This is a genomic window from Bartonella machadoae, from assembly GCF_022559585.1.
In the GTDB taxonomy this organism is placed as follows: Bacteria; Pseudomonadota; Alphaproteobacteria; order Rhizobiales; family Rhizobiaceae; genus Bartonella; species Bartonella machadoae.
The window spans coordinates 1549150-1606820 of sequence record NZ_CP087114.1 but is presented as its reverse complement, the minus strand read 5'-3'; the positions used below and the strand labels follow the sequence as shown (position 1 = coordinate 1606820).

46 protein-coding genes, 1 tRNA gene and 2 pseudogenes (1 of these 49 running past the window's edge) are annotated in these 57671 nt (G+C 38.3%); 30 read left to right on the top strand and 19 right to left on the bottom strand.

The genetic code is table 11. The features are described from left to right. Positions 1-1864 precede the first annotated feature (1864 nt). Positions 1865-2230: a response regulator gene (locus LNM86_RS07800; protein WP_241437223.1), complete on the top strand. Its 366-nt coding sequence runs from the start codon at positions 1865-1867 to the stop codon at positions 2228-2230. A 314-nt stretch (positions 2231-2544) separates the two neighbouring features. Here the strand turns inward: LNM86_RS07800 and rpsI are convergent, their stop codons facing one another. Together rpsI and rplM are read right to left on the bottom strand one after the other, a co-directional pair. Beyond that, entirely contained in the window at positions 2545-3030 is a 486-nt protein-coding gene (gene rpsI / locus LNM86_RS07795; protein WP_241437222.1) for a 30S ribosomal protein S9, read from the bottom strand. 2 nt (positions 3031-3032) lie between these two features. Beyond that, the gene (gene rplM, locus LNM86_RS07790) at positions 3033-3497 is read right to left on the bottom strand and encodes a 50S ribosomal protein L13 (protein ID WP_241437221.1); all 465 of its coding nucleotides are present in this window, start codon (positions 3495-3497) and stop codon (positions 3033-3035) included. Positions 3498-3800: 303 nt separating this feature from the next. Here rplM and recJ point away from each other — a divergent pair, with 303 nt between their 5' ends. After that, a complete protein-coding gene (recJ, locus tag LNM86_RS07785; RefSeq protein ID WP_241438960.1) occupies positions 3801-5582 on the top strand; it encodes a single-stranded-DNA-specific exonuclease RecJ in 1782 nt (593 codons plus the stop codon). A gap of 19 nt (positions 5583-5601) precedes the next feature. On the opposite strand, the gene parE is transcribed toward recJ, so the two are convergent. From parE to LNM86_RS07765, 4 genes are all read right to left on the bottom strand, one after another. Continuing rightward, the gene (gene parE / locus LNM86_RS07780) at positions 5602-7668 is read right to left on the bottom strand and encodes a DNA topoisomerase IV subunit B (RefSeq protein WP_241437220.1); all 2067 of its coding nucleotides are present in this window, start codon (positions 7666-7668) and stop codon (positions 5602-5604) included. Between the two features lie 83 nt (positions 7669-7751). Beyond that, positions 7752-8489: a lipoyl(octanoyl) transferase LipB gene (gene lipB / locus LNM86_RS07775; protein ID WP_241437219.1), complete on the bottom strand. Its 738-nt coding sequence runs from the start codon at positions 8487-8489 to the stop codon at positions 7752-7754. A 149-nt stretch (positions 8490-8638) separates the two neighbouring features. After that, on the bottom strand, positions 8639-9490 hold the full coding sequence (locus LNM86_RS07770; protein ID WP_241437218.1) for a TPM domain-containing protein: 852 nt from the start codon (positions 9488-9490) through the stop codon (positions 8639-8641). After that, entirely contained in the window at positions 9490-10131 is a 642-nt protein-coding gene (locus LNM86_RS07765; RefSeq protein WP_241437217.1) for a LemA family protein, read from the bottom strand. The genes LNM86_RS07770 and LNM86_RS07765 overlap by 1 nt, the downstream gene beginning before the upstream one ends. Before the next feature lie 1188 nt (positions 10132-11319). Between LNM86_RS07765 and LNM86_RS07760 the strand changes: the two genes are divergently transcribed. The 8 genes and pseudogenes from LNM86_RS07760 to LNM86_RS07725 all read left to right on the top strand — a co-directional run. Next, positions 11320-12096 carry a class I SAM-dependent methyltransferase gene (locus tag LNM86_RS07760; RefSeq protein WP_241437216.1) on the top strand — a complete coding sequence of 259 codons (777 nt, stop codon included), beginning with the start codon at positions 11320-11322 and terminating at the stop codon, positions 12094-12096. A 1601-nt stretch (positions 12097-13697) separates the two neighbouring features. Beyond that, positions 13698-15323, top strand: coding sequence for an ABC transporter substrate-binding protein (locus LNM86_RS07755; RefSeq protein WP_241437215.1), 1626 nt, complete (start codon positions 13698-13700; stop codon positions 15321-15323). 397 nt (positions 15324-15720) lie between these two features. Further along, positions 15721-17337: an ABC transporter substrate-binding protein gene (locus tag LNM86_RS07750; protein ID WP_241437214.1), complete on the top strand. Its 1617-nt coding sequence runs from the start codon at positions 15721-15723 to the stop codon at positions 17335-17337. Positions 17338-17425: 88 nt separating this feature from the next. Further along, positions 17426-18499, top strand: a complete 1074-nt coding sequence (locus LNM86_RS07745; RefSeq protein ID WP_241437213.1) for an ABC transporter permease — start codon at positions 17426-17428, stop codon at positions 18497-18499. Positions 18500-18501: 2 nt separating this feature from the next. Further along, positions 18502-19431 carry an ABC transporter permease gene (locus tag LNM86_RS07740; protein WP_241437212.1) on the top strand — a complete coding sequence of 310 codons (930 nt, stop codon included), beginning with the start codon at positions 18502-18504 and terminating at the stop codon, positions 19429-19431. After that, on the top strand, positions 19424-20299 hold the full coding sequence (locus LNM86_RS07735) for an ABC transporter ATP-binding protein (RefSeq protein ID WP_241437211.1): 876 nt from the start codon (positions 19424-19426) through the stop codon (positions 20297-20299). The genes LNM86_RS07740 and LNM86_RS07735 overlap by 8 nt, the downstream gene beginning before the upstream one ends. Then, a complete protein-coding gene (locus tag LNM86_RS07730; RefSeq protein WP_241437210.1) occupies positions 20296-21081 on the top strand; it encodes an ABC transporter ATP-binding protein in 786 nt (261 codons plus the stop codon). Before LNM86_RS07735 ends, LNM86_RS07730 begins: the two co-directional genes overlap by 4 nt. 506 nt (positions 21082-21587) lie before the next feature. Beyond that, positions 21588-21819 (top strand): annotated as a pseudogene (locus LNM86_RS07725) (integrase); the annotation flags it as partial. A gap of 879 nt (positions 21820-22698) precedes the next feature. On the opposite strand, the gene LNM86_RS07720 reads toward LNM86_RS07725, so the two are convergent. From LNM86_RS07720 to LNM86_RS07705, 4 genes are all read right to left on the bottom strand, one after another. After that, complete coding sequence (locus LNM86_RS07720) at positions 22699-23232, bottom strand: autotransporter outer membrane beta-barrel domain-containing protein (RefSeq protein ID WP_256460924.1); 534 nt, start codon at positions 23230-23232, stop codon at positions 22699-22701. Between the two features lie 146 nt (positions 23233-23378). Further along, positions 23379-25802, bottom strand: a complete 2424-nt coding sequence (locus LNM86_RS07715; protein ID WP_241437209.1) for an autotransporter outer membrane beta-barrel domain-containing protein — start codon at positions 25800-25802, stop codon at positions 23379-23381. A 749-nt stretch (positions 25803-26551) separates the two neighbouring features. Next, a complete protein-coding gene (locus tag LNM86_RS07710; protein WP_241437208.1) occupies positions 26552-29926 on the bottom strand; it encodes an autotransporter outer membrane beta-barrel domain-containing protein in 3375 nt (1124 codons plus the stop codon). A gap of 200 nt (positions 29927-30126) precedes the next feature. After that, positions 30127-32559, bottom strand: a complete 2433-nt coding sequence (locus LNM86_RS07705) for a beta strand repeat-containing protein (protein ID WP_241437207.1) — start codon at positions 32557-32559, stop codon at positions 30127-30129. A 1626-nt stretch (positions 32560-34185) separates the two neighbouring features. On the opposite strand from LNM86_RS07705, the gene LNM86_RS12975 reads away from it, so the two are divergent. Both LNM86_RS12975 and LNM86_RS07695 read left to right on the top strand, forming a co-directional pair. Beyond that, positions 34186-34305, top strand: coding sequence for a hypothetical protein (locus tag LNM86_RS12975; RefSeq protein WP_372712429.1), 120 nt, complete (start codon positions 34186-34188; stop codon positions 34303-34305). A gap of 304 nt (positions 34306-34609) precedes the next feature. After that, a pseudogene (locus LNM86_RS07695) lies at positions 34610-35056 on the top strand (phage tail protein). Positions 35057-35570: 514 nt separating this feature from the next. Here LNM86_RS07695 and LNM86_RS07690 read toward each other — a convergent pair. After that, positions 35571-35647: transfer RNA gene (locus LNM86_RS07690), tRNA-Met, on the bottom strand. Between the two features lie 166 nt (positions 35648-35813). On the opposite strand from LNM86_RS07690, the gene LNM86_RS07685 reads away from it, so the two are divergent. Then, the gene (locus tag LNM86_RS07685; RefSeq protein WP_241437206.1) at positions 35814-36767 is read left to right on the top strand and encodes a Gfo/Idh/MocA family protein; all 954 of its coding nucleotides are present in this window, start codon (positions 35814-35816) and stop codon (positions 36765-36767) included. A gap of 53 nt (positions 36768-36820) precedes the next feature. Beyond that, positions 36821-37939, top strand: a complete 1119-nt coding sequence (locus tag LNM86_RS07680) for a DegT/DnrJ/EryC1/StrS family aminotransferase (RefSeq protein ID WP_241437205.1) — start codon at positions 36821-36823, stop codon at positions 37937-37939. Between the two features lie 237 nt (positions 37940-38176). Here LNM86_RS07680 and LNM86_RS07675 read toward each other — a convergent pair whose 3' ends face one another. Further along, a complete protein-coding gene (locus LNM86_RS07675) occupies positions 38177-38827 on the bottom strand; it encodes a hypothetical protein (RefSeq protein ID WP_241437204.1) in 651 nt (216 codons plus the stop codon). Positions 38828-38854: 27 nt separating this feature from the next. Further along, positions 38855-39451, bottom strand: a complete 597-nt coding sequence (locus tag LNM86_RS07670) for a DUF1134 domain-containing protein (protein ID WP_241437203.1) — start codon at positions 39449-39451, stop codon at positions 38855-38857. A gap of 212 nt (positions 39452-39663) precedes the next feature. On the opposite strand from LNM86_RS07670, the gene chpT reads away from it, so the two are divergent. Then, positions 39664-40302, top strand: a complete 639-nt coding sequence (gene chpT, locus LNM86_RS07665) for a histidine phosphotransferase ChpT (RefSeq protein ID WP_241437202.1) — start codon at positions 39664-39666, stop codon at positions 40300-40302. A gap of 217 nt (positions 40303-40519) precedes the next feature. On the opposite strand, the gene ctrA is transcribed toward chpT, so the two are convergent. Next, a complete protein-coding gene (ctrA, locus tag LNM86_RS07660; RefSeq protein ID WP_241437201.1) occupies positions 40520-41221 on the bottom strand; it encodes a response regulator transcription factor CtrA in 702 nt (233 codons plus the stop codon). Positions 41222-41789: 568 nt separating this feature from the next. On the opposite strand from ctrA, the gene LNM86_RS07655 reads away from it, so the two are divergent. Next, positions 41790-42176 (top strand): flagellar export protein FliJ, encoded by a 387-nt coding sequence (locus tag LNM86_RS07655; protein WP_241437200.1) that lies wholly within the window; start codon positions 41790-41792, stop codon positions 42174-42176. 419 nt (positions 42177-42595) lie between these two features. Here the strand turns inward: LNM86_RS07655 and sciP are convergent, their stop codons facing one another. Next, positions 42596-42871 carry a CtrA inhibitor SciP gene (sciP, locus tag LNM86_RS07650; RefSeq protein ID WP_004863244.1) on the bottom strand — a complete coding sequence of 92 codons (276 nt, stop codon included), beginning with the start codon at positions 42869-42871 and terminating at the stop codon, positions 42596-42598. A 121-nt stretch (positions 42872-42992) separates the two neighbouring features. On the opposite strand from sciP, the gene LNM86_RS07645 reads away from it, so the two are divergent. Together LNM86_RS07645 and mnmA are read left to right on the top strand one after the other, a co-directional pair. Further along, the gene (locus LNM86_RS07645) at positions 42993-43166 is read left to right on the top strand and encodes a hypothetical protein (RefSeq protein ID WP_241437199.1); all 174 of its coding nucleotides are present in this window, start codon (positions 42993-42995) and stop codon (positions 43164-43166) included. 57 nt (positions 43167-43223) lie between these two features. After that, on the top strand, positions 43224-44453 hold the full coding sequence (gene mnmA / locus LNM86_RS07640; protein WP_241437198.1) for a tRNA 2-thiouridine(34) synthase MnmA: 1230 nt from the start codon (positions 43224-43226) through the stop codon (positions 44451-44453). 64 nt (positions 44454-44517) lie between these two features. On the opposite strand, the gene LNM86_RS07635 is transcribed toward mnmA, so the two are convergent. The 4 genes from LNM86_RS07635 to LNM86_RS07620 form a co-directional block, all read right to left on the bottom strand. Further along, positions 44518-45333: a TrmH family RNA methyltransferase gene (locus LNM86_RS07635; protein ID WP_241437197.1), complete on the bottom strand. Its 816-nt coding sequence runs from the start codon at positions 45331-45333 to the stop codon at positions 44518-44520. Between the two features lie 1665 nt (positions 45334-46998). Then, entirely contained in the window at positions 46999-47778 is a 780-nt protein-coding gene (locus tag LNM86_RS07630; RefSeq protein WP_241438958.1) for a hypothetical protein, read from the bottom strand. Positions 47779-47857: 79 nt separating this feature from the next. Next, positions 47858-48076 (bottom strand): hypothetical protein, encoded by a 219-nt coding sequence (locus LNM86_RS13075; protein WP_505437579.1) that lies wholly within the window; start codon positions 48074-48076, stop codon positions 47858-47860. A gap of 569 nt (positions 48077-48645) precedes the next feature. Further along, the gene (locus LNM86_RS07620; protein ID WP_241437196.1) at positions 48646-49176 is read right to left on the bottom strand and encodes a helix-turn-helix domain-containing protein; all 531 of its coding nucleotides are present in this window, start codon (positions 49174-49176) and stop codon (positions 48646-48648) included. A 153-nt stretch (positions 49177-49329) separates the two neighbouring features. On the opposite strand from LNM86_RS07620, the gene LNM86_RS07615 reads away from it, so the two are divergent. From LNM86_RS07615 to LNM86_RS07560, 12 genes are all read left to right on the top strand, one after another. Further along, a complete protein-coding gene (locus LNM86_RS07615; protein WP_241437195.1) occupies positions 49330-49623 on the top strand; it encodes a helix-turn-helix domain-containing protein in 294 nt (97 codons plus the stop codon). A 200-nt stretch (positions 49624-49823) separates the two neighbouring features. Next, positions 49824-50222, top strand: coding sequence for a hypothetical protein (locus LNM86_RS07610; RefSeq protein ID WP_241437194.1), 399 nt, complete (start codon positions 49824-49826; stop codon positions 50220-50222). After that, positions 50222-51241 (top strand): ParB/RepB/Spo0J family partition protein, encoded by a 1020-nt coding sequence (locus LNM86_RS07605; protein WP_241437193.1) that lies wholly within the window; start codon positions 50222-50224, stop codon positions 51239-51241. The genes LNM86_RS07610 and LNM86_RS07605 overlap by 1 nt, the downstream gene beginning before the upstream one ends. Beyond that, the gene (locus tag LNM86_RS07600) at positions 51241-51699 is read left to right on the top strand and encodes a hypothetical protein (protein ID WP_241438917.1); all 459 of its coding nucleotides are present in this window, start codon (positions 51241-51243) and stop codon (positions 51697-51699) included. The genes LNM86_RS07605 and LNM86_RS07600 overlap by 1 nt, the downstream gene beginning before the upstream one ends. Continuing rightward, positions 51696-53690, top strand: a complete 1995-nt coding sequence (locus LNM86_RS07595; RefSeq protein WP_241437192.1) for a transposase domain-containing protein — start codon at positions 51696-51698, stop codon at positions 53688-53690. The genes LNM86_RS07600 and LNM86_RS07595 overlap by 4 nt, the downstream gene beginning before the upstream one ends. Positions 53691-53999: 309 nt before the next feature. Further along, on the top strand, positions 54000-55028 hold the full coding sequence (locus LNM86_RS07590) for an AAA family ATPase (RefSeq protein ID WP_241437191.1): 1029 nt from the start codon (positions 54000-54002) through the stop codon (positions 55026-55028). Then, a complete protein-coding gene (locus LNM86_RS07585) occupies positions 55025-55327 on the top strand; it encodes a hypothetical protein (RefSeq protein WP_241437190.1) in 303 nt (100 codons plus the stop codon). Before LNM86_RS07590 ends, LNM86_RS07585 begins: the two co-directional genes overlap by 4 nt. Further along, positions 55324-55602 (top strand): hypothetical protein, encoded by a 279-nt coding sequence (locus tag LNM86_RS07580; protein ID WP_241437189.1) that lies wholly within the window; start codon positions 55324-55326, stop codon positions 55600-55602. Before LNM86_RS07585 ends, LNM86_RS07580 begins: the two co-directional genes overlap by 4 nt. After that, positions 55586-56209 (top strand): DUF3164 family protein, encoded by a 624-nt coding sequence (locus tag LNM86_RS07575; RefSeq protein ID WP_241437188.1) that lies wholly within the window; start codon positions 55586-55588, stop codon positions 56207-56209. The genes LNM86_RS07580 and LNM86_RS07575 overlap by 17 nt, the downstream gene beginning before the upstream one ends. A 12-nt stretch (positions 56210-56221) precedes the next feature. Continuing rightward, positions 56222-56854 (top strand): regulatory protein GemA, encoded by a 633-nt coding sequence (locus LNM86_RS07570; protein ID WP_241437187.1) that lies wholly within the window; start codon positions 56222-56224, stop codon positions 56852-56854. A 6-nt stretch (positions 56855-56860) separates the two neighbouring features. After that, positions 56861-57259 (top strand): helix-turn-helix domain-containing protein, encoded by a 399-nt coding sequence (locus tag LNM86_RS07565; RefSeq protein ID WP_241437186.1) that lies wholly within the window; start codon positions 56861-56863, stop codon positions 57257-57259. Positions 57260-57342: 83 nt separating this feature from the next. Further along, positions 57343-57671, top strand: partial view of a glycoside hydrolase family 19 protein gene (locus tag LNM86_RS07560; protein ID WP_241437185.1) — the 5' portion only. It continues 268 nt past the right edge of the window; the window shows 329 of its 597 coding nt (coding positions 1-329); the start codon lies at positions 57343-57345; the stop codon falls past the right edge of the window.

The window sequence follows — 57671 nt, the reverse complement described above, 5'->3', positions numbered from 1 at the left end:
AAACTTCGTTTGAGTATAGAGGGGTTTCATTTGAGTCTATATAGAGAGGAGAAGAGTTATACGCATTCTCAGGAATGCGATGAGTGATTTTCATATTTGGATAATATTTGGATAAAAATTAAGCTCTTCTAATTTACAAATGCCGACGTATAACATTGGTGCGCTAACATATATTATTAGTGCAATGACGAATAAAGCTATTTTTTGAAAAGGTGACATTAATATCAGACCTGTTGTTACTCATTTATTTTTCTCTCTATAATCGATTCCCTTTACGTGTATCAATATGTGTTATTTTGGTGTTAACAATGTGTTGCAAATTGTGTTTAATAACATGTGCGGCACTGGACGTGTTGTATCTAAACGAGGGGAAATGCAGTGTACAATTCCTGTAAATTTGGGTTTTCTTATGATAGGGGGAGTATTTATGACATCAGAAAATACAGAGCCAATTCCACCGGTCAAAAGAAAATGGATACCAACGAAAGTCGGTCAAGGGTGAAGGCATTGTTCAAAACAATTAATGCTATTTAAAACCAATCATTTGATGGAGTTTATACGGTCTATAGTTGTTTGGATAAATGGGGGTGTCTGTATGTATGTACAAAACAAAGGTTACAAAATTAAGATTCATAATATAATGAATATAGTTCTTAATGGTTTTATTCATAAAGAAAAGTTTATAAACTTTCTTGATGGATCATTTAGTTGGTTTTCATTATATAAGCATATTTTTTAATGATTTTTTATTTTTATTAAGTTGAATAAAGTATGAATTAGTATTATATTTATAAAATTAATTAAAGTTATGATATTATCTATAATAAGTTATATTTAAATTTTTATAATTCATCTTTTTTGTATAGTATATTTTACTATTCTATTAAAAATATGTTATTATATTAATAAGTTTGGTTACAATTGCACTTTTTATAGTATGTAATTTTTTATTTATAAATTTATTTAAATATACTTAATATAATAATATTTATTGATAAAATTATGTTTATATTTTTGGATAAAGATGAAAAGAGTAAATGAAACAAAGAGCCTCTCTTTCAATAAACAGATTTCATAGCTTCATTTGATATTATAAAATAAGTTGAGAGTCATGCAGATGTTGTTGCTTATCGGTGATAAAACGCACATGATTGATAGGATAGAAGGTGACAAAAGTCTGAAAGAATGTTTGTCTGTAATTTGTATCTTCTTACCAATAGCTAAAAAAAAATAATAAAAGAGATCAGAAATGATGAGAAAAGAGTGGGAATTTATAATAAAAATTTTTTATTTGCCATTATTGCTACCGCTTTTGCATTGAACAATGCATTTATTGCAGGGGTAATTCATTCTAAAATTTCATTGAAAACCCCATCGATAACTTTTTAATTTGTTATTGAATGGCTGTATTGATGTATAATAAAAGCATCTGAAATAATAAAATAGGATAACAATCTTCTCACTTGAGAGAAAAAACTGATTGTTTAAAGATCAAATAATCTATGCATACCAATACTACCTTTAAATTTTCTTTTTTCAAAAACTGATATGTCAATTGATTTGCAGTTTTTTATATCTTTTCTAAGCTGAAAAGATTTCCCTGTTGATTTTTATATCTATAAACTTTGGCCAACTTAAAAAATAATACCAATGAAAAATTATATGGTACCAAAATTTTAGGATTATTCTAGATTTCCTTTATGAACGGAAAAAGCATTACGTTTAAAATGACAAATATTTGCAAAAAAATGCTTTTAACATGCGTTGTTGCGTTTCTTTCTGGTTTACAATTTTTTTTATCATTTTATCTTAGTGAAAAGGTAAGGTGTCTTATCTTTTATCTCAAAAGGGTGGAATTATACGAATGTCAAAAAAAGTTATGATCGTGGAAGATAATGAACTAAATATGAAGTTATTCCGTGATCTTGTAGAGGCGAGTGGCTGTGAAACAGTTGAAACGCGTAATGGTCTTATGGCATTGGATTTAGCGCGTTCATCAAAGCCTTCTCTTATCCTTGTCGATATCCAGTTACCAGAGGTCTCAGGAATCGACGTTATTAAACAATTAAAAGAGGATGAGGAACTGAGATCTATTCCTGTTATTGCTGTAACCGCTTTTGCTATGAAAGGGGATGAAGAACGCATTCGCGCCAGCGGATGTGAAGAATACATGTCAAAGCCTATTTCTGTTCCTCATTTTATCGCAATGGTCAAGCACTTCTTAGACTGAGGTTTTGTTAGCTAATGATAGAAAAAAGACTGAAAAGCTTCTAACATAACTAAAATTGTAAAAGTCTCTTTGAACAAGTGTACGGATACATTTGAAGAAACAAAGGAGAGATTCTAAAGACTGAAATCGAGCATACAAGGTTTTTTAGAGCAATTTTTTGTTTGTTTTTCTCTAAAAAGAAATTTGTTGTTTTGTATTTTTGTTTTTTCCTGACAGGTGTCAATTGATCGCGACGTTCTCTTAAAAAAATCTGCTTTAGGAGAGCAAAAAAGCCCCGTTTTGACGGGGCTCTACAGAGTGCGTAAAAATTAAAATTAGCGTTTTGAGAACTGGAAAGAACGACGTGCTTTTGCTTTACCATATTTTTTACGTTCAACAACACGGCTATCACGAGTGAGAAAGCCCCCCTTTTTCAAGATTGTGCGAAGTTCTGGTTCGTAATAGGTTAGAGCTTTAGAAATGCCATGGCGTACAGCACCAGCTTGTCCAGAAAGACCACCACCTGCAACAGTTGCAACAATATCAAATTGTGTATCCCTGTTTGTTGCAACAATTGGTTGACGAAGAATCATTCTTAGAACAGGACGTGCAAAATATTTGTCGAATTCTTTATTGTTAATGGTAATTTTTCCAGAACCTGGTTTGATCCATACACGCGCAACGGCATCTTTACGTTTTCCTGTTGCATAGGCACGTCCTTGTGCATCAAGCTTTTGCACATGAACCGGAGTAACATTTTCATGGGTTTCTGTAATACTTGTTACAACGTTAAGCTCAGAAAGAGAATTAATTTCAGCCATAATCAAGCAGTCCTTTTATTTTTGCGGTTTAAAGCACCAACGTCAAGAGATTCGGGCTGTTGTGCTGCATGCGGGTGTTGGCTTCCAGCATAAACACGTAGATTTTTCAATTGGCGACGACCAAGGGAGCCACGAGGAAGCATGCGTTCTACGGCTTTTTCAACAACACGTTCAGGAAAGCGACCTTCAAGAATCTGACGTGCTGTACGTTCTTTGATTCCACCAATATAGCCGGTATGCCAATAATATTTTTTGTCTGTATATTTCTTGCCGGTGAGAGATATTTTGTCTGCATTGATGACAATGACATTGTCACCATCATCAACATGTGGTGTAAATGTAGCTTTATGTTTGCCCCGTAAACGGTTAGCAACGAGCGTGGCTAGACGACCTAAGACAAGGTCTTCTGCGTCAATAATAACCCATTTTTTCACCACTTCAGTTGGCTTTTGTGAAAAAGTTGCCATAGAAGTATCCTTTATTGAAACCCTTTGAGGGGATTTTGTTGTTTTGCGTTGAAAACTGTTATCATAGCGAAATATTTAACGCGTATTATTTGCTCTGATATAATGTCTTTCGAATTGCGTCAAGAGAAAATAAAAACTTAATAAAACAGTATCTTACAATTGAGGTATTATAATACCATGCGCTAAAAGGTACTCTGAAAGGTGCTTATGCATATTTTATCGTAAAATAGACGTTGCGAAAGAGTGCTTTGTTTTGAACATCTGATTGTCTTTCATTGTCTTTCATTGTAAGAGTAAGGCGTGATGCAGCAGTCTCGTTATTTTCTCAATGTTAAATCTTCTGCTTGTGGGCAAGCTTGGTTGGATGCTCTTGATATTCAAGGGATAAATAACGCGCGTGCGATTTCTCAAAAATTTGGTTTTCCAGATGAGCTTGCTCGCGTTCTGTCGGCAAGAGATGTGGATGAATCTGAAGCGGTTACTTTTATCAACCCAACATTGCGTACACTCATGCCTGATCCAGAAAGTTTTGCCGATCTGCAATGTGCGGCAGAGCGCATCGTTAAGGCTATTTTAGAGAAAGAGAAGGTTGCGGTTTTTGGTGATTATGACGTCGATGGTGCCTGTTCATCAGCACTCGTAGCGCGTTTTCTGCGTTGTTTGGGTGTGGAAGTAAAAATTTATATTCCTGATCGTATCGTGGAAGGATATGGGCCTAATGAGCAAGCAATGCGGATGCTCGTGCAAGAAGGTGCCAATCTTATTATTACCGTTGATTGTGGTGCAAACAGTCCAGAGGCAGTTAAAGCAGCAAGGCTTGAAGGCGCTGATGTCGTGGTTTTAGATCATCATCAAATGTCTGAGGTTCATCAAGAGGCTATCGCCCTTGTCAATCCTAATCGCCCCGATGATTTTTCTGGGCAAGGGCATTTGTGTGCTGCTGGCGTTGTTTTTGTTACGTTAGCATGGGTTAATCATTTGTTGAAGAAAAGGAAGTTGAGAGAAGATCTTCCTGATCTGCTCAGTATGCTTGATCTTGTTGCATTGGCAACCATCTGTGATGTTGTACCATTACAGGGGGTGAATCGTGCCTTTGTGGTTAAAGGGCTCCAAGTAGCACGCTCTCTGTATAATCACGGCATAGTGGCTTTAACAAAGGTTGCGCGGATAGGTGAACCGCTTAATAGTTTTCATTTGGGTTTTTTATTAGGTCCTAGAATTAATGCGGGAGGACGTATTGGCGACCAAGCTTTGGGAGCACGTTTGCTTAGCTGTGAGGATAAAGAGGAAGCTGAAAAAATAGCAGAACAATTGAATCAACTGAATCAAGAGCGTCAAGAGATGGAGAGTATTCAATTGGCGCAAGCAGAATCTTATATTGATTCTCTTTATCAAAATCAGGATACGCCTCTGTCACTTGTCATTGCGCATCAAGAATGGCATCCAGGTGTTATTGGTATTCTTGCATCTCGATTAAAAGAGCGTTTTTTTTGTCCTGTTTTTGCCATTGCTTTGAAAGAAGATGGAAGTGGCGTAGGATCGGGACGTTCAATGAGTGGCATAGATTTGGGAGCGCTTGTTCGTGAAGCTGTAACCTTAAATTTACTAGAAAAAGGCGGCGGGCATAGTATGGCAGCTGGGATTACAATCCAAGCGACAAAAATTGAAGCTTTTCGAAAATGGCTGGAAGAGAAAGTCTCTGTAATGGTGTCACAGTTGCGTGCTAAAAAGTCTCTTCGGATAGATGGGTGCCTTTCTGCTTCTGGTGTCAATAAAGAGCTTTGTGACATGATTGAAAAAGCAGGGCCATTTGGTTCAGGGAATACGACACCTGTTTTTGTTCTGCCTTCTCATCGGTTAGTTAATCTGTGTGAGGTGGGAAAGGGGCATCTTCGCCTTGTTATGGCTAATATTGAAGGAAATAAACTGCAAGGCATTGCTTTTCGTGCTGTGGGAACACCACTTGGTCATTTTCTTTCTGAAAATATTGGTGAAATGATCCATTTGGCTGGTAATCTCAGTTTGAATTATTGGAATGGAATGATTACTCCACAAATACGTGTTATTGATGCAGCAGCGGTTTAAGAAGGATATTTTTTGAAAATTAGATGTCTAGATTGGAAGCAAAAGTAGAATTTTCTTGTATGAAACGGAATCGTGCTTCTGGTTTTGTTCCCATGAGACTTTCTACGGTGTTTTTCGTTTCTTGCATTTCCACTGTGTCAATAGAAACGCGTAGTAATGTCCGTTTTTGAGGATGCATTGTCGTTTCTTTCAGTTGTTCGGCACGCATTTCACCAAGCCCTTTAAAACGGCCAATTTCGATTTTAGCTTTTCCAGTAAATTCCGTCTTTAGCAATTCGTCTTTATGGGTATCATCACGTGCATAAGCAACTTTTCCTCCTTGGGATATTCGGTAAAGGGGAGGAACAGCAAGGTATAAATGTCCCTGACGAATAAGATCGGGCATTTCTTGAAAGAAGAAAGTAATGAGGAGTGAGGCAATGTGAGCACCATCTACATCTGCGTCCGTCATAATGATAATGCGTTCATATCTGAGATCTTTTTCACGGTATTTAGAGCGTGTTCCACATCCAAGAGCAAGGATAAGATCGCTAATTGTTTGGCTTGCGTTCATTTTCTCATGTGCTGCACTGGCTACGTTTAAGATTTTTCCACGAAGAGGTAAAATGGCTTGGTTGGCTCTATTGCGTGCTTGTTTAGCAGAACCACCAGCGGAATCACCTTCAACAATGAATAATTCAGCACCAGCAGCACAGTTTTGGCTACAATCTGCGAGTTTTCCTGGTAGACGCAATTTACGGACAGCTGTTTTTCGATTTATTTCTCTGTCTTGGCGTCGTTTAACGCGCTCTTCGGCACGTTCAATAACCCAATCAAGAAGTTTTGTTGATTCTTGAGGAGAATTTGTTAGCCAATGATCGAAAGGATCGCGTATTGCATTTTCAACGATACGTTGTGCTTCAATCGTTGCTAATCGGTCCTTGGTTTGTCCAACAAATTCAGGATTTCTAATGAAGACTGAAAGTACGGCAGCTGTTGAAATCATGATATCATCAGAGGTAATGATAGAAGCGCGTTTATTGCCTATTAACTCAGCATAGGATTTCAGTCCGCGCAACAGAACCTGCCTTAGTCCTATTTCGTGCGTTCCCCCTTCTCCGGTAGGAATAGTATTACAGTAAGACTGTACATAGGCATCTCCACCATGCCAAGCAATAGCCCATTCAACGGAGCCATGATCATTACATTGTTTTGTTTTTCCAGAAAAAATTTCTGATGTTACGCGATATTCATCTTTTAAGGATGAGAGTAAATAGTCTTTTAGTCCATCGGGGAAGTGAAAAACAGCTTTTTCAGGAATATTTTTTGTTCCTTCAAGGAGGATGGGATCGCAATTCCAGCGAATTTTTACACCACCAAAAAGATAGGCTTTAGAGCGTGCCATCTTATAAATTTTTTCTGGATCAAAAGCGGCCTTTTCACCAAAAATTTTACTATCAGGATGAAAACGAACACGCGTGCCACGACGATTATAAACGTCTCCCAAATCTTCCAATGGAGATTGTGGAATACCGCGTGAGAAGCGTTGTCGATAAAGTTTCCGTTCTCTTGCTACTTCAACTTCCATATCATCAGAAAGAGCATTAACAACAGAAATTCCTACTCCATGGAGCCCACCAGCAGTTTGATACGCTTTTCCATCAAATTTTCCACCGGAATGGAGTTGTGTCATAATAACTTCAAGCGTAGACTTATCAGGCATTTGAGGATGATTTTCAACAGGAATACCGCGTCCATTATCTGTAACGGTTAAATAACCGTTTCTCTCTAAGCATACATCAATGAAGTCTGCATGACCGGCGACGGCTTCATCCATGGCATTATCAATAATTTCAGCAAACAAATGATGTAGTGCTTTGCTATCTGTTCCACCAATATACATTCCAGGGCGTAAACGCACAGGCTCTAAGCCCTCAAGCACGCGAATAGAGAGAGCATTATAGCTATCTTCTTGTGTATCTTTTGTCTTTTTTTTCGAAGCTCTTTCTTCTGAGTTCACGGGAGATTGCGGATTTTTTGCATTGGTATTTACCCGAGACTGCGCATTATTTAAAATACTAAAAAGATCTTTGCTGTTATCGCTCATAGCGTTTGATTATCCACCTCATAAAATAAAATTATTCATTAGAATAAATTTTATGCCTGTTTTTTATTTAAAAATCAATGCAGTTAGGAAACATCAATTGTTGGACCAAAAATTTGCTCAAATGCTTGTTTTAGAGCAATATCAATATCATCCATTGTTACAGGAACACCTAGATCAAGAAAGCTGGTTACGCCATGCTTTGTAATTCCACAGGGAATAATTCCTGAATAATGTGCTAAATTAGGATGAACATTGATAGAGACTCCATGAAAGCTTACCCATTTGCGCACTCGAATACCAATAGCCGCAATTTTATCTTCCGAAGCAATACTATTTTGTGTGTGTGAATCATTGGGCCTTTTAATCCAGACTCCAACGCGCTCTTCACGACGTTCTCCTGTTATATTAAATTTTGCAAGTGTTTGTATAACCCATTCTTCTAATGCGCTAATAAAAGCGCGAATGTCTTGTTTTCTGCGTTTGAGATCAAGCATAATATAAGCAATACGTTGCCCTGGACCATGATAGGTAAATTCACCACCGCGCCCAGCTTCATAAACAGGGAATAGATCAGGTGTTAGAAGATCTTTTTTATTGGCACTTGTCCCAGCTGTATAAAGTGAAGGATGTTCAAGAAGCCAAACCTGTTCACGGGCGTTTTTTACAAGAATGTCTTCGACACGCTTTTGCATATAACACAGTGCTTCAGGATATTCGACCAAGTTATGACTTATTTTCCATTCAACTGGTGGACTTCCAGGGCGTGTTTTAAAGTAATGCGGTAACTGATTACGATCAATATGTTTTAATTCATATTTCATGAGCAATATTTACGTTGATGTTCGCGTTTTTATTATAATCAGTAAAAGAAGTGCACAGTAAAAGATAGAAATTTTTATTAAAATGAAGATTATACAGTAATAAATTTCATTTTAAAGAAAATACACTCTGTTTAAAATTGACACGCGTTTTACCATCTTCCTGTTGCGCCACCACCACCAGATGAACCACCACCACCTCTGAAACCTCCTCCTCCTGGAGGGCCACCAAATCTTCCAGGAGGGTATCTACCACCGGTTCTTAAGTTAAGAAACCAAGGAGTGAAGATGATCCCCATCCAGAGATATTTCTGTGGACCTACTTTTTTTCCAAAAATCATTGCGAGAAGAGGTAAACCAAACACGATAAAAAGAATAAAAAACATGATTGTATTGGCTATCATTTGTTCTTTTTCAGCTTGTTTTCGTTGCGCTTCGACAATTTTAGCTTTTTCTCTCATTCTAAAAGAAAATTCAGAATCACTTTCTGTAAGAATGTTGATAATTGCATGAACTGCTTCAATAACACCTTTTTGATAATTTCCTTCACGAAAATTGGGAAGAACAAAGGTATTAATGATCACTGAAGAAAGAGCATCTGTTAGCACGCCTTCCAAACCATATCCCACTTCAATACGCATTTCGCGTTCATTCGGCGCGATGACCAATAATACACCATTATTAAGCTGTTTTTGACCTAAGCCCCATGTGCGGAAAAGGGCATTGCTATAGGTCTCTATATCATTTCCTGAAAGGGTAGGGAGAGTGACAATAACAATCTGATCTCCTGTTTTCTCTTCGAGTTCAGCCAGTTTTTCTGTTAGATTTTGTTTTGTTGCATGATCGAGCAAATGCGCTACATCGTTGACATAACCTGTGAGGGAAGGAAACTTAATCTGCGCGTAAGTGACACTTCCCAATGCGACAACCAAACAGAGAGCGCTTAAAAAAGCCCATAAGCATGGGAAAACATTGCGTTGCATAGGATGTCGAAATGACTTCATTAATGAAAATCGACCTTCGGTGCTTGTTGGTTATTGGTATCAATCGTAAAGGTTGGCATAGGTTTAGCATCACGAAACCATAGTTTTGCCCAAATCATCGTTGGCATTGTCTTGAGAGCCGTATTGTAGATGCGTACGGTTTCGATATAATCACGGCGTGCAACAGAAATCCGGTTTTCAGTGCCTTCTAATTGCGATTGCAGAGCAAGAAAATTCTGATTGGCCTTAAGATCAGGATAGTTTTCAACAACAGCCATAAGACGTGAAAGTGCGCTTGATAAATTGGCTTGATTGTCAAGATATTGCTTCATTATCTCTGGATTATTTAACATATCGGCATTAATGTTGACTTGCGTTGCTTTGGCACGTGCTTCAATAACATTTGTAAAAACAGCTTGTTCATGTGCTGCATAAGCTTTGACAGTCTCCACAAGATTTGGAATGAGATCTGCACGACGCTGATATTGATTAAGCACTTCACTCCATGCTGCATGTGCTTTTTCTTCATTTGTTGGTATTGTATTAAATCCGCAGCCACTTAAAAATGGTAAAAATGCTAAGAAAATAACAATTGAAAATTGCCTTAAAATTTTAGCCATAGAATGCGTAAGTATCATTGAAGTCGTTTGTCCATCTAGCATAAAAATATCTCCTCAGCTCTTTTATTCTTATATAGGATTTCGCTTACGAGTGAAAAGTCTTGTGAATTTCATAATATGTATTTTATGAATAAATTTATATTCTTGTAGGTTTTTATATTGTCTTATGTCTTTAAAGGGTTAAATTATATTAAAAGAATAATATTATCATACCACCTTATAAAATATTAATGTTTATTATTCTTCTTTTCTCCTCTTTTGGTGCAGGTGCGGCTTGTTTTTAAAGGTTATAATTGGAGAAACAGTTTTGGAAAATTTTAGAGGGGTGTGGAGATGAAAGTTTATATAAATTCCTTTCCAATTCACTTCTATAATGAGGGCGTATTTGTTTTGCTATCTTGCATTGCTTAAAAGAACAGTATCACGCTTGTTTGAAGGTATCACCATTGAGTCATGTGATATCTATGCATGTTATAAGCGAATTTACTGAAAACTTATGTTCGAGTTATAAACGCGATATAATAGAGGTGGATTCTCTTATTTTATCACACCAAAGGGCAATAGATATCCACGGCAAAGTTCTATTTACAGATCTCATACGTTGTTTACGTCATGTTTACTTTGCAAAAAAGAAACTTTAGCAAGGGACTATAGGTTAAGATTAGCTTGATCTTTTCGTGCTATTGAAAGTGGATTTTTTGATGCTGGAGGGGTGGTTGGAAATTATGATGATTAATTGCAATATTTTTTAAGAAGTTAAGGGCTTGTGGAAAGTCATTACGGCTATCGATAATTATGATCAACCAAAACGGAGACATCACAGAATTTATACGAGAACCTCTAAACGATGAAAAATTCTCCAAAGAGGATAAAACGAGTAGTGCCAGCGCAGTGATAGACAGCAGATGGAAGATTTTATACTGTTTTTAGAAGGGAGCAGTTTGGAAAATTCTGGCAAAAATCTCAAGAGGCTTAAAATGATCTTTGAAGGTTCTTTGAAAATCTTTTGAAAAAAGAAATGAATAGCAACTTTGTGATAAGTGACAATTGCCATTAGGTTTAAAACGCATCATTCGAAGAAGAAAACCACGCAAGAAGCAGCCCTATAGAAGAAAAGAGAGAAGATTTTAAAGAAGAGTTTTCATTTAGCTTTTCTTCTCAATGTATGTTGATACATTGGGCAAAGGAGCATTTTTTTATGTATGTCAGCAATTGTAAAGGGGAGCGCACATGACACAAAGCATCCAACTACAACGTGAAAAGTTTGACGGATTGGCTGATGATTATGATCGCTATCGTCCGCGCTATCCCCTCACCTTATTAAAAACTATGGTGCTGCCTTTAAAAGACAAAAAACATTTATCCATTGTGGATATAGGAGCAGGGACAGGGATTGCATTAGAGGGAATTGTCGAACTTTTAGGACATGAACACCGATATCATGCTATCGATGTATCGATAGATATGATTAAGCAGGGGCAAAGAAAGTTTCCCATTGTGCAGTGGTATCAAGGCCGGGCTGAAACTTTATTGCCTAAAATTGGCGAGGTTGATCTTGTTGTTGCAGCGCAAGCCTTTCAGTGGATGGATCGTCCTCAGTTGCTTCGTACTGTCTCAGAGCAACTGCGAGAGGGTGGTGTCATGGCGGTCATTCAAAACAATCGCGATTTTAAGCAGAGCAAATTTCTCGCTGCTTATGAGACATTGTTAGAAGAAATGAGCCCCCACTATTCCCGTTATTATCGTAATTTTGATTTCTTACAGGAAATGCGTGATGGTTTTGGGGGCAATCCAGAAAAGATTGTGTTGCATACGCACAATTGGACGATGACAATTCCCTCTCAAGCCTTTATTGGAATGAGCCGCTCCTCAACGCAAGTACAACGCGCCATTGCTTGCCACGGGGAAGAATATTTGCGAAAATTGGTTGCATTGATAAAGCAATATGAAGTGCAGGGACGTTTGGAGCTTTTATATCGCAGTGAACTCTACATCTATGCAAGATAACCTCTATGGTTATCACTTGAGAACGGCTTTATACCCATGTGAGTATAATAAACGACCGTTCAAATATTCTCAATTTTTAAAAGGTAGCGAACCAAAAGTTAACACGCTAAATCTTTGTAAAAAATCTTTTTAAAGAAGTCTTTATTCGTCATTTATTGGAAAGAAAAAACTGAAATTTTCTGTTAGAAACAGAATTGCTTTTAATTCTTAAGAGGATTTTTAGGCTTACACTCTTGGATAAAATCTTCCGCACGGATGTCTTGATGACATCGAAGGTCTTTTCGATATGGCTAAGAAATATATTGTGTCGAGAGCATTTCTCCTTTCTGTAGAGATTGATAAAAGTCTATTTTCGTGGGAATAGAAGAAAAGACTATTGGATTTTGTAATAAAAGCATAAGACACTTTAAGAAGTGAAGCTGATTTTTGTCGTTAGAGTTTTATAAGAAAGCTTTCTGGTCAGTTAAGTTATGAAATCGCTTACATGATACAGAGCATCCAACCACAACGTGAAAAGTTTAACGGATTGGCTGTTTTATGAGAATATTAAATGGTTTTCCGTAAATTTATTGAGAAAATATTTACAAGCAATATGCGCTTTAATAGACGCCTGTTGGAATATACTCTTGCCTTTTGTTATTTGGATGGTGTCTTGTTAGCAAATGCTTGTATTCGTTTTTGTGATCTGAGAGCTCTCTTCCGAGAGAGTGATTTTGCTGCATATGAGCTATCTTTAGGGGGAGAGTTTTTTTGATCTCAGGGGGTATCCACCACATCGCTTTGCTAAATCTCTCATTTTATCGTTAGAAGTAAGAGTTAAAGGTGTTATGCAAAATTTTATTTTGGTGGTTGGAAAGCAGTGATGAATATAAAAATTGGAAAAGTTTAGAATCAATAACGTTTTTACTAAGGAAAAAGTATATTGAGTTTTTTATCAGTAAAAAACACGTTTTATTGTGTATTCTTTTATTGGGGCAATTTTTTTAAAAGATGAAGAATTGGTATTTCGCACTGCTGTTGTATCTGTATTGACTTTCTTAGTATTTTATATAAGAAAAGAATTTGCATTTTTTTTGCTTGCATTTCAAAATATTAAGCAGTTTTTGAGGGGTATAAAGTTCTCGTAAAGATTTTTCTTGTGTTTTGCGGTTTGTTCTGTTCAGTCTTTGTGGTAGTAAGAATGAAGGGGTGTTTTGAGGTTAAGTGTTTGAAATAATACGGTTCTTTTTAAGGTTTACGTATTTTTATTTTTAGTATAGTTTAAACGAATAGCATACTAAAATTATTCATCTTTGGGCAATGACTTTTACAAGACTTATCGTTTTATAACTTATAATTTTATAATCGGAAATTGAATGTCGTTTATTGTAGTGCGCAAAGAACTCTTGTGGTAGGAATGTGGTATTGGCCGAGCGGAAGATATGCGGAAGATATATTGCGTGTTTTTTATACTTTGAATGGGGATTGAGAGAGTGAATTTAAAGGTGAATGACTCTGTAGAGATGGTCAGCTGTTTCTTCAATCTTTGTTGTTACAAATTTGCTGTGTCAGTTTAGAATGATATTAGAATATTTTATAATAAACTTTAAAAGGAAAAGTCTATGAATATAAAGGGAAAAATACTGAAAAGCAGCACTTCTTTTGTTTCTGCTGTTATGGCAATGGGGATGCTTGTGCAACATGTTTCAGCAAAAACACCTGCCGATACACTCGTGATGGCTTGGAATATCGATGCAATCGATACATTTGATCCTGCAAAACTCAACGATGTTTATGGAAATGAAATCGTTCTCAATGTTTGTGACAATTTGGTCAGCACTGCGACAGATGACCCAGCTAAAATCGTTCCTGCTTTGGCAACACATTGGGAGGTGTCGGGTGGTGACCAGAATACAGTTATCACTTTTCATTTGCGTGATGGTTTAAAGTTTAACGATGGGAGACCTGCCCATGCGAGTGATCTTGTTTGGGGTATGAAGCGGGTTGTTAAATTGAAAATGGCTAAGGCAGCAACCTTTAATGAATATGGTATCACAGAACAAAACATGGATGAAGCTTTTCAAGCTCCAGATGACAAAACGGTGGTGATAAAATTTGATAAGCCTTATCCAGTAGAGCTCATTCTTAACAATGTTGTTGCTAGTCCTGTTACGGCTTTGCTTGATCGTAAAACGATTATGAAACACGAAAAAAATGGCGATATGGGAAACCAATATTTAGCAAATCATGCGGCTTGTGTTGGTCCCTATCAGATAAAAAAATGGAATCCTGGAGAAGCTTTATTGTTGCGTGCAAGTCCCAACTATTGGGGAGAGGCACCTAAATTAAAGAAAATTATCATTCGCCATGTTGCAGAGCCTGGAACGCAACGTTTACTGTTGCAAAAAAACGATATTGATGTTGCTCGTAATTTGATGCCAGAGGATCTGGCAGATCTCCAAAAAATCACGAATATCAAAGTTGAAAAAGTATTGGAACCTTCCATGATGTATTGGGGATTCAATATGACAAATCCAATTTTTGCTCATGAAAAAGTGCGTTTGGCAATGCGCTATCTTATTGATTATGAAGGACTTAAAAAGACCCTTCTCAAAGATGTTGGTATTCCCCGTGCAAGCTTTGTTCCTCTTGGTAATCTTGGCGCTTTGGATGAAAAAGAAGGGCAACCCTTTAAGCTTGATCTTCAAAAAGCAAAAAAGCTTTTAACCGAGGCAGGTTACTCGAAAGGTTTTGAGGTGAATTTTTTAGTGGGGACGTCTCCTTATGCTTTGTCACTTGCTCAGTCTATCCAAGACAATGCGAAAAAGGTAGGCGTGCATCTTAAAATTGAACGTTTGGCAGGAACGCAGTTGTTTTCAAAACTTTACGCGCGTGCTTTTGATACGATTTTTGTCGGTTGGAATAATGACTCTGCAGATCCTCATACAATGGCTGCATACATCGTTTATAACCCTGATAATCATTTTGAGGCAAAAAATACAGCCTATCCGAGTTGGCAACACGGATTTTTTGATGCAGAGATGAATAAAAAGGTTAAAGAGGCATTGCTTCAAAAAGATCCTAAAAAACGGGCACAAATCTATGCTGATCTACAGCGTGAACTTATGCAAAAAGGACCTTATGCTTTTATCTTTCAGAAATATGGTGTTATAGCAATGACCCCCAATATCAAAAAATGGGTTTGGAATAGTGCACCACGTATTTTTTATAGTGCAATTGAAAAATAAGAGGGTATCAAGTTTATAAAATACAAAAAGAGCTTGATCATAATGTAAATGATAAGAAATCTTCCCCCGCAAGGGGTCTTTTAGAGACTTTTTAAAGTATAAAATTGTGGGGACTTTTTGTATAATATGTCATTTTTCATACAATACAGATTAAGACCAGCTTATGGGGGAAGGTGATGTTGATAAGTATAGAAGGTAATGCCTTCTTGGGGTATTTGTTGATTGTTGCACAGATGCTGTGCAATCTGATGATAGTTTGATGTTTGAAAGATTATTTTATGGATATCAATCAGTGAAAGTGAGCGTATTAGGTTGTGTTGTTTAAGAAGTAAAATAGCAAAATCAAAAATATTTCTTGTCAAAAATCTAAAATGAAATGTGAAAGGTGAAGAATGAAATGACAAAAAAAGCATTATTGAAGAATTTTTATTTTTTATTAGGTCTTATCGGTTTTTTTAATGGCTCTCTTTCATCAGCGCTAAGTTTATCATCTAAAGATACATTGATAATGGCTTGGAATATTGATTCCATTAGAAGTTTTGATCCAGCTCAAGTGGTTGAGCTTGTAGCAAGTGAATTATTAATGAATATGTGTAGTGCGTTAGTAGAATATGATAAGAATGAACCTGCAAAAGTTCGTCCTGCTATGGCGCAATCTTGGGATATTTTAGATAATGGGCAAAGAATTATTTTTCATCTTCGTGATGATTTAAAGTTTGATGATGGAAGAGTTGCAACAGCGCAGGATCTTGCGTGGTCAATGCAACGAATTATTAAATTAGAATTAGGTTATTCTCAATTTTTGACAAGTTATGGGTTTGCGAAGGATAATATTGAAACGAGTATTCAGGCTCTTGATGATAAAACATTACAATTAAAATTGGATAAACCCTATCCTATCCATCTTATACTGACGGCGATCGGACAATCCTATGCTTCTGCTTTGCTTGATCGGCAAACACTTGAAGCAAAGAGTGTTGATGGGGATATGGGTAATAAGTATTTGACTACGCACTCGGCTTGTGTTGGGCCTTATAAATTGGCACGCTGGTCTCCAGGAGAGAAAGTTGTATTACAGGCTACCCAACATTATTGGGGAGATATGCCTAAAATTAAGCAAATTGTTTTGCAGCATGTTGCTGAATCAGCAAGTCAGAGACTTCTTTTAGAAAAAGGTGATGTGGATATAGCACGTGATCTTTCTTCAGATGATGTGTTGGATATTGAAAAACAGGGAGGAAAGGTTAAAGTTAGCCGTGTTTTGCGCCCACAGATTGTTTATCTATCGCTGAACAATAAGAATCCAATTTTTGCTCATGAAAAAGTGAGATTGGCATTTCGTTATTTGATTGATTATGAGGGCCTTGGAAACACTGTTCTAAAGGGTATCGGTATTCCGCGTGCGAGTTATATGCCGTTGGGGATTCCAGGTGCTTTGAATGAAAAGGAGGGAGTGCCGTTTAAATTAGATTTAGAGAAGGCAAGACAGTTAATTACTGAAGCTGGTTATCCGAATGGTTTTAAGGCTAATCTTTTAATTGGTAGTCTTAATTATATGCCTCTTGTTGCACAGTCTATTCAAGAAAATGCACGTAAAATTGGTATTGAGCTTACAATTAAAAGGATGACACAAAATCAACTGTTAAAACGCGTGCGTGTTGGAGATTATGATACTGCTATTCAGAGATGGGGGAGTGCTGATCCTGATGGACATCCTCCTTCATTGAATCACGTTTTTAATCCTGATCCAACATTTACAAAAAAGCATTCTACATATTTGGCTTGGCGTACTGGGTATTATGATGAAAATATCAATAAAATGGTGATAGATGCTTTGTTTGAGAAAGATCAAAATAAGCGAATTTCGCAATATCGTGCTTTACAACATTATGTATTTGAACATGGTCCTATGGTCTATTTATTTCAGACATATTATACTGTTGGTATGGGACCGGCAGTAAAAAAATGGGTTTGGAATATTTTTAGAATTTACTACAATGCTATAGAAAAATAGAGCATTTTATAAAAAAAAGCATAGGACGTGCTTGATTATATAAAAAGGTGTTACGTTATGTTTAGTGGCTATAGAGGGGGATATTATAATGGTTTTACCATTTTCAGAATGTGAAAAAGCAGTATCACAAAAGCAGAAAGAAAGGTTGCTATGGGACTTTTTTTTCAAGGGATTAAAATTGCTCATTTCAGTTTTTTTTACGTTGCTTGGTTTGGTAACTATCACTTTTTTTATTGGTCATCTTCTTCCTTTAGACCCTGTGCTTGCTATTCTTGGTGAGAATATCAGTCAAGAAGCTTATGATGCAATGTTTTATAAGTTGGGTCTTGATAAGCCATTGATTGTTCAGTACTGGAATTATCTTCACAATGTCTTTTTGTTTGATTTTGGGGATGCTTTAACTTCGGGACGCCCTGTTTTAGCAGATATTATGCGTGTGTTTCCTGCAACGTTAGAGCTTGCGACAGTTGCTATTATCATTGGTACGAGTCTTGGTATTCCGTTTGGTGTTTTTGCGGCAATGTATCGCGATTCCTTTATTGATTATTTTGTTCGTATTTTTACACTTCTCAGTTATTCCACTCCTACCTTTTGGCTTGGGTTAATGGCGTTGTTGATCTTTTACGCCAAGCTTGGTTGGATTGGTGGTCCAGGACGGATTGATTTTATTTATGAATATTCTTTTGAACCCAAAACAGGATTTTTCCTTTGGGATACTGCTCGTCAGGGGCAGTGGGAAGCTTTTGGAAATGTCTTCAGTCATATTATTATGCCTGCTTTAATCTTAGCGTTCGGAGCTATGGCTTACATTAGTCGTATGACACGTGGGTTTATGATTGAACAGCTCAATCAGGAATATATCATTACGGCACGGGTGAAGGGGTTATCGTTGGCACGGACAGTTTGGGGGCATGCCTTTCGTAACGCTGCTGTTCAGATCATTACGGTTGTTGCGCTTTCTTATGCTTTTTTATTAGAAGGTGCTGTGTTGACAGAAACAGTTTTTGCTTGGCCTGGTTTTGGGCACTATTTGACCAATGCTCTTTTGGCTGGAGATATGAATGCAGTTGTCGGATGTACTCTCCTTGTCGGATTTCTCTTTGTTGTCATTAACTTATTTTCTGATTTGCTTTATCGAATTTTTGATCCAAGGACACGTTGAATATGACAATCATGAATCATCACACATCGCAATCGTCATTTTCTTTGGCACACTGGTTAAATGAAACTGTTCCACAGTCAGCCTTTCAGGCAAGCGTACAAAGAACTTATCATGCATTGATCAAGTTTTCTCATAATTTTTCAGCTCTATTAGGCCTGATTATTATTTTTATTATTGTTTTATGTGCCATGTTTGCTCCTTGGATTGCTCCTTATGATTTTGTTAGCAATGATCTTGCACATCGATTGCAACCACCCTCTATGTTGCATTATTTTGGTACAGATGAGTTAGGGCGGGATATTTTTAGTCGCCTCGTTTATGGTGCGCGTATTACTCTCTACATTGTTTTTCTTACTACAGTTATTGTGGGACCTGTGGGGCTTATTGTTGGAACTGTCTCTGGCTATATAGGAGGGTGGGTTGATACCGTTCTGATGCGCATTGTTGATATTTTTCTTGCTTTTCCAGCTTTAATTTTAGCTCTTGCCTTTTCAGCAGCTTTGGGACCAGGTATTGAAAATGCGTCCATTGCAATTTCAATTGCAGCATGGCCGCCAATAGCACGTTTAGCACGTGCTGAAACTTTGACGATACGTTCATCAGATTACGTCTCGGCAGTTCGTTTGCAAGGGGCTTCTGCTTTGCGGATTATTTTGTTTCATGTTGCACCTATGTGTATTCCTTCAGTGGTGGTACGATTAACGCTCGATATGTCTGGAATTATTTTAACAGCTGCTGGTCTTGGTTTTTTGGGATTAGGAGCGCAATTACCAAGTCCTGAATGGGGCGCAATGCTTTCATCTGGTCGTGAATTTATGATGACAAATTGGTGGTTAGCGGCAATACCAGGTTGTGCAATATTGTTAGCAAGCCTTGCTTTCAATTTGTTAGGTGATGGACTTCGTGATGTATTGGATCCACGCAATGGCTAAAAATTTATTAGAGATAGAAGATTTACGTATTTCTTTTCCTACAACGCGTGGTCTTGCCGAAGTTGTGCGGGGCATTAGCTTTTCCATGGGGAAAGAAAAAATTGGAATTGTTGGTGAATCCGGCTCTGGAAAATCAATGACGGGGCGTGCAATACTCAAATTGAGCCCAAGAGCAGCAATTGTCAAAGCTAAAAAAATGCGTTTTGATGGTATCGATTTATTGCGTGCAAGTGAACCTCAGATGCGAACAATCCGAGGTAAGCGCATTTCCATGATTTTACAGGATCCAAAATATTCGCTTAATCCGTTAATCCGAATTGGGGAACAGATTATGGAAGCTTACCGTATTCATTATCGTGTTGCAAAGGCCGAGGCGCGGGAACGGACGATTGCTATGTTGGAATCTGTTCATATTCGTGATCCTGAACATGTGATGCGATTGTTTCCTCATGAAATATCAGGTGGTATGGGGCAGCGTGTGATGATTGCGATGATGCTTATTCCTAAACCTGATTTAATTATTGCAGATGAGCCAACCTCTGCACTCGATATTACTGTAAGACGTCAAGTTTTATCAGTATTAGATGAGCTTGTGACTCAATCTGGAACGGGACTTATTTTCATTAGTCATGATTTGAATATGATTGCTGATTTTTGTGATCGTGTTTTGGTGATGTATGCAGGTCGTGTATTAGAAGAATTGCCTGCTTGTGATTTATCGCGTGCTTGTCATCCTTATACGAAAGCTTTGCTAGCAAGTTTGCCCCGGCTTGATAATCCTGTTGATGTTTTAGCTGTTCCTGAACGCGATCCTGATTGGTTGCATAATCCTACGATTATTAATGGTGTTGAAGGAGTTGTCCCGTGACCAATTGTGAGAATATTATTGATGTTTCGAATTTATCTGTGACCTTTGGGCATAGGCATAAGGCAGTAACTGTTGTTAAAAATGTCAACTTTCATATTAAGCGTGGTGAAGCTTATGGTTTGATTGGTGAATCAGGGTGTGGAAAGTCAACTATTTTGAATACATTGGTTGGGCTTCTTCCAGAGTATAGTGGACGTTTCATTTTTGATGGAGAAGAAGTCCCCAAAAAGAGAGATAAGAATTTTTTACGCCGTATTCAAATGGTTTTTCAGGATCCTTATGCTTCTCTTCATCCAAGAAAAATGGTTCATACTGTTCTTTCTGAATCTCTTAAAATCCATGGAATGGATAATCAAAAGGAGCGGGTAGGTGATGCTTTAAATTCCGTTGGTCTTAATTCTTCCTTTCTTTATCGTTATCCGCATGAATTATCTGGAGGGCAACGTCAGCGTATTGCTCTTGCTCGTGCTCTCATTATTGAACCAGAGGTTTTGTTACTTGACGAACCAACATCTGCATTGGATGTGTCGGTACAGGCTGAAATTTTGAATTTGTTAAAATCATTACGAGAGGAAAAAAAGCTCACTTATTTAATGGTCTCTCACGATCTTGCTGTTGTTGCACATATCTGCGAACGTGTTGGAATTATGCATAAAGGGATTATTCTTGAAGAGCTTAGCAATGATGATTTGCGCAATTTGCATGCCCAACATCACTATACGAAGATGTTTTTTGAAGCAAGTATTGAACCTATTGTTCATAGAGAAGAAAGATTCGCATAAGATTTATAGAAGAGAAAATAAAATTATTTCTGTTGTAGATTCCTATAAATATTTTCATATTGGTTTTGCAACAGAGGGGTTCTTTTATTTTTTATCATATAAAATTTTTCCTGTATCATTTTCATTTTGCTAAGAGAGGTTTTAGCGAATATATTTTTAATTCTATTAAACGTACTGTGTTATGAGATATCAGGTGATACATGAAGTGTGTTGTTTTTTGATATCATTGTATTGTTTTTTATGAAAAATTTATATTCAGACGTTTTTATTATAGAACTTTAAGCATTCAGTTTGTGGGAAATACAAATGTTTGAAGATACGGTCTTTCTCATGCAACTAATTGATTTGTAACGATAATTTATCATTTTGCATATTAAATTACCCCCCGAATATTGTAAGATTCTCTTATCTCAAATCATCTCATTTTTTATCAATCATAATCATTTATTTGCACGTCATAAGTGGGGTTATCGTGTGGATAAAAAACTCTAAAGAAAGGAGCAAAAATGCCTTTTATGAATCGTCTAAATACCAAGGGATGTTGCAATATTGGGGGCTGGTAAAGAATATGATAGTGCCAACTTTCTTCTTCATAAGCGTAAAGATAGTGGTGCTCAATAGCTTTTACGCTATACTATCCATGGACGGTGTCGTGAAATGGACTTGGAGGCTTTAAGTGACGTTTCTTTAAAAAAAGAGCGTGAATTAGCAACCCAATGGCGTTTTGTTCTTCGGAAAAATTGCTTCTTTTTAGTAGAGTTTAGTTTTTATTGTCTTTGATTTGTGTCTTTTTTACAGTTTTATATTGTGTTTATTCAAAAATGCTCAGTTTTATTTTTTACAAAAAAGAAGAAACTGTCGAGAGAGTTTTTCATTGCTACATTATAATCATTCAACGATTTTGTTGTTTTCTTTTCTTAAAAAGGAATTTTTCGAAAGAAAAACAGATTTTAGGAATAAAAAGTAGCCTATTGTGCTATTCTTTTTGAGAACGTGTACAGATAACAATATTTCTGTTGTTATAGTTTTATCTTAAAAACGGAGAGCGTTTTTTTACTTAAAAAACTTATTCCCAATAGACTTCGTTTTTCAAAAGCTTTTGTTGATAGCTGATTTCAATTTTTCAGTTTTTTCAGTGATGACATGTGATGATATCTGCTTTTAGGATTATCATAAGATAAAAAGGTATCAGGATAGAAACCACAGTTATGCTTTATCCGTCATAGGCGGTAAGTGAAGTGACCATTTATCTACATTCTTTTAAAGTGCTTTTTTTTGCGTCTTGCATATTTTTGGAGTGAAAGAGGGTTGTCTGTAGATTCTTAAAAGACAAAAATATGTTGGAGTATTTTATCCTTCTTGTGCGGTAAAGTTAACAGCTCCTTATAGAGTAATATAGCGAAGATTAGCACCGCTATAACTCTATTTACAAGAAGCACTCTTTATCAGAAAATAAGATTCTTGTTCTTTTCTAGCCGTATAAGAAGAGGCTATTTCGCTTATCTTATTTTTTACCTAAGATAGATGCTCTCATAGTGGTTAGTCGTATATTTTTCTTAGTCATATCAGTCAATCCAGCATAGAAGAAAGTAATAAGTATGACTCAGTAGCTTGTCTTTATGGCACAATAGTTTTTATTGTTGAGCCACTGTCAAGTGGTACTGGTTCTAAGCGAAAATCCCAAAAATCTTTATTTTCTTCTAAAAGATTTTGTTCAGTATTTGTTTTACTATGGTTTGACGTTGGTCCATATGCTTTCAGTATGTATTTATAAGGTGAACCATTTATTGTGATATAGCCGTTTGCAAGTTTGAAAGAGTTTTGATTTGCTCTTCCAGAAACTTGAATGAGTGAAAGACCATGGATACTGGTAAGAGCAGAAGTATTTGCTTTAATATTGTTTTTTTCTAACTGTCCCGTGATATAAATCATTGTAGTACCTGAAACATCACCATGAATCAGAAGGCGGTCAGTTTTTTGCGTGTTTATCGCAGCACTGTCACTCCATTCAACATTGAAATGAATTGCTGTTTTTCCTGTAGCATTGTAGACTTTTTTAGTATTTGCTCTGCCAGATCCTACGTGCAGCGTGTGATAATGATCTTCTTCTGGTTTTTTGAAAACAATAGAGCTATTATTAATATTGAGGATGGAAACATCAGAATGTGATCTTTGAGCAATATCAAGAGGTTTTTCATTCTGGTTTTTTTCATATATACTTGTTTTTAATGTCCATTTTGTATTGTTTTGTAAATTAAAGACTGTTTTGAATGTTTTTTCAGTATTTATTTTGCCATCTAAGATGGAGTTGTCGGCATTGAGTGTAAAAATGAAATCATTTTTTTCGCTGAAGTTTTGGTTGCTAATAAAACATCAGCACGGATTTCTGAATTTTTAAGGTTAGCTTTGCCAATTGACTCATTTGCATTAATTCCAGTACCGTTTTCAATGTGGAGTTTTGTATGCGTTAAATTGATTTCTGATATTTTATTGTTGTTAGATTTTTCAAATACTATACCTCTCTCTTCTGCTGTGGCAGAAACGTCTGTTACATCAATATGTCCGTTATTGTTTACAACAAACGCATCTTTTTTGGCAATTACTGTTCCTCCAATCATTTTAATCATCCCGTTATCTAGTGCATGAAGACCAATTACGGCACTGTTAATCTTTGTATTCCCATATAACTCGAGTAAACTACCAATATCTTGGCTTGTCGCACCCGTTCCGCTACTATCTGTTGCCGTTAGAGTGACATTTGTTGCTTTAATATGTCCACCATTTTCGGCATATAATGTAGTCGTTTTACCTTTTATTGTTCCTCCCGTTATTGTAATGGTAGATTTTGCATCTTTCGCATAGAGTCCAGCGTTATCAGATGAAGTAATTTGAGGACTGTCGGTTAAAGTAATGGTACTGCCTTTTAGGGCAGATATTGCTGCACCTTTTGCATTAAATAATCCTCCCGCAACTGTTATTTTAGAATGATTATTTGCAACTATGCTGTTGATTGCTTGTGGAATGGTTACATTTTCCAAAGTGATGTTACTTCCTTTTTCTGCAATTATTGCATTAATAAGTAATGCATCGTCTTTACTACTCAATATCGTTACATCTTTCAGTATGTTATTGCTCTTATTTTTTAACAATTGAACGCCAGCTTCGGAACTGGTAATGGTTCCTCCGATCATTTTTATTGTGCTATCGTTTTGCGCATCAATACCGATTTTAACATCACTGATCGTTGTATTTCCCAGCAATTCAATCACACTGTTAGAGCCAGAGGTAGCCGCACCAGCAGCCACACCGCTGCCATCATTCGTTGCTTTTAAAGTAACATTTGTAACTGTAATATGGCCACCTTGGTCTGCTTCTAATGCTGTATATTTTCCTGTCACCCTTCCTGTTGTCATTGTAATCGTGGACCCTTTGTCTATTGCATAGAGGCCAGCTTCATCATATGATGTAACTTGAACATTATCCGTTAAGGTAATTGTGCTGCCACTTTGGGAACATATTGTTGCATAGCTTGCATCAAATGACCCTCCAGAGATTTTTATTTTAGAATGGTCATTGGCAATTATGCTGTTGCCTGTTTGTGTTATTTTTACATTTTTTAAAGTGACGCCACTTTCTTTCAAGAGAAATATCCCTTTGCCTGAATTTTTTTCCTTACCGGTTGATATTGTAACATTTTCCAGCTTGTTTTCATCACTTTTACTGTTATAGAAGCCTGCGCCAGTTGAAGAAGCTATAATGGTTCCTCCGATCATTTTCATTATGCCGCCATTTTGTGCAGTAAGACCAATTTTCTTATTGTTAATTGTTGTATTTCCATACAATTCAATTGCGCTGTTAGAGCCATGAGAAGTTGCGCCAGCACCCATATCGGCGCCATCACCCTTTGCTTTTAGAGCAACATCAGTAACTTTAATACGGCCACCATTTACCGCAATTAATGCTGCCTCTCCGAATACTGTTCCTCCTGTCATTGTAATGGTAGAATGTAAACCATCGGTATAGAGCCCTTTGCCATTCGATGATGATGTAATTTGAGTATCGCCTTTTTTACTGCTTGTTAAAGTAATGTTACTTCCCTTGCCAGCATATACTCCTGTATCCTTCCCCTCAAATGATCCTCCATAAACTGTTACTTTGGAATGATTGTTTGCAATGATGCCGTTTTTTGCTTTTGTAACGATTACATTTTCTAAAATGACGTTACTTTCCTTTTCGGCATCTACTCCGATGATTTTAGGATTTTTATCTTTACTACTCGATATCGTTACATCTTTCAGCTTATTTCCAGCACTCTTGCTGTTATAGAAGCCCGCACCAATTTCAGAAGTTGTAATGGTTCCTCCGGTCATTTTCAGTGTAGCACCATCTTTTGCTTCAACACCAAATAAAATGCTCGAACGCGTTCCTTTAATGATTGTACCATCCAGTAATTCAATTGAAGCGTTAGGACCTTCAGCTCTTATAGCGGGCATATATGGGTTGATGTTGGTGTTTGTTTTTTTGTTTCCGATTATCCTTAAATGCTTACCGATAATTTTACCACCTTTTTTGGCGTGAATAATCTCATAGGTTTCATTGAAAACTTCTTTTTTGTTGTTTGAAATTTCAAGATTTTTAGCTTGTGCATTGAGATGAACACCAGATACAGATAGTACAACTACTACAACTGCTGTACAAGATAGAAGGATTTTTTTAGGCATCAGTCTATTCCTTTAAAGCCCCCAACATTCTTTTTCCCGCTGACTTCATAAAGAAAAAATGAAAGAGATAGTTTTCAATAAATTAACTAAATTACCGTATTTTTTATTCTTGTTTGTCAAGTTAACGTATAAGTTAATATAAATTATTTATATTTAATTTAATATTGTATTCAATTTAAATAATATTCTTTTTCAATGTTGTTATTTAACTATTTAATATTAATTATTTTTCTCAATATAAAAGGCATATCCAACAGAATATTTTAAGTGAATTTTAGCTTCTATAGCTTTTTTGAAGATGTATTATGTCGATTACAATTTTTTATGTTAAGGAAAAAGGGAAGAGAAAGCGCAGTTGGGAACAATAAGAAAAAATGAAAAAAGTTTCTTCACTTTGAATTTAAAATACGTTGTTTGTTTAATGATAAAAAATACTGTATGATGCTTTTATAAAGCGTTTTTCCTGAATGTGCTGCAAAAATTTACTGAAGATTCTTGTTCTATCTATGGTATCTGTTTGAATAAGTTGCACAAAAGAATGTTTTGCACTGTATTTTTCCTATGAAGAAAAGAGAATTTTTTGGAAAAAAGAACAAAAAATTTTACAGACTAAAAGGGCAACACAGTGTTGTCGCCCTTTTTGATAAAGCATATAGAATAACGAGACGCTTGTTTTTATAACTCTGTTTTAGGATTTACAGTTTTGACTTAAGGTTTATAGCCTCATCTTAAGATTGATCGCTTCTGGTTTAAAACTGATAGCGGATACCTCCTGAAAAACTTGCTCCGGATATACCGGTTTTTTGCAGCTTTTGTTGGTAACTAACATCACCATGAAGAGACAAATTGTGTGAAAGTTGTGCACTGATACCAAGCCCACCTTCAATCGTAGCACCCATAGGATCAAGGTCAAAGTCCCTGCCAATTGTGATAGATCCATCGTCACCAAATGTTTTGATAAAGTTGACCTTCCCATAGAAAGACAGAGGATGGTTGTTTTCAGTGGAAATGGTTTTTGTCAAACGTCCACCAACACGGATTAACCATTGCGAAGGGTTGTTCATATCAATGATCAGATTATTGGCATCTTCAATGGATTTAAACATCAAATGTTGATAGGCAAGTTGTGCCTGCGGTTCGAATGTTAAATCTTCCATTCCGGTGGCAAATTGTTTGCCAAGGGTGGTAGAGAGACTCACCATTTTGGCATTTTTCACTTTTGCGGTTTTGCCCATGATGGCATTGCCGATATCGCCCTTGAAAACGCCATAAGAGAACAGTGTATCAAGATAGAAACCATTGTCATGCTGTAGGCTGCCATAGGCTGTTAGCGACCATTTATCCAATGTACTCTTGCTTACATCTGCCATGTCCTTTGGAGTGAAAGACAGCTGTCCGTAAGTTCCAACAACACCGAAATGTGTGATGATATTCTGTCCCTCGATTGCGGCTAATGTTGCCCCCGCTTGGAGAGAAGCATAACGAATATCAGCGCCATAACCATATTTGAGAGGACCACGCGCAGAGGATAAGGTCCCTGTGCTTCCATAGGTAGAGAGGAAGAAACCGATATTTTTCTCCTCTTCCTTTCCTAGGACGGATGTTCTGATATTGGCTAACAGTGCGTTTTGTTTAGTGATATCGGTTAATCCACTATAGAAGAGAGCATTGGGCATGACCAAGTAGTTTGCCATTTGTGCTACAGGGGCACCTATACTTCCACCAGAACCTGTACCACTTCCACCAGAACCTGTACCAGAGTCAAGAGTTTCCTTGTGTAAACGGAAGTCCCAGAAATTTTCATTTTTTTCATCAAACAGGTTTTGCCCAATATCAGCACTTCCATGGCTTGAGGTTGGACCATAGGCTGTTAGTGTGTATTTATAAGGCAGCCCTCCTAATGTTATATAGCCATTGGCTAATTTAAAAGAGTCTTCTTGTGCTTTTCCTGAAACCTGGATGAGGGAAAGTCCTCCTATATTTGAAGGATCAGCAGCATTTATGACACTATTTCTGTCTCCTAAATCGCTTTGGATATAAACGGCTGTTGTTCCTGATACATCGCCATGAATGAGCAATCTGTCGGTTTTTTGATCAGCACTTGCTGCGCCATCACTCCAAGCCGTATTGAAGTAAATCTTTGCATTTCCTGTGGCATTATAGACTGCGGTATTTTCTGGTTTACCAGAACCTATATGCAATGTGTGATAATGCTCTTCTGTTGGTCCTTGGAAAACAATCTTACTGTTGTTAAGATTAAGGACAGAAATATCAGAACGTGCTCTTTGAGCAATATCAAGCAGATTGCCATCCTTATCTGTTTCTTTTGTGCTGGTTTTTAAGAGCCATGTGGTGTTGTTGATCAGATCAAAGCGGACATTTCTGTCTTTAGCAATATCCGTTCTGCCTTCTAGGGTAGATTGATCTGCGGTTAATGTGAAGGTACCTTTGGAGGACTCCTTAAAACCTTTCTCATTGAAATATTTTTTATCCCAAAGAATACCATCTCCTAATAAAACATCAGCATGGATTTTTGATTTATTAAGCTTGGCTGTACCGATTGATAAGTTTTGAGTGTCTTCAGTGCCATTTTTACTGAGAGCTCCAATGATAATTGCTGAACCATTTTCAACGCGAAGATCGGCATTGGTTAAATTGATTTCATTGTTTCGATGTTTTTGTGGATTATCAGGTTTATCTTTATCAACCTCAGAGAGAGTTAAAAAATGCAAACCGGTGTTTTCTGATGTTATAGAAATATTTTTGAGATCAATTTGCCCACCAAATTCTGCGGCGAGTGCAAGCTTTTTTGCTGCTATTTTATTTTCTAATTTACCCTGTGTTGTTTCGCTATTACTATTTGCCATTTTAATTGTGCTATTATTTGCTGCAGCAAGAGCAACATCAAAATTTTCAATGGTTGTTTTACCATTTAATTCAATAACACTATCAGACTCATAACTGCCTACACCAGTCGTGATTTCTTTACTTTCACCACCGGTTATTGTTAAATCTCCGCTAATGATTTTACTTCCCTCGTCTACGTAAAAACCTTCATCAACATCTTTAATAGTTGTTTTGCCTGTTAACCTAATTTCACTCCCAGAGCCTGATGTCCATAAACCAGAGCGTTCTTTATCGGGGTCTTGATTAATTGCTTTACCACCAGTGATTGTTAAATTTTCGCTGGTAATTTTACCACCATCAACGGCTCCAAGACCATTTAAAGTATTGTTAATTGTTGTATTGCCATGCAATTTAATTGTGCTCTCTTTACCAGATGCAACTGCACCGGTTCCTTTCCCCTCTGTTGTTAGAGAAACATTTGTGGCATCAATCTGTCCACCTTCTTTAACATATAATGCAGATTCGTCATTTTTTATTGTTACTGTTCCTCCTGTCATTGTGATCTGAGATCCTGCCCCATTTGCATAGAGTCCAGTACCATCAGATGATATAACTTGTGTATTGTCTGTTGAAATTGTGCCACCTTTTACAGCAAATATTGTTATACCTTTTCCCTTAAATGATCCTCCAGAGACTGTTATTGTTGAATTTTCAGCTGCAAATATAGCATTTTCTGCTTGAGAGACAGTGACATTTTTTAAAGCAACTGTACTTTCTTTGTCTGTTATTATTCCAAAACCTAGTGGTGCTTCATCCTTACCACTCGATATTGTCACATTTTCCAGATAATTTTTATCGCTTTTACTGTTAGAGAAACCAGCACCAATTTTGGAAGCTGTAATGCTTCCCCCAGTCATACTGATTGCTCCATTGTTTTGTGCATAGAGTCCAGCGTTATCAGATGAGGTAATTTGCGCATTGTCTGTTAAAATAATGGTGCTGCCATTTTCAGCATCTATTGTTGCTGCTGTTGCATCAAATGATCCTCCAGAGACTGTTATTGTTGAATTTTCAGTTGCAAATATAGCACTTTCTGCTTGAGAGACAGTGACATTTCTTAAAGCAACTGTACTTTCTTTGTCTGTTATTATTCCAAAATCTAGTGGTGCTTCATCCTTACCACTCGATATTGTCACATTTTCCAGTTTGTTGTCTTTGCTCTTACTGTTTTCAAATGCCGCACCATTGTTGGAAGCTTTAATGCTTCCCCCAGTCATACTGATTGCTCCATTATTTTGTGCATAGAGTCCAGTGTTATCAGATGAGGTAATTTGCGCATTGTCTGTTAAAATAATGGTGCTACCATTTTCAGCACTTATTGTTGCATTTTTTGCATCAAATGATCCTCCAGAGACTGTTATTGTCGAGTGATCTTCTGCGACTATAGCGCTGTTTGCTTGAGTGACAGTGACATTTCTTAAAGTGACTGTACTTTTTTATCTGCGTTTATTCCATAGTGTAGGAGCGCATCGTTTTTACCACTTGATATTGTTACATTTTCTAGATGATTTTCATTACGGTTACTGTTTTCAAATGCCGCACCATTGTAGGAAGCTTTAATGCTTCCCCCATTCATACTGATTGCTCCATTGTTTTGTGCTACGAGTCCAGAGTCATCAGATGAGGTAATTTGCGCATTCTCTGTTAAAATAATAGTGCTACCATTTTCAGCACCTATTGTTGCTGCTGTTGCATCAAATGATCCTCCAGAGACTGTGATTGTTGATTGCTTATCTGCGACTATAGCGCTTTTTGCTTGAGTAACAGAGACATTTTTAAAATTGACTGTACTGTTTTCGCTTGCGGTTATTCCAGTGGTGAGTAGCTCATCATTTTTACTACTTGATATTTCTACATTTTCTAGATGGTTTTCTGTTCTCTTACTGTTAAAGAAGACAGCACCAGCTTGAGAAGCTGTAATTTTTCCCCCAGTCATACTGATCGCGCCATCCTTTTGTGCTTGAAGACCGATTATACTATCATTAATCTTTGTATCTCCAAGCAACTCAATCACACTGTTAGAGTCTTTAGCAATTGCACCGACACCGATATCATTGCCATCTATTGTTGCGGTGAGAGTGACAAGAGTGACATCTGTGACTTTAATATGTCCACCATTTTCTGCAAACAATGTTGTTCCTTTCCCCGTAACGCTTCCTTTCGCCATTGTGATTGTGGAGCCTGACTCTTTCGCATAGAGTCCAACGTTATCAGATGAGGTAATTTTCTTAATGTCTTGTAAATCAATGGTGCTACCATTTCCAGCAAATATTGTTGCTGATGTTGCATCAAATGATCCTCCAGAGACAGTTATTGTCGAGTGATCATCTGCAAATATAGCATTTTCTGCTGCTTGAGAGACAGTGACATCTTTTAAAGTGACATTACTCTTGTCTGCTACTACTCCAAATTTCAGTTGTGATTTACCTTTCGATATTGTCACATTTTCCAGTTTGTTGTCTTTGCTCTTAGTGTTTGAGAAGATAGCACCACTTGCAGAATCAGTAATGGTGGTCCCTGCATCTCCTCCAATCATGCTGATTACACCATTGTCTTTTGCTGCGAGTCCGAAGTCATTAGATGAGGTAATTTTTTTAACATTGTTTAAAATAATAGTGCTACCGTTTTGAGCAAATATTGTTGATTGTTTTGCATCAAATGACCCCCCAGAGACTGTTATGATTGATTTATCATCTGCAAATTTTTCATCACCTGCAAATATAGCATTATCTGCTTGAGTAACAGTGACATCTTTTAACGTGACTGTCCCGTTTTGGTTTGCTTCTACTCCATGGCGTAGTAGTGCATCGTCTTTCCCACTCGATATTGTCACATTTTCCAGTTTATTTTCTTCGCTCTGAGTGTTAGAGAAAATTGCGCCATGTTGGGACGCTGTAATGGTTCCTTTAGCCATCTTGATTACCGCGCCATCTTGTGCTTCAAGTCCGATTTTGCTATCATCAATAATTGTGTTTCCAAGTAATTCAACGACACTGTTAGAGCCATTAGCGAATGCCCCCCAACCGCTCCCCTTCGCTTTTAGAGTGGCATCTGTGGCTGTAATATGACCACCTGTTTCTGCAACCAATGCCATTTCCTTACCAGTCACAGTTCCTTTGTCCATTGTGATGGTAGATTTTGTTGTTGCTGCGAGCGCAGCGTTCCCAGATGATATATTCTGAATGTCTTTTAAATCAATGGTGCTGCTGTTTCGAGCAATTATTGTTGCATTTTTTGCATCAAATGATCCTCCAGTGACTGTTACTGTCGAGTTATAATCTGCGATTACGGCACTGTTTGTTTGAGATACTTTTACATTTTTTAAAGTAACTGTACCATTTTCGTCTGCTATTATTCCTATTCTTAGTGGCTTATCATCTTTACCACTTGATGTGGTTTCAGCAACACTCGATATGGTTACAGCGTCCAGTGTGCTTTCTTTGTTGTTATTATTGAAGTGAGCGCCAATTTGGGAAGCTTCAATGTTTCCCCCAGTCATGTTAAAGTTAGCACCATCTTTTGCTTCAACACCTAAGGAAATGACAGAATCATTATCCCCTTTAATTTTTGTTCCATCGCTTAGGGTAATAACACTGCCATCACCTTCAACTGTTACAGCATAGATACTTGTGTTTGAATTTGAGTTTATATCTTTGTTTCCAACTATGGTTAAACTCTTGCCGGTGATTTTACCGCCACCTTTTGCGTGAATTATCTCATAAGTTGCGCCGTCGGGCGCGGTCTTCTCTCCCTCAGGTACTTCTAAGATTCCAGCCTGTGCATTAAACTGGATGTTGAACAGTATGATAGCTGCTGTCGCCGCATACGATAGAAGATGCTTTTTATACATCAGAATTCTCCTCATAAAAGCCCCCAAATATTCATTTCCCCGCCAACTTTATGAGAAGAAGTGAAAATGTATAATTGTTTTAATCTTTAATAATATTGTCATATGGATAAATTACTTTAATTTTTTTGTCAAAACTAAAAGTAATTAACATTAAATAATTGTAAATATTCCTATTTAATTCAAAACGCATCTATAAAATATGGTATTTATCGTTTATTTTTGTAAATTTATTGAATAGATATTAAATAATATTTTGCACCAATTTATTTCATTTTGAGTTTTTTATTAAATTGTTTATGAAAAAACTCTTGAATATATTTTTAATTTTTCTTTATAAATGATGAATACTTATGCGTACTCTAACATTTGTTTTTTATAGTTTCTTTTCTTTCGGATGTTTTATAGAATGCTAACATCTGGTAGGTTTCTTTTAAAAACACGTTTTCTAATAAATAATTGTTTTATCTTGTGTTTTTGAGATAGGTCTTCCTCTAGCTTAAAATCTCAATCAAAGAAGTGTTGCAAAAGGAAAGCTTGATATTATCATCACACCTTGTTGAAGAAACACTGCTTTTATGACGTTGATATATTCTACTAAAAAATTATTTCTCAAAAACTTCAATACAGAACAGTATATGACATTTTATAATATCTATTTATGGAATATAAAGTTGAATATACGGTAATCATCATGTTTTTTTGTTCTATTTTGTTGTTTTATTTTGCTTTTTAAAAATAAAAGGTGAGAAAGTTTAGAGTACGTTAATGGATTGATCTATGAAAAAACAGTCATTTGTAAAAAATGATACCGCAATCATCAGGGAGGATTCCAACTGTGGCATTTAAACTCTGATGATCTGAGTGGGCTTATAAAAGAGGAAGCCATGATCAAAGATAAATAAGCAGGTTGCCGATGTGATAAAAGCACAGAAAGTTGTTTTTTACGCTATCAGTGATGATTTGACAGAGTTTTGTTAATAAAAAACGATAACGATTATAAAAATATTTATAAAATAGTGGTTCTCTTGTGTATGGCGGGAAGGTCATCATGATGATGCTAATGTTGGTAAGTGCATAACCCCTAAACTATTCAATTTTTTTATAAAAATATGTGTACTGTAAGCGTCGTTTTAAGAATGATTTTTAAAATCAAAAAATATCATCATTAATTCTTTTATTTTAATGTAGATATTTGTGAAAATTCATTTCCTGTTTCGGGTGGAAGCATTTACACAATCAAGGAAAACTTGAATTATTCTGAGAATTATGGAGATCTTTACTATGTACGGCTGCATTACTATGTAGTGCATTGATTTGTAACGATAATTCATCGTTTCGCCTATTGCATGAGAACCTCGAATATTATAAGATTCACTCATCTCAAATCCTCTTATGTTGCATCAATCAAAACTATGTTTCTGCACGTCATAAGCGGGGTTGATGTATGGGTAAAAAACTCTAAAGAAAGAAGCAAAAATGCCTTTAATGAATCGTCTCAATACCAAAGGCTGTCGCAGCATTGAAGGCTAGCAAGAGTATGATGATGCCGGTTTGTAGCTTCATAAGTTTAAAGATGGTGGTGCTTAATGGCTTTATCGCTATACTATTTGCGGGCGGCGTCGTGAAATGGGCTTTGGTGCTTTAAGAAATGTTTCTTTAAAGCAAGCTCGTGAATGTGCAACAAAATGGCGCTCTGTTTTGCATGAGGGTCGTGACCCCATTATTCAAGTTATGCAATGCATCTGAAGAGGCTGTTCCATGTAGATGTAAATCAACAAGTTTTTGATTGGCTTAAAAAGATTTCGTTGCTGCTAATGCGAGAGATAAAGAGTGACAATTATCAATTTCTGGTCACACAAATCCATCTGATAGAGAACAAAGATCGTTCCATTACAACGCGCTAACAAAATATTATAGTGTATGTTGATGGGGTGTATTATTTTTTTCTATGAAAGCGGTGTGGTCGCCCAAGACTTTCGATGGGCAAAAGCCAATGCTTTGCATGGCGGGACAGAATGAGAGAGGGAGAAGCAATGAGAGGAAGAAGGCGATGAAAGATCCTTTGATGATGCTCGGTCCGCATCAATTTTATGCTGATTGGCTGAATGTCCAATCCTTTGAGGAAGAGTCTTCCGCCTCCTAGATGTCTATGGAGCGTTTTGGCAAAGCTCTCGGTTTGCAATTTTCTCAGCTATGGCAATGATGCAAAAACCATCCATGAGGTGTGGTTTCCAGAAGAGTTTGGTGATCGTGCGGCAATTGATACGCTCACCAGAATCATTCAAACAGAAAAACTTGTACAGATTTTGTTGGGGCAATGATTACAGCTATAGTGCTATACTCCACGGTCCTGTGGTGATTGCCTCGATTACGAAAGACTATGATTATATTAGCCGCTATGGATCAATCGCAGCGTATCCGTTATTCCATCAGTCTTTTGCCATTTTATGATGAGGGAAAACCGCAAGGATACTCTCAAGAGGGACAACAGCTATGAAGCTGCCAGCAAAGAATCTCGTTATACAATTAGAAGATTTGAGTTTCTAGAAGATTTCAGTTTCGATCTGATTTTACACGTTGTAGTGATCTATGAAAGAAAAGCATAAGAGAAAACAGGCATAGAAGGGGCAATAAAAAACCTTTGAAAGTCCTTTGAAGACCCTTTGAGAGTCCTTTGAAAAAATGGAAATCCTTTGAAAATGAGGTTATTTTTACAAAACATGATACAAAATTTGTTGGTCTCTGCATGCATATCTTATAAATTTTAGGTGTCAAATAATGGGATTGCCGGAAGAAATGCATCATCTCAAACTGCGGTTCTGAGACAAGCAAAATAAGACTCATGAAAGCGACTCTAAATACCTCTTAAAGCTTCTTTGAGAACCGCTTAAAAACTCTGTAAAAAAAATAAATTGCTGCAAAACTTGGTGTCAAATTATGCAAAACTTGGTGGCAAGCTACAAAAATACAACAACTAAAAGGTCTTTGAGAAAATGCTTCAGGAAAATGAATGGTAGCGGAGGAGGGATTTGAACCCCCGACACAAGGATTATGATTCCTCTGCTCTAACCTACTGAGCTACTCCGCCAAAAGTAATAAATATAATCGTAACTTCTCTCATCCCTTGCGGATATAAGAGGTAGAATAGTAAGATGTCAAGCATCGTTTTTAAGCTTTTTACTTGTCATTCTATTTCATCCCCGATATGGAGTGAGTCGTAATATGTTTTTTATACAAACAGGTAAGATATAAAAATGTCGGCACGTGTAGCGGTTTTAGGATGTGGTCATTGGGGTGGAAATCATATACGGACACTCCACGGGCTTGGAGCACTGGCAGCGGTTTCTGATATGAATGTTGAGCGTGCTGCAAGTTTTGCAAATATGTATGGGGTGGACCTTATTGCGCCTAGTGATCTTTTTACTCATGAAGATATTGATGCATTGGTATTGGCGTTACCTCCGCAATTTCATACAGAAAACGCGTTGTGTGCTCTTAAGAATGATAAGGATGTATTGGTTGAAAAACCAATTGCTTTAAACGTAGCAGATGCTGAGCATCAAGTTCAGCTTGCTGATAAATATGGACGCGTTTTTATGGTGGGCCATATTTTGCGGTTTCATCCTGCTTTTGAAAAAATGTGTGAATTGGTAGAAGAGGGAGAGCTGGGTGAGATACGTTATATCTACTCTCATCGGTTAGGTTTTGGAAAATTCCATACACAAAGTGATGCTTTATGGGATCTTGCGCCTCATGATCTTTCAATGATTTTGGCTTTGACGGGATGTGAACCTTCTGAGATTCGTGGTGAGGGGGCTTCTGTCATGAATCAGCTCTCTGATTTTGCTCATATTCATATGATTTTTCCAAATGGTATAAGAAGTCACCTGTTTACTTCACGTTTTACTCCCTATCGTGAAAGGCGTTTAACTGTTGTCGGTACAAAGGCGATGCTTGTTTTTGATGATATGGAACCATGGAATCGTAAATTGGCATTGCACCGTTTTGCTGTTTGGAAGGAAAATAAAGAATGGGCTTTCAGCACTGATGCGTTGAATTATATTGATGTTCATGAAAGTTTGCCGCTTACTTGCGAGTTGCAACACTTTCTTCATTGTATTGAGACGCGTCAATCACCACGCACAAATGGTGATGATGCTCTTGCTGTTTTACGCGTTTTAACTGCTGCTAGTGTCAGTCATTCTTAAATGAAAGAGATCAGTAGTATTTTTGCATTATTGTGATTATCAATGGAGTTCATATGCAATTCATCGACCTTGGGGCGCAGCGTGCGCGTATTGAAGACAAAATTAATTCTGCAATTGCACATGTGGTCGCCAGTGGTCAGTATATTTTGGGGACAAAAGTAACAGAGTTTGAAGAACGGTTGGCAGAGTATCTTGGCGTTAAACATGTGATTGCTTGTGCCAATGGGACTGATGCATTGAAAATGCCTCTTATGGCCCAAAATATTGGTCCAGGTGATGCTGTGTTTTGTCCTAGCTTCACATTTTGTGCAACTGCTGAAGTTGTTGCTTTAGTAGGAGCTGAACCTGTTTTTGTTGATGTCCTTCCTGATACATTCAATATTGATGTTGAAAAACTTCGTGAAGCAATAGAAATGATTAAAAAAGAGGGGCGTCTTAAACCAAAGGCAATTATTGCCGTTGATTTGTTTGGTCTTCCTGCTGATTATATCGAAATTGCTAAGATAGCTGTACAGGAAAATCTTTTTGTTATTGAAGATGCTGCTCAATCTATGGGGGGAAAAAGCGGTAATATTATGTGCGGCGCTTTTGGTAATGTTGCTGCAACAAGTTTTTATCCCGCAAAACCATTGGGGTGTTATGGCGATGGAGGCGCGATGATGACCAATGATGATAATTTGGCAGAACTTTTACGATCTATTTTGTTTCATGGTAAAGGTGAAACGCAATATGACAATGTGCGTATCGGTATGAATTCACGTCTAGATACTCTTCAGGCTGCAATTTTGCTGGAAAAACTTGTGATCTTTGAAGATGAGATGGAAAAGCGCGTGGCAATTGCCAAACGTTATTTCGATGGCTTAAGAGATATTGTTACAGTTCCAGATATGGAAGAGAATGCGCGTTGTGCTTATGCACAATATACTATTAAAGTAGAAGAGCGTGATAAATTAAAGGAATATTTACAAAAGAAATCGATTCCGACAATGATTTATTATACCACTCCATTGCATCAACAACGAGCTTATAAACATTTTCCTTATGTAAAAAATTCTCTTTCTGTTTCTGAGTCTTTAGGGAATTGTGTTTTAAGTTTACCAATGCATCCTTATTTAACGACAACAGATCAGGATATGGTGATCCAGCAAATAAGGGATTTTTATCGTTCTTGAGGGAATGTTTTTATCCTTAAAGCGTTTAATAGGGGGCTTTGTTTTTGGTTCTCTTCTTGGAAAAGACTTTTGGTTTGTCATTTCAAAATAACGTCATAATGATTAGCTCTTCTGTTTAAGAAGAGAGCTTGACTATTAAAGATATTCCTTAAAATTTTTTCGCGGTGTGATTTTATGTGATGAAACAATCTGCTTTTATCAATCTCAGTTATTCTACTTAAGTCATTTAAAAGAAACTTATGTAAGGGGCGTTTTTTTGCCGGAGGCTATCTTTTTGCGAATACATGATGCTAGATCGTTTTTGCCTTTAGAATTTTGGATCAGTATGTTGATTGGGGATGCTTCACCCTCTTGTAAGGCTATTTGAGCAGCTAATGTTGCTGCTAATTCCTTTGTTTCTTCACGCAATTCATCCAAGAGTTGGCGGTTTGTTGTAGCGTCAAGCGCATTGGTTTGAATTTTTTGTAAGAGTTGCTGATAATGTGTGATTTTTTCACGCATAGTTTTGATGTCCATGATAAAAGTGTTTGATGCAACAGTATTTTTTGTGGTCACAAGTGATTCTTGTGGAGGGGGGAGGATGTCTTGCGTAGGACGACATAATTGATAAAACTGTTCAGTTATTTGGCTAAGTTGTATTTTTTGTTGCGCATATTTTTTTTGCAAAGAGTTGTATTTTTGCTCATTTCGCACGCATTCTACAGCATGTTGTGCACAAAGAAAATCATAGTTTGCTTGTCTTTCAATGTGTGATAACGGAATTTGTGCAGTAGCATATTTATGCGCAAAGTGAATGACTTTGCGCCAAATAAGAGGAGAAAAGAGCACGAGTAACCATGAGGTGCAAGCAACTCCGAGAATAAAAAAAAGAAACGATTGGATAAACATAAATTCTCTTTTCGATAAGGATTCGTTTTAAAATGGATTCCATGTCGGTTTTTGTGTTAATTTTAAATATCCTACATTGATGCCAAGGCGTGCGCCAATTCCTGTACGGATTGGAACTAACAAAACATTGTGTTTTTTGAGGACATGAAAACCAACACCTGCAATTAAATAGGCCGAACCAGAAAGACCACCATAGCGTCCCCATAAATTATTTATATGATTGAGATCATAAACTAAGATCATTAAGCGAGAACCTTGTCCGCCAAAATCCCATCCCATAGAGGGACCCTGCCAAAAAACTTTTCTCTGACCATAGCTTTTGCTAAAAAGTATGCCTTCGCCATAGGTTAATCCAGCAAAAAAAGCACCGGAAGCTTCTTCCCCTAAAATATAACCATTTGGATAACCGTATTGTGAAAAGATGTTTTGAATGGCTATGGCGATACCGCTAGCAGTTTTTCCAAAAAAAGTATGACCAGAATCAATAATTTCTTGCAGTGAATAATGGGGTTCGTTTTGTTCTATTGGTCGAAGTTGAGCATTTGCACTATTGATGATGACGAATAAAAGGAAGATGATAGATACAACATTTCTGTACCAGCGTGTTAGAAGAGAGAGAGTCATAAAATTTTTCCCTTTTATTAGTTATAAACAAAAAGATAATATTAGCATTTTCATTCTATTCAAATAAAAATAAGATGTAAGATTATTTAAACTATTGAATTTTTTTTAAAAAATTCTTTAGCATGATTGTTAAAATTCTATACATGCATTGGATGTTAAGAGTTTTTCTTTAAAATGAAGCTGTTTTTTTAATTCTTGGAGTTCTCAAAATTATGACATTAGCTGTTTCTTTGGAGCCTACCGATCTTGCTGCTTTGCTTTGTAGCCGTATTTGCCATGATTTGATTTCACCTGTTGGTGCTATTCAAAATGCGATGGAACTTTATGATGAAGGGGGGGCTGAAGAAGATGCTTTGCAATTGGTGCGTTGGTCTGTTGCTAGTGCTTCTGCACGTCTACAATTCGCGCGATTGGCTTTTGGTTTTGCCGGAGCAAATGGGGAACAAATAGAGACACGTTTTGCTGAGCAGGTTGCACAACAATATATGAAGGAAGAAAAAGCAATTTTAAATTGGCAAGCTTCTTCTCTGCTTTTACCAAAAAATGAAATTAAACTTTTGCTTAATTTGGTGTTAATTGCAAACGCAACAGCTTCTCGTGGAGGAGAAATCATTGTTATGATTTCACAGGATGAAAAAAAACGCTCTTTTCACTTTAAAATTGCCGGTAAATCTTTACGTATTCCTCCTCATTTTATGGCATTATATAAGAGAGAAATGCAAGAAAAAGATCTCGATGCTCATGCTATCCAATTTTATTATACTATGTTGCTTGCTGAGATGACAGATATGCAAATCAATATTGATGAAACTGAAAATTGTATTGTTTTGGAAACTGTAAAAAAGCTTTGAATAAAATAAGACAGAAGCGTTTAAGTTATGTCAAAAAAGAGGGTTTAGATTGTATTCATAAGCAATCGGACTATACCCGTAAAGGGGAATGTTGACCTTTTTGCGCTTTAAGCGTTTTCGTATATAAAAGATTCTTCATATGCAAATCTTTCATTGCAACAGAGAAAAAATCTCGGCCCGCTATACTCCGAGATTTTACAATGTGCATTTTTACTGCTTAAGCGGTTTTACGTACGTTTTCTTCAACTGGATCACGTAAAACGTAACCACGTCCCCAAACTGTATCAATGTAGTTTACATGAGAAGAGATTGCTTCTAATTTCTTGCGGAGTTTACAGATAAACACGTCGATAATTTTAAGTTCTGGTTCATCCATTCCACCATAGAGATGATTAAGAAACATTTCCTTAGTAAGCGTCGTGCCTTTACGTAGAGAGAGAAGCTCTAGCATCTGATATTCTTTACCAGTTAAATGAACGGGATGCCCAGCAACTTCGACGGTTTTTGCGTCAAGGTTGACGGTGAGATCACCTGTAACGATAACGGATTGTGCATGTCCCTTAGAGCGACGAACAACTGCATGGATACGTGCAATGAGTTCATCCTTATGGAATGGCTTCGTCATATAATCATCTGCACCAAAGCCAAAACCACGGACCTTATCTTCAATGGCAGTCATACCAGAAAGAATGAGGACAGGAGTCTTTATCTTTGCTAACCGTAGGGTCCGCAAAACATCATATCCGGACATATCAGGAAGATTTAAATCAAGCAAAATGATATCATAATCATAAAGCTTTCCTAAATCAACGCCTTCTTCACCGAGATCGGTGATATAGACATTAAAGTTTGCCGACTTTAACATTAACTCAATGCTTTGAGTCATCGCTTTATCATCTTCAATTAATAATACGCGCATTTTAGATCCCTCACTTTGCCCCTCCGAATCACAAGGAGCACTTTTGTTTTAACAGCTGGTAAAACAGCTGTTATAAAAACAATTCATGAAATCAAACACTTATAACAAAAGTGTCTATGAATATTTCAGCGGTACGCGTAACAATCACCACTGTGTCCCCCACTGTCTATGATAGTGGTTAACAAAATATTTTTATTTTTGAAAGAGATTATAAAATTATTTTAGAAAAATCACATATTTTTAAAAAATCAAAAAAGAAAGAGCTTGTTTCTCTTCCTTACTTTAATTTTTAAAAACACCTTATCAGAGATTTTTTTAAAGTAGTTTTTACAATTTCAGTGTTTATTTACTGAGCTTTAAATCTCTTCATTCTATGGTTCTATAGTTTAGATGAAAAGTAAAGAAAGCGTTATATCTCTTTTTAAACAAGCTAGCGGCAAGGATGCTTAGAGAAGATGAGTGAGAGAATTGTAAGTTTAAAGGGCTGTTTTCGTTGGAAAGAGTCTGAGGAGATCTGTTAAGAGTATGAATGTAAATTTTGAGTTGGCGTAATCGAGGAGTAGTAAGTATGAAGCCACGGAAAAGTATGGTGCAGTTGAGGATGTTTCAGGCACGTGAAAAACGTCGTGAAATTGCACAGCTTGATATGATGATCGCAGAATTTGAGCGAATGGTATTAGAACTGGAAGCACAAATTATTAACGAAGAACGCAAATCTGGAAACAATGACGTTCACCATTTTGCTTATTCTGCCTTTGCTCGTGTAGCGCGGCAAAGGCGTGATAATCTTATAAATTCGATTCGTGATTTGCAGACTCAAAAAACAAATGCTGAAATGACTCTCCATGAAGTTAATACGGAGTTACAACACGCACAGCTTCTTGAGGAACGAGAAAAGAAGATTGCGGTAGATGATGAGGGGCTTTTCATTCATTCTAACTCAATGACTGGATGATAAAGGCTATAGTTTGAAAAGAAAGCCTTTGAGAAAGTCGTGTGCTAGCAATGCATTGATTTATAATGATAACTCATCTTTTGCATGTTGAATAAGATCCCCAAATATTATACGATTCTTTCATCTTAAGTCCTTTTATTTTGAATCAATCATAATCATTTATGCACGTCATAAGCGGGATTCATGTGGGTAAAAACTTTAAAAAAAAGAAGTAAAAATGCCTCTTAATGAATCAGTCTCAAGACTGAGGGGCGTTGCGATATTGGGGGTTGACAAAGAGTGTGATGGAGCTGACTTGTCCCTTCATAAGCGTAAAGATGGTGGTGTTAGAGGCTTTGAAACACGCAAAACAGCCAAACTTGATAAAAGTTTGGCTGTTTTGCGGAGGGCTGTTGTTCCCAAATCATTACTAAGAGCCATTAATGCCTGTAATGTTGGATTCTGGTTGTTCGTAATCCAGCGAGACCGTGTTCATCGATTAAACTTTGCCATGAAAGAAATTCTTCTACGGTCAAAGTGTAGCGTTGACACGCCTCATCAAGACTTAACAATCCACCTCTCACAGCCGCAACAACTTCCGCTTTGCGACGGATTACCCAGCGCCGTGTTGTTTTTGGTGGTAGATCGGCGATTGTAAGTGGACTTCCATCGGGTCCAATAACGTATTTCATTTGTGTTTTTATCAAATTGGTCATTGTATCCTCTATCTAGTCAAGGACTTGATTCTTTTTTAAAGCATGAAATTTAAAAAAAAGCTAAACACGTTGAAAGAAAAAATTAATAAAGTAAGCTGCTATGTAAAAAGTAAGGTGCAAAGTGAAATATGTAGAAGCGCTTCTTAGAGTCTTTTTTATCAGCGTTTTTTTAAGAGTAAAAAGAATTTGCGTTGTGCCTTATTTCCATCACTCTTTTTTGTTTGCAGCTGCTATAAAGAAAGTCATGCTATTGGTTGTGGAAAGTATAAAAAAACAATATAAAGAAGTGAAGTAATGAATAGCGCGCATAACGTCATTAATCAATCGATAACTATTAATAGAGAATGAGTACATGTTTTTGAACAGTCTTGATTTGCCAGGACCACCTGAGAATTCCCGTATTGTTGTTGCAATGTCGGGGGGCGTTGATTCGTCGGTTGTTGCCGGTCTCTTAAAAAGGGAAGGCTATGATGTCATTGGCATTACTTTGCAGCTTTATGATCATGGTGCTGCAACACATCGGGTGGGGTCGTGTTGTGCTGGACAAGATATTGAAGATGCTCGGCGCGTAGCAGAAACTTTGGGGATTCCTTATTATGTTCTTGATTATGAAAAGCGGTTTCGCGAAGCGGTGATTGATCCTTTTACAGAAAGTTATGCACATGGAGAGACTCCAGTGCCATGTGTAGCATGCAATCAAACTGTTAAGTTTGCAGATTTATTAGCAACTGCACGTGAGTTAGGTGCGGATGCTTTGGCGACGGGTCATTATATTCGTTCTCGTCCCCATGGTGCACATCGGGCACTTTTTCGTCCGCTCGATAATGATCGTGATCAGAGTTATTTTCTTTTCGCAACGACACAAGAGCAGATTGATTATTTACGCTTTCCACTTGGAAACCTTCCAAAAGCGCGTGTTCGTGAAATAGCAGCAGAAATGGGCTTTGTTGTTGCAAATAAGCATGACAGTCAGGATATTTGTTTTGTTCCGCAAGGAAAATATTCCGATGTTATTACAAAATTGCGACCAGAGGCAGCAAATCCTGGAGTTATTATGCATATAGATGGACAGGTTTTAGGAAAGCATTCAGGAATTGTTAATTATACTGTTGGTCAACGTCGTGGTATTGGTGTTGCAACGGGTGAAGCGCTTTATGTGGTTTATCTTGATGTGGAAAATGCGCGTGTTATTGTTGGACCACGTGAAATGTTGGAAACACGTAAACTCTTTTTGCGAGATGTGAATTGGCTAGGTGATGAGCCATTGGATCATTTTCCTCCTGATGGTATTGAGATGGCTGTAAAAGTTCGTTCAACCCGTCCGCCTCATCTGGCGCGTTTGCATTATCAAGAGGGTATTTTTTCTGTTGATTTGTTGGAACGTGAAAATGCTGTGGCACCAGGGCAGGCTTGCGTTTTTTACGATGGAAATGATAATGAAGCACGTATTCTTGGTGGAGGATTCGTGACGCATTCACAACGTGCTGCTGATACTGAAGTGATGTTGAAACGCGTTTTGTGTGATTTAGAAACAAACACTGATGTTTCTTCCGAACTTAAAACAACAGCTTCTTATAAATGACAATAATATGCGCATGGGGGATATGCTTATGGGGATTGTTTTGTAACTTAAAATGTTATTCCTTTTAGCAAAGTTTATTACAATTGCTAAAATGGGCGAGCGCAATGCCTGTTGCTGTGGAAACATTGAGACTATCAAAGCCGTGAGCCATGGGAATGCGTAAGGTTTTTGATCTTTGTAGTATATCAGTTGGTAAGCCATCACCTTCTGTTCCTAAAATAAGCGCTGTCCTTTTTGCTGTTTTTGCTTGCTTGAGAGAGCATTGAGCAGAGGGAGAGAGTGCGTAAGTATGAAAATCTGTATCATAGAGCGTCTCTAAAATATTATGAATATCAGCACCTTGTGTATAGGGGACCTTTAGAGCAGCACCAGCAGACACTCTGATGGATTTGCGGTAAAGAGGATCGCATGAGGTTTTGTCAATAATGATGCCATTACTGGCAAAGGCAGCAGCATTGCGAAAAATAGCTCCCATATTATCATGGTTAGAAATACCGCATAAAACGAGAATCAACGCTTCTTCTGGTAAATCTTGTAAAAACTGTTGTAGTGATGGTAGTGTTTTGCGTTTACCGATACCGAGTATACCGCGATGGACATGGAAACCGACAATATTGTCCATGACTTTTTGCGGAACACAATAAATGGGACATGTTGGCTGTGTCTCCTCTAAAAGGGGCATCAGTCCAGGAAGACGTTCCGTCACCATAAGCAATGAAAGAGCAAAAAATTCTTTCGAATGGAGCAATGCCGATAATATCACTTTGCCTTCAGCAATAAATTTATGTTGTCGTCCTACAAGATCTCTTTCACGAATGTTACGATAATCGTACAGACGTGTGTCATCAGTTTGGTAGATTGGTGTAATATTTAAATGCATACAAAAATTCTTAATACTCTTTTTTCTAAATTACGAGATATTAAATGTTTGCTTGATTTTGGTGAGAGAAGCGAAAAAAATTCATTATTTTAAAACCTATGGTAGAATCTATGTTGACATATTGCAACTTTAGGTATAGTATCAAGATATCGAATACAGAACAATCTATGTTGTTGTATCGGTTGTAGAGTTTTAGGTCCCCGCTATTTCCTAAGCTCTACAAGCCCTTCGTTTTAAGGGAAGAGAATCTGGGTCCCCAATGCCCAGATTCTTTTTTTTTGGGGGGATTATTGTGTTTTTTCTTTGTTTTTGAAGATGATTGTTGTTTTAGCTGTTATCTTTCTTGATATGGCTGCGCTATAAGGTTGCAAGGAGAATGATTAGTGATCTTTTTAGCTGTGTGCGTTTGAGCTGATATATTGATTGGTTTAACGCGCATAGAAAATTGAATCATGGCATGGAAATATGATCTCTTTGAGAAGAAATAATAGGTATTGTCTCATTATGACAACGTTTTGATTTATAAGGATAATCTATCGTTATTCCTATTGCATTAGAACCCTGAATACTCTACGTTCTCTCATTTCAATTTTGTTTATGATAAATCAAACCATTCCTTTGTGCATCACAATTGGGATTATCGTGTGGATAAAAAATAGAGAAGAAAGGAGTAAAAATGTCTCTTATGAATCGTCTGAATACCAAGAGCTGTTGCAACATTGGGGGCTGGTAAATAGTGTGATGGAACCACTTGTACCTTCAAAGGCGAATCATGAAGGAAAATACAATAAAATCAATATATTAAGTGTATTTATTTTATTTGAATCCACTTGAGAATCCACACTTTTATGTATGATTCAATTGACCATTTTTTTAACAATAGCCATCTATAAACAGACCATAAAAAGCAAATCATGATGCCAATGTTATAATATATGAGAGTATTCAAATGAAATGCAAAGCAGCTATCATTCATAATATCTCATAAATTGTAACAAAACGTCTTTATCATAAAAAATCGCATTGTTAAAACAATATGCTTTATATGATAGAACGCAAAACACGAATCAAAAGCTGTTTTGATAATATGTTTAAAGTAATAAACGCAATTTGGATTGAATGATTAAGGACTCCTCAAAAATGAGGGTACCTTTTTTCATAAGCAAAGAGAAGTTGAGAGATAACATCATTAAACGCAGATGTTTAAAAAAGAGCTCTATAGCTGTTTTTTGTTTTATGAGAGATTGCTTTAAAAACCAGCGCTTGCTTTTGATTGACTTGATATAACTTACAAAGCGTTTTGATTTTAGAATGTAATTTCTTTGAAATTTACTCAACTCAAAAATGAGCTTAGTATTTTAATATGTTTTAAAAGAGGTTTTATAACCATTAAGAGAGTTAACATGTTTTCTCATTCAAATGTGATGATCTAAAAGAACGCTTTCATAATCATTCCTTTATATTATTTTGGATAAGTTTTTATAAAGAGACTAGAGAGCTTGCAATATTAATACGTTTTGTATATATGCATTTACTCATTTGTTAATTTGTATTTTTTAGTTACATTTTTATTTACAAGCCGCGTCACGTAAAAATGGCACGGCTTTCTTTTTTGCTCTCTTGTCTTTTGAAATGGCATGAAACCAACGCCCCCCGCATTTGTTATTATTCTTCAGTATCAACAATCTCTATAAGAATATCGCTCTTATTAACCTCCTTATTTTTGGGAACCTCTCTTATCTCACTTTTTCGATTAAGTTTTGCACGCCCACAAGCACGACCAAAGACTTTGATCGTATGGGAAACCTGAGCTTTACCATAAACAGAGCCATAAATTTGTGCACAGCCACTCACTTTTGCATAATCATAAACCTTGCCATAAATTTTTGCACGGCTATTAACAACAGCATAGCCATAAACATGCGCAGTGCTAAAAAGACAAGCAGAGCCTAACACTCTAGCGTTGCCATAAAGCCTTGCATATTCAAAAAGATAACTATTATGAAAAAGATGCGCATTGCCATAAACATGGGCTTCAATTGAAACGCGACTATTGCCATAGACACGAGCCTTGCCATAAACATAGCCAGCCACATGCGCACTATCATAAACAAATGCATTGTCATAAATTTTTGCATATTGAGAAATAAACACCTTATCATGCACCTGAGCATTGCCATAGACAAGACCACAAATTTGCGCATTGCCTCGTATTTTTGCATTGTCATAAACACGGGCATGTTTATAAACCAATGCATTATCATAAACCCAGCAAAGACCGTTATGAGAAAGATTTTCTTCCTTTTCAATAAAACCGCCCAGTTGACCAGACTTGACATCAGAAAAGCTTTTTAAAGCCTGAATGCGATAAAGCGTTGTAATTTTTTGTGTAATTTTATCTTTCAGTTGTTTTGTTTCATTAGTTAGTTTGTATTTTTTGGACATCATAAGACCCCTCACAATCTCTCTTGTGAAAAAAATTGCATGGAAAATGTTGGAAAAAGGGAGCCCCCCCCGCGGCGCTCTAAATGTTTAAAAAGGCTTTATTACGCAGCCAGATGATTTTTATTTCATTATCGGAAAGCAATTCGATATAAGACCTTGTTTCAATATCATCGCGCGTTTTTTCTAAAATCATAACAATGCCGTGACTATGAGCATTTTCATAAATATGAACATAATTGACGACACGGGCGTGATCATAAATTTGTGCATTACCATAGACATGGGCATGGTCATAAATGATCGATTTACCAAGAACGATTGCATTGCCATAGACATAACCAGCGATAATAGCGTTATGATAGACCCTAGCATTTTCAGAAACCCGACCTGAGTTTAAAACCAGAGCTGTAGTTTGACAGTATGTTTTGCAGTAAGTGGGAAGAGGTGGGATTAGGTAGGAATACGTGATAATTTGTTGTTTTTATGCATATTTTTTACCATGAAATGCGCGTTTTGTCAAAAGAGATTTTGACACCTGAAAATGGCAAAAAGAACGAAAAATGCCAAAAGTTAGAATTTTGCACTAAAAATAAGAAAATCCTTTGAATGGTCTTTGAAAACCCTTTGAAGAATTTTAAAAAGTCTGTGAAAGCCCAGAAAACCGGCTTTGAAGACCCTTTGAAAAAAATGAAGAAAAAAATGTAATAAACTTCAAAATCAGCCAAAAATGACCCAAAAAGCAAAAAAGATTTTCACCTATTGGTGATTATCTCTTTTTAGAGGCAATATAATTTTATAAATCAAATAGTTATATTGTTTTTCTAATGTAAAAAGATTTTCATATCGATTTTTCTTTTTAAAGGGGCATTAGGCCGTATTTTGTGTGGTTGTTAGATGTGCTTTTTCAGCTTCAATTTGTCGCTTTAAATGCAACTTTAGAAGAGGAAAAGTCGCTTCGACTTCTTCTGGGTCATTGATGTTTTGAACAAGCTCTTGCAACTTTCTATAAAGCTCTGCCGCTAATTCCGCTATATCTTCAGGGGGGAGTTTTATTTTTGCGTCGCGATAGGTCGTATAAGCTATGCGACCGAGCTTTTTCATCAGCCCAGTAGGGATGGTAGGTGCTTTAAAACCTGCTGCTTTCGCTTTTGCCATGTCACTAAACATTTCACCATTGCCGGTAACAAGCCAATCTAAGGATATTCCACAACGATCTTTATATATTCGCAGTATTGATGATGGGGGCTCTCGTAGACCTGTTTCATAATTGCGCATAGTCGTTTCGGGAATATCAAAATGTTTAGCAAATTGCTTGCGCTCCGTGAAACCAAGGGTGTGCCGTATTTCACGCAATCGTTTTGCCAGTTCTGTTGTAGGTTCTTTTTCAGGGCGTGCCAAAAAAAATCACTCCAAATGACATTTGGGTATTTACAAAAGCCTATTTAGGCTGTATACCTCATATTACTGTCTGTTAAAAAAGACAGTTATTACACAAAGAACCCCACAAAAGACGGATGTTTGCGGCATCCGTTTCAAGCAGGAGCGAAAGTTATGACTATCACACAAACATGGGATCGCCATAGTATTTTAGCTGAGCTACGCCGCCGTAATATGACCTTGGCGGAACTCACGAAAGTTTATCAAATCCCGTCATCCAGTGTCAAAAACATTTGGACACGGCCCAATGAAAAAGCTGAACGTGCCATTGCCGATTTTATCGGCTTGCCCGTCGAGCAGGTTTTTAGCGACCGCTATCCTAAAACGAACCGTCGCATTTTTAAAGCAGCAAAACATGCCAATACGGATTTGAGTGCACATTCCACATTGCGCGGTAATGCCGCTTGAACTTTGTTGCAAGGTTGTGCGTGTGTTTTACGCATTTCCCATGAATTTAAATATCATAAGATAAAAAGAGTTATCAATGTCTAAACATCAATACGAAATAGGCAAGATAAATTGCAGAGAGTTGCATGGTCAAACGGCTGTTTGGATAGGTTTGTTTTGGCGCTTAGGTGGTAAGCAGGTTCTCTTTAGAGGGGGGTGTTATGGTTGCAGCTTGTAATTTATGGACCCCAGAGGCAAAAAGAGAAATCGTCAACCCTTATTCAGAAGTTGAACGGTTAGAAACGATGCTTGCTTGTTGTTTTAAGGCGGTGAATGGAGGCTTTAGGCATCTTCCAATCCGGTATATTATTGATCCGCCGCATGGTTTGTTTGATGCGGCATTAGCACGGCAGATTGTTATTCATATTTTGCATTATCAGTTTGAAGTGCCGCGGCGGCGTATTGTCGCCATACAAGCACGGCAGCGGACTTCTATATCTTTGTCTCTTCAAGTGATTAGTCAGCGTTTGAACGATCCTGTTTTTGCTAGGGCTTATCGAAGATGGGTGTGCCGTGCGATGGATTTGTTTTTTAAAGAAATGAGAAAGGCGGCGGGGTGATGGCACAGTTTCAAAGGCTTTCTCTTGATGTGATTGTTGTGCCGGAGCGTATTCGCCCTGTGGATGATGAGCATGCTAAGGCTCTTGCGCAATCGATAGCGCGAGAAGGGTTGATGAACCCGATTACCGTGCGCCATACGCCCAATGCAAAAGAGGGTAATTATACGCTTATTGCCGGTGCGCACCGATTACGGGCTGCTGCGCTTTTGGGTTTTGGCGAAATTGATGCGGTTGTTGTGCAAGCGGATAAGGAGAATGCTGCACTATTAGAGGTTGCGGAAAATCTGTTTCGTAATGAATTATCTGTTATTGACCGTGCTTTGTTTGTCCAGACCTACCGTGAATTGTGGGAGAAGAAGTATGGGGAGATTCAACGTGGTGGGGACGGTAGTAACCAGCATAAAAGCAAAAAAGAGCAATTGGGTAAAGTTTACCCTATTGCTCAAATCAGTGATAATGCCTCTTCAAATGACAATGAAATCGCCCGTGAAGGGGACGAAGTAGCAAAGGTGCAAGTTGCACCTTTGCCAAATGATGGGTCTTTGGAGGAATTCGGTCAAGTTGACCGAATTGCTCAAAGGAGTAGCAATAGTGCAAAGTTTGCACAATTGCATGATGAAGAGCAATTGGGTAAAGTTTACCCTTTTGCTAAACATGTGGCGGACCGCATTGGTTTATCGAAACGCGCAGTACATTATTTAACAAAGATTGCGCAGCATTTACAGCCGGAATTGCGGTCGGTTTTGCGTGGGACCGCCTTGGCGGATAATCAGGCACAATTGTTAAAATTGGCAAAGATGGAGCCGTTGGCACAGCGGAGAGTGGCGGTTGCGTTTCAACAGGTTGAGGGGGATTTGCGACGGGCTTTTGATTTGGTCAATGGGATTAATACGCCCCCGCAAATTAATGAACAGGAACGGATTTTTGCCCAATTATTGGGGGTGTGGCAAAGGGCGAATGAGCAAACGCGGGCGCGTTTTTGCGCCTATTTAGAAAAGCAAGCGGTGGAGGTGCAATGATGAAGATGCATGGTTGCGGGCAGCTTGATTTTTTTCAACAGCCGGTTTTTCCTTGCCGCGAACCGGTTGCGCAGATTGATTTGGAGCGGTTTCGCTCACACATGAAGCGCGCCATGGCACGGGCTTTACGCGAATGCCGGTTTGAACGCAGCGTGGTTGCGGAACGTATGGCGCATTATTTGGGCATTGGTTGTTTGAGTAAGGCGAGTTTGGATGCTTATGTTGCTGAGAGTAAGCAGGTGGATATTTCTCTACCGCGTTTTAAGGCCTTTGTGCGGGCGACAGAAGCTTTTTGGCTCTGGGATGAGGTGGTGCGTGAAGATGGTTTGTTGTTGTTGCAAGGGGATGAAGCGCGCTTGGCAGAGATTGCAAGGCTCCAGCAAGAACAGCGAGAGATTGCGGCACGGTTAAAGGTTATGCGTGCGACCCCTGTGAGAATTAGACGGGGGCAGCCATGAAGGAATGGTTTAGTATTGCTGAATTGGCTGAAGCGGCTTTGCCAGGGTTGCCGAAGACAAAAATTGGTCTCAATAATTTTGCGCTTAAAAAATGGCGTTTGAATAAACAATTGTTTCGCCAAACATTAGGTAAGACCAAGCCGGTTTGGGAGTATCATCTCTCGTTATTGCCGGAGGAGGCGCGGGCGGCTTTGTTGGTGCGCTCTGGTGCGGGGTGTGTTTCGGGGGAGAGTCGTGGGCAAAAAGAAGACCTTTGGGCGCGTTATGAGGGGCTTTCAAAGGAGCATAAAAGGCGCTGTGAAGAGCGTTTGAAGGCACTTTGTTTTATGGATGATTTACTCCATGGAGGTCTTGGCGTGCATGATGCGGCGGTACGGACGGGGGTTCATTTTGGTATCAGTTGTCGGTCACTGTTTCATTGGTGGCAAAGGGTGGAAGGTTATGAACGCCCTGATTGGCTTGCGGCTTTAGCGCCTTGTTATGGTGAGGAGAATTTTTCACAATTTGCGCCTTGTCATGAGGAGGCTTGGGAGGTTCTCTGTTCGGATTATTTACGTCCCTCTAAACCGGCTTTTTCGGCGTGTTATCGGCGGATGGTTGTGATTGCACGAGAAAAGGGTTGGGAACCACTTCCTTCGGAGCGGGCTTTGCGGCGGCGTTTTCATAAAGAAGTTTCCAAGGCGGCTGTGGTGTTGGCGCGTGAGGGAGAAGAAAAGGCAAAAAAGCTTTATCCAGCACAACGGCGTGATCGCTCGAGCCTGCATGCTTTGCAAGCGGTGAATATGGATGGGCACAAGCTGGATGTTTTTGTGACTGTGCCTTGGGCGGAGAAGCCTGTGCGGCTTTATTTGATAGCTATACAAGATCTTTATTCGGGGAAGATTTTATCGTGGCGCCTATCGGATGTTGAAAGCTGGGAAATCGTTCGTTTGGTGATTGGTGATATGGTTGAAGCCTATGGGATACCGGAGCGCATGACTTTGGATAATGGGCGCGCCTTTACCAGCAAATGGATTTCTGGGGGTGTGCAAAACCGTTTTCGCTTTAAGATTAAGCCGGATGATCCGCAAGGACTTTTGACGAGTTTGGGTGTGCAATTGCAATGGACGACGCCTTATAGTGGGCAATCGAAACCGATTGAACGGGCATGGCGTGATTTGGCGGAAGGGATTTCGAAACATCCTTTTTGTGCGGGGGCTTATACGGGCAATAAGCCGGATGCCAAGCCTGAGGATTATGGTAAGCGTGCGATTGGATTTGAAGAATTTAAAGCCCATGTTGGCGCGCAGATTATGGCGCATAATGAGCAAACGGGGCGCAAGGCGGTTAATTGTGCGGGGCGCAGTTTTGATGTGACCTTTGCTGAGAGTTTAAAAGCCGATGGGACGATTGTTCGGCAAGCAACAGCGGCGCAACGGGCTTTATGGCTTTTGACTTCACAAGCGCTTCGGGCGCAAAAGGGCACGGGTGAGATCCATTTTTATGGCAATCGTTACTGGGCGCGTGCGTTGAACGAATATGCGGGACAGAAGGTGATTGTGCGCTTTGATCCGGATGATTTGCATCAGGATTTGCGGGTTTATGATTTGAACAATCGGTTTATTTGCATGGCATCTTGTCTATGTGATGTGGGTTTTTACGATCAGCAGGCGGCGCGTTTGAATGGGCGTTTGCGTAAAGAATATGTGAAGGCTGTGAAAGCCGAAAAGCAGTTGGCAGCCAAACTTGCCCCTGATCAATTGGCTGATGTTTATGGGTGCCTTGAGAAAAAGGGCAAAGAGTTAAAACGCAAATCTGCGATCAAAGCAAAGGTTACACGATTGGTTGCAAACAATGTGGGGAATTTGGCTAATAGGGGGAATTTGGCTTTGACAGCAAAGGAGGATGAGGCTTTGGAAGAAGAAGAATTTAGCCAACATCTTCACAAGGCTTTAAGACGGCTTTCTGTCTGTGATGGGGGGCGTGAAGTGATAAAGTTTCCTAAGCAATAGGAAAAGGAGAGGGGGATTTTAGGGGACTGGTTGAGGTCCATGTGCGGGGTTGAAGAATGAACAGAGAAAGGGGGGAGAAGTCTTATCCATTTCAATTTCTAAATCAATACAATCCAATTTTTATGCGTCTTTGCCTGATTGGGTGAGGAGTATGGAGTGATTTAAGTTTCCCTTTTGAGTGAAAAGGTGCAGGGGGGAGATTGTCGGGAGCCGGTTGAGTATCGCGTACGGCTTTAGGTTAAACAAAATGGGTAGGTTTGCAACCCTACCCATTCAATAGTCTAAAATCAATACAAGAGGGGATTATAGATGAAATACGCGATCAATGCAACAGTTGAGAAAAATCCTTGGGCGCGACCAAAAATCCAGCCCGAAACAGCAGCAAACCGCAACAGTGATGATATTGCCTTATGGAATGCACTTGTGGATTCGGTGAGAGCTATCGCAAAAATGCATGATTGGACGAAGGCGGAAGTTGCGCGGCGCATTGGCATGCCGGATGGAACATTTTCGCAATGGTATGCGGGCAGTTATGCGGGGCAATTGGGTAAGCAGAATACAAAAGTTCAACAGTGGGTGGAGGCTTTAAAGGAGGTGGATGAACTTTTGGAGCGTATTCCTGAAAAGCCGGCTTTTCAGAGGAATCGTATTGCGCAGGAAATCATTGACACTTTAACATTGGCACAAAGCACGGGCGATATGGTGATGATTACGCTTGATGCGGGCAATGGTAAGACGGAAACATGCCGCCATTACCGTGCGACGCGCCCGCATGTTTATTTGGTGACAGCAAGCCCGCATACGCGCAGTGTTCATGGTATTTTGAATGATATGGCAGCAGAATTGGAAGTGGTGGAATATAATCCCACCCGCTTAACACGCGCTATTGGCAAGAGGTTAGAGCGGGTAGGTGGTGGGACGTTATTGATTGTTGATGAGGCGCAAAATTTAACGGATGAGGCGATTAATCAATTGCGCCATTTTGTTGATGTCAATGGCACGGGTTTGGCTTTGGTTGGCAATGATGAGATTTCTGGACGTTTGGTTCACCGTCAAAATGGTCCTTCTTATGCGCAAATTAAAAGCCGTTTGGCGATGCATTTGAAGCGCCGTAAGCCCTATAGTGAAGATATTGCCGCTCGTATCCATGATTGGGGGATTGAAGATGCTGGGGCGATTAAGTTTCTGACAGGGATTGGTTTAAAGGCTGGCGCTTTGCGGCAAATTGACAAAACCATGATGCTGGCACGCATGGCAGCCCTTGGTGATGGGTGTGAGGTCACGCTTAAACATGTCAAAGCGGCTTGGAAAAACCGTGATGTGGAGGAATTGGCATGATCCCTTTATGCGATAAAGAATTATCCAATACGCTTGTTGGTCTTTATGACGATTATCAACGTGGTTTTGAGATTGGCGACCAGATTAAACTGTGTGTTGATTTGGCGTTATCGCTTGAATTGGAATTGAGTATTCACCGTCTAAGCGAAGCAGAAGCGGTTTTAGAAAACCAAGTGGTGGACTCTTTTGCCCGTTGCCAAAATCCTTCTTCAAAGAGGGATGAGGCAGGAGATGAGACAAAAACAATTGGTAAGACAGGTACAGTTATTCCTATAGATTTTGGAGGAGGCAAGTCATGAAACGCAATCCCTATATGGTCGGCGAATGTTTGGTTGCCATGCGTTCTGCTTTGTTAAAGCATGAGTTGGAAGGCATTTTTTTGAGTGCGAAAGATGTTCGAGAATTGAACGATTATTTGCGCCGTTTAGCGCGCTATAACCACATTTTGGGTCATGAACTTTGTCGGTATCGTTGGCAAATAAAGGCGGGGTACCAGCCGCAGTCATGTGAAGTTATACCGTTTCGCCGTTTGCAAAAAAACAAGGAGGATTTTTGTGATGAATCAACGAATTGAGCTTGAAGGCACGCATTATATGAAGGATGCGAAAGGGGCTTTGGTGCCGGTCAATCTGATCCGTCCTGCGGATTTATTAGAAGATGAAACGGTGCGTAAAATTATGGGCTTTGCCAAAGAATTATCGGCAAGGGTTGCGCGTTTTAACAATCATACGATTGCGGATTTGAGTGCCTTTGATAGTTTGCTTGCGCAAGAATATGGTGTGGAGCGGCGCGGCAAAAAGGGCAATTGTACTTACCAGAGTTTTGATGGTTTGCAACGCATTCGGGTGCAAGTGCAAGAGAGCTTTGATTTTGGTCCGCAATTGCAAATAGCCAAAAGCCTTCTTGATGAATGTTTAAATGAGTGGTCTGCGGATGCGCGTCCTGAAATCCGCGCTATTATTACGCGTGCTTTTAATACCGATAAAGAAGGGAAAGTTAATCGTGGTGAAATCTTTATGTTGTTGCGTTTGGATATTGATGATCCTCGCTGGCAGGAAGCTATGCGTGCGATTCGTGAAGCAATCCGTGTGACGACCAGTAAGGAATATGTGCGTTTTTATGAACGGGAGAGTTTGGAGCATCCTTGGCATCCTGTCACGATTGATTTGGCAAAGACGTGAGGAGGCGGTCCCATGTCTTTGGCTGTTCTTCATATGGGCAAACGTGCGTTAGGTCTTGATGATGAGACCTATCGCGCCCTGCTTTTTCGCTTAACAGGCAAGCAATCGGCAAAAGATTTAACTGTTTTAGAACAGCGTCTTGTTGTTGATGAGATGAAAGCGTGCGGTTTTCAGGAAGATAGAAAACGGTTAGAGGGCAAATATGCTAAAAAGCTTCAGGCTTTATGGATTGCGGGATGGAATCTTGGCATTATCCGTGATCGTTCAGATAAGGCATTGCTTGCCTTTGTCAAACGGCAAACGGGGATTGATCATATTCGTTTTTTACGGGATGGAGATGATGCGGCCAAAGCTATTGAGGCGTTAAAAAATTGGTTGCAGCGTGAGGGCGGGGTTGACTGGAAAGGGAAAAAGATTCAAGATTCTTTACAGAAACGACTGGGGCAAAAACTACTGGGATATTTGATTTTGCGTGCCCAATGGAAGCGTTTGCATCCCCGTGGGTCCTTTGACCTTGAGGCTTTTCATCAAGGTGTTATGGCTGTGAGTGGTAAGGGGTTGGACGAGATGGATGTTTTTGCTTTGAGGCAAGTGATGAATGTTTGGGGGCGGAAAATTCGCGGGAGGAAAGATTATGGGGGATAAGCGAGCGTGCAAGAGGAAGCTTATAGCGATTTTCCTGCATTATTGCGTGAAATAGCCGCTGTTGCTGGCAATGAGGCGGCATGGAATATGATGCGGGCTTTTGGTGGGCGACAGGTTTATCTTCCTGGACGCCTTGAAAATGCTGATTGGTTGGTTGAAATTGTAGGGCTTGAAGAAACAGAGCAACTGATCAAGCATTTTTGTTTTAATGGTTCTGGTGTGCGCCTTCTGATCCCCCTTGGCAAAGATGCTGAACGGCGGCAAAAAATGATAGAAGCCTTGCAAAAAGGCTGGTCTGCCGATGCTGCGGCTGCTGTTTCTGGTATGCATGTGCGTACAGCTTATCGCTTGAAGAAGAAAATTTCTTTGCAAGAACCCCAAGATCTCTTATTTCCAGAACTTTAATTGAGTCTTGAAATTGTTTGACTGACAGTGTCAGACTTATTTTTGCGATTAGAAATCCAATAAACTGCGCATGAATTTTATGCATGCGGTGTTTTGTTATGGTTTCGATAGACAGTTCTTTTCTTCATAAGCTTGCCCCTCGATTGGCGCATCATGCGCGCCAAGATTTTATTATTGTGGAAATGGCACGGGCATTGCCTGAAGCTTTGTCTTATGCTGCACTGACAACACCCTTGCGTATTGCGCATTTTCTAAGCCAATGTGCGCATGAAAGTGATGGTTTTTTTACGGTGTGTGAATATGCTTCTGGGCGTGCTTATGAGGGGCGCAAAGATTTAGGCAATGTTAAGCCAGGGGATGGAGTGCGCTTTAAGGGGCGCGGTTTGATCCAATTAACAGGGCGCAAGAATTA

Excerpts from the sequence above, each read along its gene's own strand:
- LNM86_RS07630 (WP_241438958.1), bottom strand. The coding sequence starts at position 47,778 with ATGTCCAAAAAATACAAACTAACTAATGAAACAAAACAACTGAAAGAT.
- LNM86_RS07670 (WP_241437203.1), bottom strand. The coding sequence starts at position 39,451 with ATGACTCTCTCTCTTCTAACACGCTGGTACAGAAATGTTGTATCTATC.
- ctrA (WP_241437201.1), bottom strand. The coding sequence starts at position 41,221 with ATGCGCGTATTATTAATTGAAGATGATAAAGCGATGACTCAAAGCATT.
- LNM86_RS07585 (WP_241437190.1), top strand. The coding sequence starts at position 55,025 with ATGATCCCTTTATGCGATAAAGAATTATCCAATACGCTTGTTGGTCTT.
- LNM86_RS07575 (WP_241437188.1), top strand. The coding sequence starts at position 55,586 with ATGAATCAACGAATTGAGCTTGAAGGCACGCATTATATGAAGGATGCG.
- LNM86_RS07755 (WP_241437215.1), top strand. The coding sequence starts at position 13,698 with ATGAATATAAAGGGAAAAATACTGAAAAGCAGCACTTCTTTTGTTTCT.
- LNM86_RS07705 (WP_241437207.1), bottom strand. The coding sequence starts at position 32,559 with ATGTATAAAAAGCATCTTCTATCGTATGCGGCGACAGCAGCTATCATA.
- recJ (WP_241438960.1), top strand. The coding sequence starts at position 3,801 with ATGCAGCAGTCTCGTTATTTTCTCAATGTTAAATCTTCTGCTTGTGGG.
- lipB (WP_241437219.1), bottom strand. The coding sequence starts at position 8,489 with ATGAAATATGAATTAAAACATATTGATCGTAATCAGTTACCGCATTAC.
- LNM86_RS07710 (WP_241437208.1), bottom strand. The coding sequence starts at position 29,926 with ATGACTGGGGGAAGCATTAAAGCTTCCAACAATGGTGCGGCATTTGAA.
- LNM86_RS07675 (WP_241437204.1), bottom strand. The coding sequence starts at position 38,827 with ATGTTTATCCAATCGTTTCTTTTTTTTATTCTCGGAGTTGCTTGCACC.
- sciP (WP_004863244.1), bottom strand. The coding sequence starts at position 42,871 with ATGACCAATTTGATAAAAACACAAATGAAATACGTTATTGGACCCGAT.
- chpT (WP_241437202.1), top strand. The coding sequence starts at position 39,664 with ATGACATTAGCTGTTTCTTTGGAGCCTACCGATCTTGCTGCTTTGCTT.
- LNM86_RS07600 (WP_241438917.1), top strand. The coding sequence starts at position 51,241 with ATGAAGATGCATGGTTGCGGGCAGCTTGATTTTTTTCAACAGCCGGTT.
- LNM86_RS07745 (WP_241437213.1), top strand. The coding sequence starts at position 17,426 with ATGGTTTTACCATTTTCAGAATGTGAAAAAGCAGTATCACAAAAGCAG.
- LNM86_RS07680 (WP_241437205.1), top strand. The coding sequence starts at position 36,821 with ATGCAATTCATCGACCTTGGGGCGCAGCGTGCGCGTATTGAAGACAAA.
- LNM86_RS07770 (WP_241437218.1), bottom strand. The coding sequence starts at position 9,490 with ATGAAGTCATTTCGACATCCTATGCAACGCAATGTTTTCCCATGCTTA.
- LNM86_RS07750 (WP_241437214.1), top strand. The coding sequence starts at position 15,721 with ATGACAAAAAAAGCATTATTGAAGAATTTTTATTTTTTATTAGGTCTT.
- LNM86_RS07610 (WP_241437194.1), top strand. The coding sequence starts at position 49,824 with ATGGTTGCAGCTTGTAATTTATGGACCCCAGAGGCAAAAAGAGAAATC.
- LNM86_RS12975 (WP_372712429.1), top strand. The coding sequence starts at position 34,186 with ATGGGCTTTGGTGCTTTAAGAAATGTTTCTTTAAAGCAAGCTCGTGAA.
- parE (WP_241437220.1), bottom strand. The coding sequence starts at position 7,668 with ATGAGCGATAACAGCAAAGATCTTTTTAGTATTTTAAATAATGCGCAG.
- LNM86_RS07580 (WP_241437189.1), top strand. The coding sequence starts at position 55,324 with ATGAAACGCAATCCCTATATGGTCGGCGAATGTTTGGTTGCCATGCGT.
- LNM86_RS07715 (WP_241437209.1), bottom strand. The coding sequence starts at position 25,802 with ATGCCTAAAAAAATCCTTCTATCTTGTACAGCAGTTGTAGTAGTTGTA.
- LNM86_RS07760 (WP_241437216.1), top strand. The coding sequence starts at position 11,320 with ATGACACAAAGCATCCAACTACAACGTGAAAAGTTTGACGGATTGGCT.
- LNM86_RS07615 (WP_241437195.1), top strand. The coding sequence starts at position 49,330 with ATGACTATCACACAAACATGGGATCGCCATAGTATTTTAGCTGAGCTA.
- LNM86_RS07635 (WP_241437197.1), bottom strand. The coding sequence starts at position 45,333 with ATGCATTTAAATATTACACCAATCTACCAAACTGATGACACACGTCTG.
- LNM86_RS07655 (WP_241437200.1), top strand. The coding sequence starts at position 41,790 with ATGAAGCCACGGAAAAGTATGGTGCAGTTGAGGATGTTTCAGGCACGT.
- LNM86_RS07765 (WP_241437217.1), bottom strand. The coding sequence starts at position 10,131 with ATGCTAGATGGACAAACGACTTCAATGATACTTACGCATTCTATGGCT.
- LNM86_RS07595 (WP_241437192.1), top strand. The coding sequence starts at position 51,696 with ATGAAGGAATGGTTTAGTATTGCTGAATTGGCTGAAGCGGCTTTGCCA.
- LNM86_RS07590 (WP_241437191.1), top strand. The coding sequence starts at position 54,000 with ATGAAATACGCGATCAATGCAACAGTTGAGAAAAATCCTTGGGCGCGA.
- LNM86_RS07740 (WP_241437212.1), top strand. The coding sequence starts at position 18,502 with ATGACAATCATGAATCATCACACATCGCAATCGTCATTTTCTTTGGCA.
- LNM86_RS07800 (WP_241437223.1), top strand. The coding sequence starts at position 1,865 with ATGTCAAAAAAAGTTATGATCGTGGAAGATAATGAACTAAATATGAAG.
- rpsI (WP_241437222.1), bottom strand. The coding sequence starts at position 3,030 with ATGGCTGAAATTAATTCTCTTTCTGAGCTTAACGTTGTAACAAGTATT.
- rplM (WP_241437221.1), bottom strand. The coding sequence starts at position 3,497 with ATGGCAACTTTTTCACAAAAGCCAACTGAAGTGGTGAAAAAATGGGTT.
- LNM86_RS07735 (WP_241437211.1), top strand. The coding sequence starts at position 19,424 with ATGGCTAAAAATTTATTAGAGATAGAAGATTTACGTATTTCTTTTCCT.
- LNM86_RS07685 (WP_241437206.1), top strand. The coding sequence starts at position 35,814 with ATGTCGGCACGTGTAGCGGTTTTAGGATGTGGTCATTGGGGTGGAAAT.
- mnmA (WP_241437198.1), top strand. The coding sequence starts at position 43,224 with ATGTTTTTGAACAGTCTTGATTTGCCAGGACCACCTGAGAATTCCCGT.
- LNM86_RS07570 (WP_241437187.1), top strand. The coding sequence starts at position 56,222 with ATGTCTTTGGCTGTTCTTCATATGGGCAAACGTGCGTTAGGTCTTGAT.
- LNM86_RS07605 (WP_241437193.1), top strand. The coding sequence starts at position 50,222 with ATGGCACAGTTTCAAAGGCTTTCTCTTGATGTGATTGTTGTGCCGGAG.